Origin of the sequence: Nocardia sp. NPDC057668 (assembly GCF_042799795.1) — a bacterium.
GTDB lineage: Bacteria > Actinomycetota > Actinomycetes > Mycobacteriales > Mycobacteriaceae > Nocardia.
On sequence record NZ_JBHVIC010000004.1, the window covers coordinates 1 to 55,183 of the forward strand.

The 55,183-nt window shown below is 68.1% G+C and carries 56 protein-coding genes; 26 read left to right on the forward strand and 30 right to left on the reverse strand.

Annotated elements, in window-relative coordinates; translation table 11 throughout:
- A partial coding sequence (locus ACFVBH_RS23930) for an SDR family NAD(P)-dependent oxidoreductase (RefSeq protein ID WP_379004625.1) occupies positions 1-348 on the reverse strand: 348 nt, incomplete at its 3' end.
- A gap of 33 nt (positions 349-381) precedes the next feature.
- On the reverse strand, positions 382-1,851 hold the full coding sequence (locus ACFVBH_RS23935; protein WP_379004627.1) for an aldehyde dehydrogenase: 1,470 nt from the start codon (positions 1,849-1,851) through the stop codon (positions 382-384).
- A gap of 184 nt (positions 1,852-2,035) precedes the next feature.
- On the opposite strand from ACFVBH_RS23935, the gene ACFVBH_RS23940 reads away from it, so the two are divergent.
- The 7 genes from ACFVBH_RS23940 (at position 2,036) to ACFVBH_RS23970 (ending at position 10,051) form a co-directional block, all read left to right on the forward strand.
- A complete protein-coding gene (locus ACFVBH_RS23940) occupies positions 2,036-2,626 on the forward strand; it encodes a TetR family transcriptional regulator (protein WP_354984920.1) in 591 nt (196 codons plus the stop codon).
- Between the two features lie 136 nt (positions 2,627-2,762).
- A complete protein-coding gene (locus tag ACFVBH_RS23945; protein ID WP_379004630.1) occupies positions 2,763-4,115 on the forward strand; it encodes a cytochrome P450 in 1,353 nt (450 codons plus the stop codon).
- Between the two features lie 41 nt (positions 4,116-4,156).
- Positions 4,157-5,401: a cytochrome P450 gene (locus ACFVBH_RS23950; RefSeq protein ID WP_354984922.1), complete on the forward strand. Its 1,245-nt coding sequence runs from the start codon at positions 4,157-4,159 to the stop codon at positions 5,399-5,401.
- A 17-nt stretch (positions 5,402-5,418) separates the two neighbouring features.
- Positions 5,419-7,041, forward strand: a complete 1,623-nt coding sequence (locus tag ACFVBH_RS23955; protein WP_379004633.1) for a GMC family oxidoreductase — start codon at positions 5,419-5,421, stop codon at positions 7,039-7,041.
- The gene (locus ACFVBH_RS23960; RefSeq protein WP_379004635.1) at positions 7,032-8,285 is read left to right on the forward strand and encodes a glycosyltransferase family 4 protein; all 1,254 of its coding nucleotides are present in this window, start codon (positions 7,032-7,034) and stop codon (positions 8,283-8,285) included. The genes ACFVBH_RS23955 and ACFVBH_RS23960 overlap by 10 nt, the downstream gene beginning before the upstream one ends.
- 34 nt (positions 8,286-8,319) lie before the next feature.
- The gene (locus ACFVBH_RS23965; protein WP_379004637.1) at positions 8,320-9,051 is read left to right on the forward strand and encodes a class I SAM-dependent methyltransferase; all 732 of its coding nucleotides are present in this window, start codon (positions 8,320-8,322) and stop codon (positions 9,049-9,051) included.
- Positions 9,038-10,051, forward strand: coding sequence for a prenyltransferase (locus tag ACFVBH_RS23970; RefSeq protein WP_379004639.1), 1,014 nt, complete (start codon positions 9,038-9,040; stop codon positions 10,049-10,051). Before ACFVBH_RS23965 ends, ACFVBH_RS23970 begins: the two co-directional genes overlap by 14 nt.
- A 41-nt stretch (positions 10,052-10,092) precedes the next feature.
- On the opposite strand, the gene ACFVBH_RS23975 is transcribed toward ACFVBH_RS23970, so the two are convergent.
- On the reverse strand, positions 10,093-10,833 hold the full coding sequence (locus tag ACFVBH_RS23975; RefSeq protein ID WP_354990836.1) for a glucose 1-dehydrogenase: 741 nt from the start codon (positions 10,831-10,833) through the stop codon (positions 10,093-10,095).
- A 152-nt stretch (positions 10,834-10,985) separates the two neighbouring features.
- Between ACFVBH_RS23975 and ACFVBH_RS23980 the strand changes: the two genes are divergently transcribed.
- A complete protein-coding gene (locus tag ACFVBH_RS23980) occupies positions 10,986-12,038 on the forward strand; it encodes a Rieske 2Fe-2S domain-containing protein (protein ID WP_379004642.1) in 1,053 nt (350 codons plus the stop codon).
- A gap of 32 nt (positions 12,039-12,070) precedes the next feature.
- Complete coding sequence (locus tag ACFVBH_RS23985; protein ID WP_379004644.1) at positions 12,071-13,153, forward strand: dihydrodipicolinate reductase; 1,083 nt, start codon at positions 12,071-12,073, stop codon at positions 13,151-13,153.
- Between the two features lie 89 nt (positions 13,154-13,242).
- Here ACFVBH_RS23985 and ACFVBH_RS23990 read toward each other — a convergent pair whose 3' ends face one another.
- The gene (locus ACFVBH_RS23990) at positions 13,243-13,737 is read right to left on the reverse strand and encodes a MarR family winged helix-turn-helix transcriptional regulator (RefSeq protein WP_379004646.1); all 495 of its coding nucleotides are present in this window, start codon (positions 13,735-13,737) and stop codon (positions 13,243-13,245) included.
- A gap of 61 nt (positions 13,738-13,798) precedes the next feature.
- Between ACFVBH_RS23990 and ACFVBH_RS23995 the strand changes: the two genes are divergently transcribed.
- From ACFVBH_RS23995 to ACFVBH_RS24010, 4 genes are all read left to right on the forward strand, one after another.
- Positions 13,799-15,025 carry an amidohydrolase family protein gene (locus ACFVBH_RS23995; protein ID WP_379004648.1) on the forward strand — a complete coding sequence of 409 codons (1,227 nt, stop codon included), beginning with the start codon at positions 13,799-13,801 and terminating at the stop codon, positions 15,023-15,025.
- Positions 15,026-15,127: 102 nt separating this feature from the next.
- Positions 15,128-16,393, forward strand: coding sequence for an erythromycin esterase family protein (locus ACFVBH_RS24000; RefSeq protein WP_379004650.1), 1,266 nt, complete (start codon positions 15,128-15,130; stop codon positions 16,391-16,393).
- 126 nt (positions 16,394-16,519) lie between these two features.
- On the forward strand, positions 16,520-16,930 hold the full coding sequence (locus ACFVBH_RS24005) for a hypothetical protein (RefSeq protein ID WP_379004652.1): 411 nt from the start codon (positions 16,520-16,522) through the stop codon (positions 16,928-16,930).
- Between the two features lie 129 nt (positions 16,931-17,059).
- The gene (locus tag ACFVBH_RS24010; RefSeq protein WP_379004654.1) at positions 17,060-17,737 is read left to right on the forward strand and encodes a DUF3558 family protein; all 678 of its coding nucleotides are present in this window, start codon (positions 17,060-17,062) and stop codon (positions 17,735-17,737) included.
- A gap of 57 nt (positions 17,738-17,794) precedes the next feature.
- Here the strand turns inward: ACFVBH_RS24010 and ACFVBH_RS24015 are convergent, their stop codons facing one another.
- Both ACFVBH_RS24015 and ACFVBH_RS24020 read right to left on the reverse strand, forming a co-directional pair.
- Complete coding sequence (locus ACFVBH_RS24015) at positions 17,795-18,634, reverse strand: NAD(P)H-binding protein (RefSeq protein WP_379004656.1); 840 nt, start codon at positions 18,632-18,634, stop codon at positions 17,795-17,797.
- 126 nt (positions 18,635-18,760) lie between these two features.
- A complete protein-coding gene (locus ACFVBH_RS24020) occupies positions 18,761-19,849 on the reverse strand; it encodes a diacylglycerol kinase (RefSeq protein WP_379004658.1) in 1,089 nt (362 codons plus the stop codon).
- A gap of 224 nt (positions 19,850-20,073) precedes the next feature.
- Between ACFVBH_RS24020 and ACFVBH_RS24025 the strand changes: the two genes are divergently transcribed.
- Positions 20,074-21,159, forward strand: a complete 1,086-nt coding sequence (locus ACFVBH_RS24025) for an S-(hydroxymethyl)mycothiol dehydrogenase (RefSeq protein ID WP_379004659.1) — start codon at positions 20,074-20,076, stop codon at positions 21,157-21,159.
- A gap of 12 nt (positions 21,160-21,171) precedes the next feature.
- On the opposite strand, the gene ACFVBH_RS24030 is transcribed toward ACFVBH_RS24025, so the two are convergent.
- Positions 21,172-21,840 (reverse strand): hypothetical protein, encoded by a 669-nt coding sequence (locus ACFVBH_RS24030; RefSeq protein WP_379004660.1) that lies wholly within the window; start codon positions 21,838-21,840, stop codon positions 21,172-21,174.
- A gap of 135 nt (positions 21,841-21,975) precedes the next feature.
- Between ACFVBH_RS24030 and ACFVBH_RS24035 the strand changes: the two genes are divergently transcribed.
- Positions 21,976-22,599: a class I SAM-dependent methyltransferase gene (locus ACFVBH_RS24035; protein WP_379004661.1), complete on the forward strand. Its 624-nt coding sequence runs from the start codon at positions 21,976-21,978 to the stop codon at positions 22,597-22,599.
- Between the two features lie 33 nt (positions 22,600-22,632).
- On the opposite strand, the gene ACFVBH_RS24040 is transcribed toward ACFVBH_RS24035, so the two are convergent.
- From ACFVBH_RS24040 to ACFVBH_RS24050, 3 genes are all read right to left on the reverse strand, one after another.
- On the reverse strand, positions 22,633-22,929 hold the full coding sequence (locus ACFVBH_RS24040) for a DUF4193 domain-containing protein (RefSeq protein WP_354990849.1): 297 nt from the start codon (positions 22,927-22,929) through the stop codon (positions 22,633-22,635).
- Positions 22,930-23,154: 225 nt separating this feature from the next.
- On the reverse strand, positions 23,155-23,331 hold the full coding sequence (locus ACFVBH_RS24045; protein ID WP_354990850.1) for a hypothetical protein: 177 nt from the start codon (positions 23,329-23,331) through the stop codon (positions 23,155-23,157).
- A gap of 227 nt (positions 23,332-23,558) precedes the next feature.
- On the reverse strand, positions 23,559-23,981 hold the full coding sequence (locus ACFVBH_RS24050; RefSeq protein WP_379004662.1) for a DUF4254 domain-containing protein: 423 nt from the start codon (positions 23,979-23,981) through the stop codon (positions 23,559-23,561).
- A gap of 183 nt (positions 23,982-24,164) precedes the next feature.
- Between ACFVBH_RS24050 and ACFVBH_RS24055 the strand changes: the two genes are divergently transcribed.
- Together ACFVBH_RS24055 and ACFVBH_RS24060 are read left to right on the forward strand one after the other, a co-directional pair.
- Positions 24,165-25,034: a helix-turn-helix domain-containing protein gene (locus tag ACFVBH_RS24055; RefSeq protein WP_379004663.1), complete on the forward strand. Its 870-nt coding sequence runs from the start codon at positions 24,165-24,167 to the stop codon at positions 25,032-25,034.
- On the forward strand, positions 25,031-25,384 hold the full coding sequence (locus tag ACFVBH_RS24060; RefSeq protein ID WP_379004664.1) for a DUF397 domain-containing protein: 354 nt from the start codon (positions 25,031-25,033) through the stop codon (positions 25,382-25,384). Before ACFVBH_RS24055 ends, ACFVBH_RS24060 begins: the two co-directional genes overlap by 4 nt.
- A 100-nt stretch (positions 25,385-25,484) precedes the next feature.
- Here ACFVBH_RS24060 and ACFVBH_RS24065 read toward each other — a convergent pair whose 3' ends face one another.
- The 3 genes from ACFVBH_RS24065 to ACFVBH_RS24075 all read right to left on the reverse strand — a co-directional run bounded on the left by ACFVBH_RS24065 (position 25,485) and on the right by ACFVBH_RS24075 (position 28,447).
- On the reverse strand, positions 25,485-26,153 hold the full coding sequence (locus ACFVBH_RS24065; RefSeq protein WP_379004665.1) for an alpha/beta fold hydrolase: 669 nt from the start codon (positions 26,151-26,153) through the stop codon (positions 25,485-25,487).
- A 105-nt stretch (positions 26,154-26,258) separates the two neighbouring features.
- Complete coding sequence (locus ACFVBH_RS24070) at positions 26,259-26,897, reverse strand: DUF305 domain-containing protein (protein WP_379004666.1); 639 nt, start codon at positions 26,895-26,897, stop codon at positions 26,259-26,261.
- Positions 26,894-28,447 (reverse strand): LVIVD repeat-containing protein, encoded by a 1,554-nt coding sequence (locus ACFVBH_RS24075; RefSeq protein WP_379004668.1) that lies wholly within the window; start codon positions 28,445-28,447, stop codon positions 26,894-26,896. Before ACFVBH_RS24075 ends, ACFVBH_RS24070 begins: the two co-directional genes overlap by 4 nt.
- Before the next feature lie 124 nt (positions 28,448-28,571).
- Here ACFVBH_RS24075 and ACFVBH_RS24080 point away from each other — a divergent pair, with 124 nt between their 5' ends.
- Entirely contained in the window at positions 28,572-30,026 is a 1,455-nt protein-coding gene (locus ACFVBH_RS24080; protein WP_379004671.1) for an aldehyde dehydrogenase family protein, read from the forward strand.
- A 33-nt stretch (positions 30,027-30,059) separates the two neighbouring features.
- On the opposite strand, the gene ACFVBH_RS24085 is transcribed toward ACFVBH_RS24080, so the two are convergent.
- The 3 genes from ACFVBH_RS24085 to ACFVBH_RS24095 all read right to left on the reverse strand — a co-directional run bounded on the left by ACFVBH_RS24085 (position 30,060) and on the right by ACFVBH_RS24095 (position 32,998).
- Positions 30,060-30,293, reverse strand: coding sequence for a cold shock domain-containing protein (locus tag ACFVBH_RS24085; RefSeq protein ID WP_379004673.1), 234 nt, complete (start codon positions 30,291-30,293; stop codon positions 30,060-30,062).
- A 165-nt stretch (positions 30,294-30,458) separates the two neighbouring features.
- Complete coding sequence (locus ACFVBH_RS24090; protein ID WP_379004675.1) at positions 30,459-31,106, reverse strand: sensor domain-containing protein; 648 nt, start codon at positions 31,104-31,106, stop codon at positions 30,459-30,461.
- 173 nt (positions 31,107-31,279) lie between these two features.
- Entirely contained in the window at positions 31,280-32,998 is a 1,719-nt protein-coding gene (locus tag ACFVBH_RS24095; protein WP_379004677.1) for a hypothetical protein, read from the reverse strand.
- 388 nt (positions 32,999-33,386) lie between these two features.
- Between ACFVBH_RS24095 and ACFVBH_RS24100 the strand changes: the two genes are divergently transcribed.
- Positions 33,387-34,667, forward strand: coding sequence for a cation:proton antiporter (locus tag ACFVBH_RS24100; RefSeq protein WP_379004679.1), 1,281 nt, complete (start codon positions 33,387-33,389; stop codon positions 34,665-34,667).
- Between the two features lie 82 nt (positions 34,668-34,749).
- Here the strand turns inward: ACFVBH_RS24100 and ACFVBH_RS24105 are convergent, their stop codons facing one another.
- Positions 34,750-35,325 carry a helix-turn-helix domain-containing protein gene (locus tag ACFVBH_RS24105; protein ID WP_354991351.1) on the reverse strand — a complete coding sequence of 192 codons (576 nt, stop codon included), beginning with the start codon at positions 35,323-35,325 and terminating at the stop codon, positions 34,750-34,752.
- Between the two features lie 67 nt (positions 35,326-35,392).
- On the reverse strand, positions 35,393-36,220 hold the full coding sequence (locus ACFVBH_RS24110; RefSeq protein WP_379004682.1) for an SDR family oxidoreductase: 828 nt from the start codon (positions 36,218-36,220) through the stop codon (positions 35,393-35,395).
- 181 nt (positions 36,221-36,401) lie between these two features.
- Between ACFVBH_RS24110 and ACFVBH_RS24115 the strand changes: the two genes are divergently transcribed.
- Positions 36,402-36,887: a helix-turn-helix domain-containing protein gene (locus ACFVBH_RS24115; RefSeq protein WP_379004684.1), complete on the forward strand. Its 486-nt coding sequence runs from the start codon at positions 36,402-36,404 to the stop codon at positions 36,885-36,887.
- A gap of 85 nt (positions 36,888-36,972) precedes the next feature.
- Here ACFVBH_RS24115 and ACFVBH_RS24120 read toward each other — a convergent pair whose 3' ends face one another.
- The 7 genes from ACFVBH_RS24120 to ACFVBH_RS24150 form a co-directional block, all read right to left on the reverse strand.
- Positions 36,973-38,595 (reverse strand): acyl-CoA synthetase, encoded by a 1,623-nt coding sequence (locus tag ACFVBH_RS24120; RefSeq protein WP_379004686.1) that lies wholly within the window; start codon positions 38,593-38,595, stop codon positions 36,973-36,975.
- 24 nt (positions 38,596-38,619) lie between these two features.
- Positions 38,620-39,882, reverse strand: coding sequence for a hypothetical protein (locus ACFVBH_RS24125; protein WP_379004688.1), 1,263 nt, complete (start codon positions 39,880-39,882; stop codon positions 38,620-38,622).
- Positions 39,876-40,427, reverse strand: coding sequence for a nuclear transport factor 2 family protein (locus ACFVBH_RS24130; RefSeq protein ID WP_354985671.1), 552 nt, complete (start codon positions 40,425-40,427; stop codon positions 39,876-39,878). Before ACFVBH_RS24130 ends, ACFVBH_RS24125 begins: the two co-directional genes overlap by 7 nt.
- A gap of 33 nt (positions 40,428-40,460) precedes the next feature.
- A complete protein-coding gene (locus tag ACFVBH_RS24135) occupies positions 40,461-40,661 on the reverse strand; it encodes a ferredoxin (RefSeq protein WP_354985672.1) in 201 nt (66 codons plus the stop codon).
- Entirely contained in the window at positions 40,658-41,455 is a 798-nt protein-coding gene (locus tag ACFVBH_RS24140; RefSeq protein ID WP_379004691.1) for an SDR family oxidoreductase, read from the reverse strand. Before ACFVBH_RS24140 ends, ACFVBH_RS24135 begins: the two co-directional genes overlap by 4 nt.
- Positions 41,455-42,660: a cytochrome P450 gene (locus tag ACFVBH_RS24145; protein WP_379004693.1), complete on the reverse strand. Its 1,206-nt coding sequence runs from the start codon at positions 42,658-42,660 to the stop codon at positions 41,455-41,457. Before ACFVBH_RS24145 ends, ACFVBH_RS24140 begins: the two co-directional genes overlap by 1 nt.
- Before the next feature lie 117 nt (positions 42,661-42,777).
- Positions 42,778-44,442: a 4Fe-4S binding protein gene (locus ACFVBH_RS24150; RefSeq protein ID WP_379004695.1), complete on the reverse strand. Its 1,665-nt coding sequence runs from the start codon at positions 44,440-44,442 to the stop codon at positions 42,778-42,780.
- A gap of 269 nt (positions 44,443-44,711) precedes the next feature.
- On the opposite strand from ACFVBH_RS24150, the gene ACFVBH_RS24155 reads away from it, so the two are divergent.
- A complete protein-coding gene (locus ACFVBH_RS24155) occupies positions 44,712-45,707 on the forward strand; it encodes an alpha/beta hydrolase (RefSeq protein WP_379004697.1) in 996 nt (331 codons plus the stop codon).
- A 299-nt stretch (positions 45,708-46,006) separates the two neighbouring features.
- Positions 46,007-47,686 carry a class I adenylate-forming enzyme family protein gene (locus ACFVBH_RS24160; protein WP_379004699.1) on the forward strand — a complete coding sequence of 560 codons (1,680 nt, stop codon included), beginning with the start codon at positions 46,007-46,009 and terminating at the stop codon, positions 47,684-47,686.
- Between the two features lie 139 nt (positions 47,687-47,825).
- On the opposite strand, the gene ACFVBH_RS24165 is transcribed toward ACFVBH_RS24160, so the two are convergent.
- The 4 genes from ACFVBH_RS24165 to ACFVBH_RS24180 form a co-directional block, all read right to left on the reverse strand.
- On the reverse strand, positions 47,826-48,254 hold the full coding sequence (locus ACFVBH_RS24165; protein ID WP_379004701.1) for an STAS domain-containing protein: 429 nt from the start codon (positions 48,252-48,254) through the stop codon (positions 47,826-47,828).
- A 240-nt stretch (positions 48,255-48,494) separates the two neighbouring features.
- Positions 48,495-49,211: an alpha/beta fold hydrolase gene (locus ACFVBH_RS24170; RefSeq protein WP_379004703.1), complete on the reverse strand. Its 717-nt coding sequence runs from the start codon at positions 49,209-49,211 to the stop codon at positions 48,495-48,497.
- Positions 49,212-49,241: 30 nt separating this feature from the next.
- Positions 49,242-50,207: an alpha/beta hydrolase gene (locus ACFVBH_RS24175; protein WP_379004705.1), complete on the reverse strand. Its 966-nt coding sequence runs from the start codon at positions 50,205-50,207 to the stop codon at positions 49,242-49,244.
- Between the two features lie 103 nt (positions 50,208-50,310).
- On the reverse strand, positions 50,311-51,333 hold the full coding sequence (locus ACFVBH_RS24180; protein WP_379004707.1) for a GlxA family transcriptional regulator: 1,023 nt from the start codon (positions 51,331-51,333) through the stop codon (positions 50,311-50,313).
- A gap of 77 nt (positions 51,334-51,410) precedes the next feature.
- Here ACFVBH_RS24180 and ACFVBH_RS24185 point away from each other — a divergent pair, with 77 nt between their 5' ends.
- Both ACFVBH_RS24185 and ACFVBH_RS24190 read left to right on the forward strand, forming a co-directional pair.
- Entirely contained in the window at positions 51,411-52,007 is a 597-nt protein-coding gene (locus tag ACFVBH_RS24185; RefSeq protein ID WP_379004709.1) for a TetR/AcrR family transcriptional regulator, read from the forward strand.
- A 239-nt stretch (positions 52,008-52,246) separates the two neighbouring features.
- Positions 52,247-52,648 (forward strand): hypothetical protein, encoded by a 402-nt coding sequence (locus tag ACFVBH_RS24190; RefSeq protein WP_354985683.1) that lies wholly within the window; start codon positions 52,247-52,249, stop codon positions 52,646-52,648.
- 157 nt (positions 52,649-52,805) lie between these two features.
- Here ACFVBH_RS24190 and ACFVBH_RS24195 read toward each other — a convergent pair whose 3' ends face one another.
- Positions 52,806-54,308, reverse strand: a complete 1,503-nt coding sequence (locus ACFVBH_RS24195) for a hypothetical protein (RefSeq protein ID WP_379004712.1) — start codon at positions 54,306-54,308, stop codon at positions 52,806-52,808.
- A gap of 121 nt (positions 54,309-54,429) precedes the next feature.
- On the opposite strand from ACFVBH_RS24195, the gene ACFVBH_RS24200 reads away from it, so the two are divergent.
- Complete coding sequence (locus tag ACFVBH_RS24200) at positions 54,430-54,561, forward strand: hypothetical protein (protein ID WP_379004714.1); 132 nt, start codon at positions 54,430-54,432, stop codon at positions 54,559-54,561.
- 15 nt (positions 54,562-54,576) lie between these two features.
- A complete protein-coding gene (locus ACFVBH_RS24205) occupies positions 54,577-55,170 on the forward strand; it encodes a DUF4291 domain-containing protein (RefSeq protein WP_379004716.1) in 594 nt (197 codons plus the stop codon).
- The last annotated feature ends 13 nt before the right edge of the window (positions 55,171-55,183 follow it).

Sequence of the window (55,183 nt, forward strand, 5' to 3'; positions counted from 1 at the left end):
CACGCTCATGAACTTCTTGTAGTAGTCCCAGTCGACACTGAGCAGCAGATTCAGCTTCATATCGCCGTAGATCGCGGCGTTGTTCACCAGATGGTTGATCGCCCCGAATTCGGCGATCGTGAAATCGGCCAGGGCCGTTGCCGATTCGGCGTCCGAGACGTCCACGCGGTGGAAGACCGCGGTGCCGCCGTCGGCGACGATCTCCTTGGCGGTGGCTTCGCCGCGTTCGGCGTTGAGGTCGGCGACGACGACATTCGCGCCTTCGGACGCGAGCGCCTTGGCGTAGCCCGCGCCGATGCCCTGTGCCGCGCCGGTGACGATCGCGGTGCGACCGGTGAATCGTGCCATGGTGAGTTCAGCTCCTCGTGTGGGAAGTGGATGTCAGGCGGGCGTGGCGACGAGCTTGGTCTCGAGGTATTCCTCGAAGCCCGCGACGCCCATTTCCCGGCCGATGCCGGAGTGCTTGTACCCGCCGAACGGGGCGTCGGCGTGGTACCAGAGACCGCCGTTCACGCTGAGCGTCCCGGTGCGCACGCCCGCGACGACGCGTTCGACGCGGTCGGGGTCCGCGCCCCAGACCGAACCCGACAGGCCGTACGGGGATTCGTTCGCCTGGCGGATGGCGTCGTCGTCGCCATCGTGGGCGATGATCACCAGGACGGGACCGAAGATCTCCTCCTGGGCGACGGTCGCGGTGTTGGGGAGGTCGGCGATGAGGGTGGGTTCGATGAAGAAGCCGCGCTCCTTGTCCCCGGGACGTCCGCCGCCGACCACGATTCGCCCGCCTTCCTCGCGCGCGATGTCGAGGTAGCGTTCGACGCGATCACGCTGGCGCTCGGAAATGACCGGGCCGCAGATCGTTCCGGGCTTGGTGGGGTCGCCCGCCTGCAGGTTGGCCAGCGCCTTGGCGGCGGCCTCGACCGCGGTGTCGTAGGAGGCACGGGGTACGAGCAGGCGGGTGGTCAGCGCGCAGCCCTGCCCGGCGTGCACGGCCACCGAGAACGCGGTGTAGCTGACCGCGCCGACGATGTCCGCGTCGTCCAGGACGATCGCGGCGGACTTGCCGCCGAGTTCGAGGAACGTGCGCTTGAGGGTGGCCGAGGCGCCGGCCATCACCGCGCGGCCGGTCTGGGTCGACCCGGTGAAGGTGATCATGTCCACGCGCGGGTCCGCCACCAGCTGCGCGCCGAGCTGGTGATCGTCGGAGGTGACGATGTTGATCACTCCGGCGGGGATGTCGGTGTGCTCGACGATGAGCGTGCCCAGCACCGCCGCGCACCACGGGGTGTCCGGGGCGGGCTTGAGTACCACGGTGTTTCCCGCCGCCAGGGCGGGCCCGATCTTCGCGAGGTTGATCTGGTGCGGGAAGTTCCACGGGGTGATGGCGCCGACCACCCCGACCGCTTCGCGGCGCACTACCCGCCGGCTGGTGATGCCCATCTGCACGGCCGTGCCGAGATCGGTTTCCCACGCGTAGGTTTCGGCCAGATCGGCGGCGAAGGACAGGTCGCCGATGGGGCCTTCGAGCTGGGGACCCGAGGTGAGCATGACGGGTGCGCCGACCTCGGCGATGGTGATCTCGCGCAGTTCTTCGACGTGTGCGCGCATCGCGTCGCGCAGCTGCCGCAGGCAGTTCGCGCGGAAGGCGTGGTTGCGGGACCAGTCGGTCTCGTCGAAGGCGGTGCGGGCCGCGGCGATCGCCGCGTCCAGGTCCGCGGCCGAGGCGTTGGCGGCGTGGCCCAGGACCTCTTCGGTCGCGGGGTTGACGGTCGCGAAGACACCCGCGCTGCCGGGCACCAGCTTGCCGCCGATCAGCAGGGGTGTGCCCTCGGAAGGGACGAGGCCGTTCATAGTCAGGCTCCGATGCATGTCTGGACAGGTGTTCGGAATATAGTTCGGATATTCGTTCGGACGCAAGACCACAAGTTCGGCAGCCGACGGGCGATACCCGGATTTCCGCTCAACATGACTGGAAGACAGCGGCATTCGACGACGCCATTGTCGCGGCCATCCTGCGGTGATACTGTCCAGACACATGTCCGAACTGACATCCACCAACATCGAGGCGACTCGGCGAAGACTCACCGAGAAGCAGGCCGACACCGTCGAACGCCTGGTCGCGGCCGCCGTCGATGTCGTCGGCCGGGAGGCCTACTCCGGCACCACCGTTCGCCTGGTGGCGGCGGCCGCGGGTGTCGGCACCGCCACCGCGTACACCTACTTCTCCTCCAAGGAACACCTGATCACCGAGGTGTTCTGGCGACGGCTGATCGCCACCCCGGCCCCGGACACCACCGGCGCCGATCCGGCCACCCGCGTGGTCGCGGTGCTACGCCAGGTGTCGATGCTGGTGGCCGACGAGCCGGCGCTGGCCAGCGCGGTCAGCAGTTCACTACTGGGCGACGACCCCGACGTGCAGCACCTGCGCGTGCGCATCGGGCGCGAGATTCACGGACGCATCACCGGCGCACTGGGATTCGAGGATCCCGCGGGCGTCGCGATGCTCGAACTGCTCTACTCCGGCGCTCTACTGCGGGCCGGAATGGGCCTGCTGTCGTACCAGGAGGTGGCGGACCTGCTCGAAGCCTCCGTGCGACGCGTGCTGGCCGCCCACGACCCCCGCTGATCACCAAGCACCGCAACGTATTTCACAGCAGTTCCCGGAGACCGTCCCGCACACCTTGTCGCGCATCCATAACCGTAGTACTGTCCGGACACATGTCCATTCTCTGTCTGGACATTCGTTCCGGGAAGGATTTGCAATGACGCTGGTCAAACCGCAGCGCGTGTCCGGAGGCCACGACGAGCACGGGCACCTGCAGGAGTTCCGCACCGACCCCATCGCGCTGATGCAGCGCGTGCGCACCGAGTGCGGTGATGTCGGATCGTTCGAACTCGCGGGGCGCGATGTCATCCTGCTGTCGGGCGCCGAAGCCAACGAGTTCTTCTTCCGCGCCAGCGACGAGGACCTCGATCAGGGCGCGGCCTATCCGTTCATGAAGCCGATCTTCGGTGAGGGCGTCGTGTTCGACGCACCGCCCGAGCGCCGCAAGGAGATGCTGCACAACCAGGCTCTGCGCGCGGACCACATGCGCGGGCACGCGGCCACCATCGCGCTCGAGGTGGACCAGATGCTCGCGCGCTGGGGTGACGAGGGCGAGATCGATCTGCTCGAATTCTTCGCCGAGCTGACCATCTACACCTCCTCGTCCTGCCTGATCGGGGTGAAGTTCCGCAATCAGCTCGACGGGCGCTTCGCGCACCTCTACCACGAGCTCGAACAGGGCACCGACGCGCTGGCCTACGTCGATCCCTACGCGCCGATCGACAGCTTCCGCCGCCGCGACGAAGCCCGCGTCGCGCTCGTGGAACTCGTGCAGGGGATCATGGATCAGCGCGAGGCGAACCCGCCCACCGGCAAGGACGAGCGCGACATGCTCGACGTGCTGATCTCGGTCCGCGACGAGAACGGCGTACCGCGCTTCTCCGCCAGCGAGATCACCGGCATCTTCATCTCGATGATGTTCGCCGGGCACCACACCACCTCGGGCACCGCTGCCTGGACGATCATCGAGCTGCTGCGCAACCCCGAGACCCTCGCCGCGGTCGTGTCCGAGCTGGACGAGCTGTACGCCGACGGCTCCGAGGTGAGCCACAACGCGCTGCGCCAGATCCCGAATCTCGAGGCCACGCTCAAGGAGACCCTTCGGCTGCATCCGCCGCTGATCATCCTGATGCGCATCGCGCGGGACGAGTTCGAGGTGTGCGGCAATCGAATCTCCCCCGGTGACATGGTCGCCGCGACCCCGGCGATCTCCAACCGGATCCCCGAGGACTTCCCCGAGGCGGATCGCTTCGATCCCACCCGCTACCTCGATCCCCGCCAGGAAGACATCGTCAACCGCTGGAACTGGATCCCCTTCGGCGCGGGCCGGCACCGCTGCGTCGGCGCTCCGTTCGCGCTCATGCAGCTCAAGGCCATCTTCTCGATTCTGCTGCGGGACTGGGAATTCGAGCTTGCCCAGCCGTCGGACACCTACCGCAACGACCACTCGAAGATGGTCGTGCAGTTGCAGCAGCCCTGTCGCGTGCGCTACCGCCGCCGGCAGCGCTGATCACCCGGTCCACAACGACGTCGCCCTATCTGGAGGTAGCTGTGTCGGCCCCATCCATCCCCACCGGATTCGATTTCACCGATCCCGAGCTCTGGGCAACCCGTAACCCCGTCCGAGAATTCGCCGAACTGCGCCGCACCTCGCCGGTGTGGTGGAACGCCCAGACCGACGAGCAGTCCGGCGGGTTCCACGACGGCGGGTTCTGGGTCGTCTCCAAACACGAAGACATCAAAGAGATCTCGCGCAGCCACGAGCTGTACTCCGCCCAGCTCAAGGGCGCGGTGATCCGGCTGCCCGGCCAGGTCACCATCGAACAGATCGAGTTGACCGGCGCGCTGCTGGTCAACATGGATCCGCCCAAGCACACCAAGATCCGGCGCATCATCTCCAAGGGCTTCAGCCCGCGCGCGGTCGAGGGCCTGCGGGCCGCGTTGAGCGAGCGCGCGACCGCGATCGTGGCCGCGGCCAAGAACGAGGGCGGCGGGGATTTCGTCGAGCAGGTGGCGGCCGAGCTGCCGTTGCAGGCCATCGCCGAGTTGCTGGGCATTCCGCAGGCCGATCGCGGCAAGCTCTTCGAGTGGTCGAACCAGATGCTCAACTACGACGACCCCGAGTACGGCGACACCGCCACCACCGACTCGAGCACCAATGCCTCGGTCGAAATCCTCGGCTATTCCTGGAATCTGGCCGAGCAGCGGCGCGCGGACCCGCTCGATGACATCGTCAGCCGGCTGGTGCACGCCGATGTGGACGGGGAATCGCTGGGCTCGGACGAGTTCGGGTTCTTCGTCATCCTGCTCGCGGTGGCGGGCAACGAGACCACGCGCAATGCCATCACGCACGGGATGAAGGCGTTCATCGATCACCCCGAGCAGTGGGAGCTGTTCAAACGCGAACGCCCGCGCACCGCCGCCGACGAGATCATTCGCTGGGCGACCCCGGTGACCGCGTTCCAGCGCACCGCCACCCAGGACACCGAGCTCGGCGGGCAGCAGATCAAGGCCGGTCAGCGCCTCGGATTGTTCTACAGCTCGGCCAATTTCGACGAGGACGTGTTCGAGAAGCCGTTCGAGTTCGACATTCTGCGCGATCCCAATCCGCACCTGGCCTTCGGCGGCACCGGTGCGCACTACTGCGTCGGGGCGAATCTGGCCCGGCTCGAAATCGATCTGATGTTCAACGCGCTCGCCGACGCGATGCCCGATCTGTCCCAGGTGAGCGAGCCCGAACGCCTGCGCAACGGCTGGATCAACGGCATCAAGCACTGGCAAGTGCGGTACGAGTAGAGACGAACGGTACGAGCATGAAGGAAGCCGACTACATCGTCGTGGGCGCGGGCAGCGCGGGTGCGGTGGTCGCGAGCCGCCTCGCAGAGCACGGCGCCGAGGTGATCCTGCTGGAGGCGGGGCGGGCCGATGACACCCGCCTGGTCAGCAGCCCCGGCCTGATCACCATGGTGCACACCATTCCCCCGCTCAAGTCGCGGGTGTGCTGGAAGCAGTACTCGGTCCCGCAGTCGCACGCCAACGGCCGCCGCATCCCGATGACCCGCGGGAAGGTGCTCGGCGGCTCGAGCTCGGTCAACGGCATGCTCTTCGTGCGCGGCAATCGAGCCAATTTCGATTCCTGGGCCGAGGCGGGCAACAAGGGCTGGAGTTACGCCGACGTACTGCCGGCCTACCGGCGGCTGGAGAACTGGGAGGGCGGCGCCGACGAGTACCGCGGGACCGGTGGGCCGATCGAGGTCACCCGGCAGCGGGAGCTGACCCCGATCACCGAGGAGTTCATGGTCGCGGCGTCCGAGACGCTCGGCGCGCCGATCATCGAGGACTACAACGGGGAGAGCCAGGAGGGGGTGTCGGTCTTCCAGCAGAGTGTGCGAAACGGATTGCGCTACAGCTCCTCTCGCGGCTACCTCACCGATCGGCCGAATCCGCGCCTGCGAGTGCTCACGCACTCTCACGCCACCCGCGTGGTGATCGAGAACGGCCGGGCGGTGGGGGTGGAGATCGCCGGCCGATCCGGGGAGCGCGAGATCCTGCGGGCCGGAAAGGAAGTCGTAGTGTCCTGCGGTGTGATCGGTTCACCGCAGCTGCTGATGCTGTCCGGAATCGGGCCCGCGCCGCACCTGGGTGATCTCGGCATCGCGGTGCACGCCGACCTGCCGGTCGGGCAGAACCTGCACGACCACGTGTTCGTGCCGATGACCTTCGTCTCGAAAAAGGCGGTGCACCGCGGGATTCCGACCTATTTCGCGAAGGCGCTGGCCCGGGAGTTCCGGCGTCCGGGCAGTTCCTGGATGGGGCGCACGGTGTTCGAGGCGGTCGGCTTCGTCAAGACGCGGTTCGCACAGGGCGCGCATCCGGATCTGCAGATCCACAGTCTGCCGTGGAGTTATCCGACGCCCAACCAGGACGCGGACAAGATGTACCTGGTCGAGCGGCGGCCCGCGCTCACGGTGATGCCGAGCCTGATCTATCCCGAGAGCCGGGGCGAGGTGCGTCTGGCCTCGGCCGATCCGTTCGCCGCGCCGCTGATCGATCCGGGTTATCTGAGCGATCCCCGGGACATCGACTTCCTGGTCGAGGGCATGCGGACCGTGCGAGAAATCATGGCGCACAGTGCGATCGCGGGCGACATCGACGAGGAATACTCCCCCGGCCCGTCGTTCCCCGACGCCGCCGGGCTGCGACGGGCCCTGCCCGATCGCGCGCATTCGATCTATCACCCGGTCGGCTCCTGCCGGATGGGCGTGGACGAGCGGGCCGTGGTGGATCCCACGCTCAAGGTGCGCGGGATCGAGGGCCTGCGCGTGGCCGACGCCTCGATCATGCCCAGCATCACCGGCGGGAACACCAACGCGCCCGCGCTGATGATCGGCGAGAAGTGCGCCGAACTGCTGATCGAGGAGGGCGCGTGCGCATAGCGCTGCTGTCCTACCGCAGCAAGACGCACTGCGGCGGACAGGGCGTGTACGTCCGGTATCTGAGCCGCGGGCTCGCCGAACTCGGGCATCGGGTCGAGGTGTTCTCCGGTCAGCCCTATCCGGAGGACCTCGACCCGCGGGTGCGGCTCACCGAGGTGCCGAGCCTGGACCTGTACCGCGACGACGATCCGTTCCGGACCCCGCACCCGCGGGAGATCCGGGACCGGATCGACCTGCTCGAGCTGGGCACGATGTGGACCGCCGGCTTCCCCGAGCCGCGCACCTTCAGCTTGCGAGCGGCGCGGTTGTTGCGTTCGCGGACAGCCGATTTCGACGTGGTCCACGACAACCAGTGCCTGGGCTACGGGTTGCTCGATATCGCGCGCACGCTGCCCGTCGTCGCCACCGTGCACCATCCCATCACCCGTGACCGCGCCCTGGATCTGGCGGCCGCGCCGTGGCGGCGCAAGCCGTTCGTGCACCGCTGGTACGGATTTCTGGGCATGCAGGAGCGGGTCGTGCGGCGGATTCCGGATCTGATCACCGTGTCGTCGTCTTCGGCGACCGATATCGCCGAGGACTTCGGCGTCTCGCCGCGGCAATTGCACACGGTTCCGCTCGGGGTGGACACCGAGCTGTTCCGCCCGCGCGATACGCCCCGGGCGCCGGGTCGGATCGTGGCGGTCGCAAGCGCGGACAAGCCGCTCAAGGGCATCGCGCATCTACTGGAAGCCGTTGCCCGGCTGCGGCATTCGCACGAAATAGAGCTGCGGCTGGTGGCCAGGCTCGAACCGAACGGGCCGACCGAGAAGCTCATCGCCGATCTGGGCCTGGCCGATATCGTGACCGCGGTCGACGGGCTCAGCGACGAACAGCTCGCCGAACTGCTCGCCTCGGCGCGGATCGCGTGCATTCCCTCGCTGTACGAGGGGTTCTCGCTGCCCGCGGTGGAAGCCATGGCCAGCGGGACACCGCTGGTCGCCAGCCGGGCCGGGGCGCTGCCCGAGGTCACCGGATCCTGCGCCGAGCTGGTCGCCCCGGGTGACGCCGACGCGCTGACCGGCACCCTCGACGCGCTGCTGCGCGACCCGGATCGACTGCACCGCATGGGAATCGCCGGACGCCGGCGTGCGCTCGAGGTGTACAGCTGGTCCGCGGTCGCGACCCGGACGGTCGCGGTGTACGAGCGCGCGATCGCCCGCCGGGGCCACCGGACTCCCGCGTCCGCCGGAACCACCCGGTGATCCGGACAGTGCTTTACGCCAGACAGGAGATCTCATGCTGACCGTGGATTTCGATCGACTCGGAATCGGGCCCGAGGTGCGGGTCATCGATGTCGGCTGCGGAGCGGGCAGGCACTCGTTCGAGGCCTACCGGCGCGGAGCCGACGTGGTGGCGTTCGACCAGAACACCGGTGACCTGGCCGATGTGGCCGTCATGTTCGAGGCCATGGCCGCGGCGGGCGAGGCCCCGGACTACGCGAAAGCGCAGACGGTGGCCGGCGACGCACTGGATCTGCCGTACGGTGACGGTGAGTTCGACGTGGTCATCGCCTCGGAGATCCTCGAGCACGTCCCGGCCGACGCCCGCGCCATCGCCGAATTGACGCGCGTGCTCAAACCCGGTGGCGTACTGGCGATCACGGTGCCCCGGTGGCTGCCCGAGCGGATCTGCTGGGCGTTGTCGGACGAGTACCACGCCAACGAGGGCGGGCACGTGCGGATCTACCGGGCCTCGGAGTTGCGGGACAAGGTCGTCGCACACGGTGTGCGCTACCGGCATCGCGAGTTCGCGCACGCCCTGCACGCCCCCTTCTGGTGGCTCAAATGCGCGGTCGGGGTGTCGAAGGAACAGCATCGACTGGTCGCCCTGTATCACCGGATGCTGGTGTGGGACATGATGTCCGCGCCGCGCCTGACCCGCGCGGCCGAGCGACTGCTGAACCCGGTCATCGGCAAGAGCGTGGCCCTGTACTTCACCAAACCGGCGGTCGCCCGTGACGCCCGGTGAGCTACCGGCGGTCCCCGGGATACTGACGAGCGCCGACATCCGCCGGACAGGCGAATCCATCGCCGCCGCACAGGAATCGGACGGTGCGCTGCCCTGGTTTACCGGTGGGCACACCGATCCGTGGGATCACATCGAGTCGGCCATGGGCCTGACGGTGGCGGGCCTGTGGGACGAGGCGCGTGATGCCTACCTGTGGTCCGCCAAGACCCAGCGCCCCGACGGGTCCTGGCCCGCTCAGCTGCGCCGGGGCCTGATCGAGAACGCCGACAGCGACACCAATTTCTGTGCCTACCTGGCAACCGGGATTCTGCATTTCGCGACGGTCACCGGTGATCTCGGCTTCGCCGCGAGCCTGTGGCCGGCGGTCCGCTCGGGCATCGACTTCGTCCTGGGCCAGCAGGGTCCGCACGGTGAGATCTACTGGTCCACCGGCAGTCCCGGGGAAGCACTGTTGACCGGGTGTTCGAGCATCCACCACAGTCTGGGCTGTGCGGTGCGCCTGGCGGAGCAACTCGGGGACCCGCGGCCGGAGTGGGCAGCCGCGCGGCGGCGGCTGGGCGACGCGTTACGCCATCGTCCGGAGCTCTTCTTGGACAAATCCCGCTACTCGATGGATTGGTACTACCCGATTCTCGGTGGCGCGCTCCGCGGCCCGGAGGCCACCGCCCGCATCGAACGGCACCGGGACGAGTTCGAGGTCCCCGGCCTGGGCATCCGCTGCGTCTCCGACGCGCCCTGGGTGACCGGCGCCGAGACCTGCGAACTGGTCCTGGCCCTCGAAGCCAACGGCGATCACGACACCGCCACGCGCCTGTTCGGCGAGATCCAGCATCTGCGCGAATCCGACGGCTCCTATTGGACCGGAATGGTTTTCACCGACGGAAAGCGCTGGCCCGAGGAGCGCACCACCTGGACCGCGGCCGCGGTGATCCTGGCCGCGGACGCCCTCTCCCGCACCACGGCGGGCAACGGCATCTTCCGCGATTCACCCGAGGACTGAGAACCGCGCGGCCGCACCGACTGTGCGGCCGCGCGGTGGGTTCAGGAGGTCTTGTGCGGTACCGCCGCGACCAGGCCGCCGTCCACGACGAACTCCGATCCGGTCGCGTAGGAGGATTCGTCGCTCGCCAGGAACAGCACGAACGTCGCCACCTCGATGGACTGGGCGGGCCGGCCGAGCGGGATGGTCACCAGATCGTCCGGGATGCCCTCGGTCATCGGGGTGCGAATCAGGCCGGGGTGCAGCGAATTCACGCGAATCTTGTGCGGTGCGAGCTCGAGCGCCGCCGATTTGGCGAGGCCGCGCACCGCCCACTTGGAGGCGACGTAGCCGTGCGCCCAGGGCGCGCCCCGCAGGCCCTCGATCGAGGACACGTTGATGATCGAACCACCGCCGGCGGCGATCATCGATTCGGTGACCGCGCGCATGCCCAGGAAGGTGCCGGTCAGGTTCACATCGATGATGCGCCGCCACTTGTCCAGGTTGAATTTCTGCAGCGGGCCGCCGTTGACGATGCCGGCGTTGTTCACCAGGACATCGAGTTTGCCGAACGCGGACTGCGCCTCGGCGACCGCGGCCTCCCACTGCTCGGGCTCGGTGACATCCAGGTGCACGTACCGTGCGGCGTCGCCGAGTGATTCGGCCAGCGCCTTGCCCTCGTCATCGAGAATGTCGCCGATCACGACCTTGGCGCCCTCGTCGACCAGCAGCTGCGCGTGCGCCGCTCCCATGCCCCGCGCACCACCGCTGATGAGTGCGACCTTGCCTTCTACACGTCCCATGCCGCGACGCTAACACGACACTGGAATAGTTTCCAGACTACTGTCCAGAATTGCGCTCGGGAGAGTTAGACTCGGGTTTCGAGGCAGCGCCGCCGGGCATGTGATCCCCGATCATGCTCGCGCGCAGCCCCCGCACGGCGTGAAGGATCGCGATGGCAAGAACCCCCCTGTCCATGGAGCCGACGGGCTGGTTCCAAGTCGCGTGGTGTGCCGAGATCGGCGTCGGCGCGGTGCACCGCATGAAGTACTTCGGGCGCGAGCTGGTGGCCTGGCGCGCGGCCTCTGGGGCGCTGAGCGTATTCGACGCCTACTGTGAGCATTTGGGCGCGCACCTGGGGTACGGCGGGCGGGTCGAGGGCGAGCACCTGGTGTGCCCGTTTCACGGCTGGGAGTGGAACAGCCAGGGGCGCAACGTGTGTGTGCCCTACGAGAAGCATCCCAACCGGGGGCGGCGGATTCGCTCGTATCCGGTCCTGGAACGCAATGAGGCGGTGTGGATCTGGTACGACACCGCCGGGCGTGCGCCGTATTTCGATGTCCCCGACATGTTTTCCGCGTTCGGTGACGGCAAGAGCGCCGCGGACTACTACCCGCCGGTGCCCGCGGCCACGCTCTACCGGCCGGGGCTGACCCTGCATCCGCAGTACGTCCTCGAGAACGGCGTCGACTTCGCGCATTTCAAGGTCGTGCACAAGACCCCGTTCGTGCCGGAGTTCACCCGGCACGACTTCTCCGGGCCGGTCTCCTACGTCGATTTCACCATCGCGTTCGACGAGAACGTGGAGCTGTCCGAGGTCAACAGCGGGGTGGAGTCGATCAACGCGGGGCTGGGCTGCTCGATCACCAAGAGCTGGGGCATGATCGACAACCGCACGATGCCGGCGGTGACGCCGGTGGACGAGACCACCTGCGACGTGCGCTTCACGGTGTGGATCGGCCGCCGGCCCGGTGACGACGGCCCCGAGATCAACCGCTACGGCACGACCATGGCCGGATACGTCATCGAGCAGTTCGAGGCCGATGTCGAGATCTGGTCGCACCAGCGGTACACCGACCCACCGGCGCTGTCCCCCAAGGAATTTCGCGGCTTCACCGCGCTGCGTGAATGGGCGTTGCAGTTCTACCCGGACGGCGGCCCCGCCGGGCCCGACCCCCGCAACCCGCACAGCGGTGCGATCCGCCCCGCCGGCGCGGCCACCACGTGATCACCACCCGCACAACCGAACAAGAGGCTCCCATGAGTACCACCCCGATCCGGGTCTTCCAGGTCGCGACCGGCAATCTCGGCACCGAGATGATCGGGCGCGTGCAGCAACATCCCGATCTCGAACTGGTTGGGCTGCACTGCTATTCGCCCGACAAGATCGGCCGGGACGCGGGTGAGATCGTCGGCGGAGATCCGATCGGCGTGCTCGCCACCGGCACGGTCGAGGAGATCATCGCGGCCCGCCCCGACGTGCTGACCTTCCACGGGGTGTTCCCCGACGAAGATCTGTACGAGAAGGTCCTGGAGGCCGGGATCGACGTGGTGACCACCGCGGACTGGATCACCGGGTTTCATCGCGACCGCAATCATCCGCATCCCTCCGGGCGCAGGGTCAGCGAGATTCTCCAAGCGGCTTGTGAGCGCGGCGGTTCCACGTTCTACGGCACCGGCATGAACCCCGGTCTGTGTCAGATCCTGGGCATCGTGCACACCGCGGACGTGGCCGACATCGAGAACGTCACGGTGACGGAATCGGTCGACGTGTCCTGTCACCACTCGGTCGACACCTGGAAAGCCGTCGGCTACGGCCGGCCCGTCGAGGACCCGACGATTCCCGATTCGCTGTACAAGTACACCGCGGTGTTCGCCGACTCGGTGTACCTGATGGCCGACGCGTTCGGCCTCGAACTCGACGAGGTCACTTTCGATTACGAACTCGGCGCGTGCACCGAGGACGTGGACCTCGGCTGGTACTTCATGCCCAAGGGCTCACTGGGCGCGAGCTACATCAAGTACCGCGGCCTGGTCGACGGGATCCCCCGGATCGAAACGCACCTGGAGTGGCAGATGACCCCGCGCACCGACCCGGCCTGGAAGATCCAGGGCTGCTACATCACCGAGGTGACCGGCGATCCGAGCATCTACAGCAAACACATGATCTTCCCCCGCAAAGGCTTCGACCTGTCCAACCCGGAGAACTTCGCCTCGATCGGCATGACCGTCACCGGCCTCCCGGTCCTGAACGCCCTCCGCTCGGTGGTCGCGGCCCCGCCGGGCATCATCACCAGCGCCGATCTGCCGCTGCGCGGGTTCGCGGGCCGCTTCAAGCTCTGATCGACGGCCGGGCGGCGGATCCGGTGTCCGCCGCCGATACCCGGGGAATGACGCTCACCGAGAGGCTGTCAGCACCGATCGGTGCGCCGCTACACGCGGCGGCGTTCGGTGCCCGACACGACCGGGCGGAGCGCGTCGGCCGCAGCCTGGAGTGTCGCGGTGGGCACGTTGGCGTACAGGTCCTCGTGCAATCGCGCGGACGCGGTCATGGCTTGTTCGGTGAGCGCCCGGCCCGGCGCGGTCAGCCGAATCAGGCGGCCACGTCCGTCACCCCCGTTGGGTTCACCGGCCACATGCCCGGCGGCGGTCAGGCGTTGCAGGACATTGCTGGTACCCCCGGACGTGAGGAACAACGCGCGGCTCAGGTCACTGGGCCGGAGCGGGCCGTCGGCTCGGTAGAGGGCCGCCAGCACATCGAACTCCGCGTAGGTGAGGCCCAGGTCCGCGAGCTCGGCCTTCATGGCCTGTTCGTGCCGTACGGCCAGCCGTGAGATTCGTTTGCTCAGCGCGAGTCTGGTCACCGCGTCCGCCGGCAGACCAGCGCGCGTCCAGTGCTCGACCAGCTCGTCGACCTCGTCCCGCATGACTGCGAGCCTATCACTTTCGATATTGCTTTCTCGAAAGCTTTTCAAATACATTCAGAGCATGGCAACAATCATTCGCGGCGGGACGCTCATCGACACCGACCCGGTCCGGGTACTGAACGCCGACGTCCTCATCGACGATGGGCGCATCACCGCGGTCGGCGCCGATCTGCGGATTCCCGACGGCGCCGAGGTGCTCGATGCGACCGGGATGCTCGTGCTCCCCGGCTTCGTGGACGCCCATCGGCACACCTGGCAGTCCGGGATCCGAATGGCGGGTCCCGACATCGCTTTTCCCGATTACCTCGACCTCGTGCTCGGCAGGTTCGCCCCGCGTTACCGGCCGGCCGACGTCCACATCGGCACCCTCGCCGGCGCGCTGGAGTGCCTCGACGCCGGTATCACCACGGTGCTCGACTGGTCCCACATCCAGCACACGCCCGATCACACCGCAGCCGCCGTCGACGGAATCCGCGCCGCGGGCATCCGCGCCGTCTTCGGTTACTGCGTGCGGGATCCCGATCTGCCGGCGGCCCGAGCCGCGCTCGCGGCCACCGGCGGCGGGCTCGTCACGATGGCGATGGCGCCCTACGGTCCGGAGATCGTGGACGAGACGACCGCGCTCGCCGAGTGGCGGATCGCCCGCGAACTGGATCTGCCCGTCACCGTGCACGCCGGAGGCTACGGCCCGGACAGCGCGGCCAAGGGGCTCGACTTCCTGCGGCGCAACGGGTTACTCGGCCCGAGCACCAACTACACGCACGGCAACTCCTACAGCGACGACCAATTGAAGCTCATCGCCGACAGCGGTGGCACCCTCTCGGTGTCGCCGCTGGTGGAAGCCGCGCTCGGGTTCGGGGCGCCGATCACCGCACGGGCGGTCGCGGCGGGCGTGCCGACCGGGCTCGGAGCGGACACGGTCGTCAGCGGCCCTGGAGATATGTTCAGCCTCATGCGATCCGCGTACGGTTTCGCGCGACTCGAGTCCGGATTCACCACCCGAGACGCACTGCGAGCCGCGACGGTCGACGGGGCCAAGGCCGCCGGGGTTGCCGACGCCGGCACGCTCACACCGGGCAGCCACGCCGATATCGTGTTGCTGCGCAATGATTTCCCAGGTCACGACCCGGTGGCGACGGTCGTGCTCACCATGGACACTCGTGCCGTCGACACCGTGCTCGTGGGAGGCCGGGTCGTGAAGCGCGGCGGGCACCTGGTGGTCGCGAATCCGGCTGCGGTCCGGGCGGAGTTGGCCGAGTCCGCCGCGCGGCTCGTCGCGGCGGGTTGACCGGTCTCGGCCGGTGCCCCCGCGCATGCGCGGGGCGGATCACTTCGCTCCCGCGCCCGGCCACGTTGACCTGAACAATGGTTCGGGTTGCAGAGTGTGGTCATGGAGTTATCGGAGAACGCGCGTCGCGGCGGTCGGCAGCGAACACAGCTCGGGCAAGAGATCTCCGAGGTGGCGGTGCCGCTGCGGACGGTAGAACCGGACGAACCGTGGGAGGATCTGCGTCCGCTGGTGGCGTTGACAGAGGACGCGGCGGTCCTCGGGTACGGCGCCGGCACGCGCGGAGCACACGAGGTGTCCGCGTTGCAGGACCGCGTCGCCCGGCTGTTGGTCAGCGAATCCGGATTCCGAATCATCGCGCTGGACCAGGATTGGTCGCTCGGGCTACGACTGGACACGTTCGTGTGCACCGGGGTCGGCGATCCGCGCGAGATACTCACCCGCGCCGAGGCTTTCGCCGCGACCGAAGAAGTGCTCGCGATGATCCGGTGGGTGCGGGCGTTCAATCGGGATCATCCCGGGGATCCGGTCCGGGTGGTGGGCGTGAGCCCGCACGCGATCGAGGCGGGTGTCTACGACACGGTCCTGGAGTATGTGCGAGCGGTCGCCCCCGACCGCGTGGGCGATCTCCGCGAGCTCTATGCCGACGTGCGGCCCGAAGGCGACATCGACGCCCACACCGGCCGTTTCCGCCGGCTTCCCGATCGTGCGGCCCGGGTCGATCGAGTACGCGCGGCACATCGGCTGGTCACGGACTTGGCGGCCGATGACGAAGACTGGGCCTGGGTGGTGCAGTCGGCACGAATGATCGTGCAGTATCACGAGTTACACGACCACGACAGCAGGCCCGAAGACCCTGCGAACATGGCCTACTACGAAGCGGCCTTCGCCGAGAATGTCGAATGGTGGCATCACCACACCGGGCAGCGGGTGCTGTTCTGGTCGTCCAGTTCCCACACCGCCAACGCCCGCTACCGCGGCTTTCCGCCGGATCCCGCTCAGGTTTCCCGCAATGCGGGCAGCTATCTACGCGAGCGACTCGGCGCACGATACTTCTCACTCGGGATCGGTTTCTCCCGAGGTACGGTGACCGCCTTCGACGGAGGTGAGCCCGTGCAGGTACGGCACATCCCGCCGCATCTGCTCGAATCCGCTTTGGACGCGGTTGATCTCGATATCTATCTGCTGGACCTGTCGGCGGACCACCCCGCGACGGTGGCTCATCTTCTCTCCCGCACGGCCGATTTCAGGGTGATGGGTCCCGGGTCCGACGGAACCACCTTCATGACCGGCGGATCTCCGAGGGAATGGTTCGACGTCATCGTGCACTGCCGGCGGGTGACACCGGCCCGCCCGTTGCGCGCGTGATTACCCGCCCCGGCTCGGATCCGTGTCGAATCCGCCGCCCGGGCGGCATGATCGATCGTCGGCGACGTCGGTGAAGAATCAGCACGATCCCGGCGAATACTCGCGGCGGGGTGGTTCAATCGCCCGATGCATGGTGACGAGATCGTCGGTCAGTGGAGTGTGGAAGCCGGGTATCACAGCTCGATGGAGGATGAGCAGTTCGTCTTCTGGGGTGACGGGGTGGGGTTGATGGAGTACTCCCGGCCGAACTCCGGTGAGTGCGTGTTGTTTCGGTGGACGCGGACCGCGATTCGGACCGTGCGGCTCGAACCGTATCGGTGCATCGAGCGCGTCGAGGAGGAGGTTGTCGACGGTGACGTGCCTGCCGCGGCCGAGATCGGGTACCGGATCGCGAAAGAGCAGCGGCCGTTGATCGGTGAGGTGTTGCCGGTGCTGTATCTGCCCGCGCCGTTCACGGCGACGCACAGCGGGTACGGGTTGATCACGCGGGAACCGGCGGTGCACTTCACGAAGATTCGGCGCAAGTTCGCGAAGTGAGATGGGCATATCATGCGGTGGAACGCAGGGCCGGTGCCGACCCGCTGTGACCAACTCGTTAATGAGCTTGTGTAACAGCCTGTTCCATGGCGCGACATGTCAATCATGAGTCGTACTACAACGCGATCGATGAGCGTCGCAACGGTGGCACTGGGTGCGGCACTGCTGCTGGCCGGATGCGGGACCACCTCGAACGACAGCACGTCCGCGCCGAGTACCCCGAACAGCACGGTTACTTCGGCCGCAGCGGCCTCCGCGACCACGAAGGCTTCGGCACCGGGTACCACCGGCGGCTCCGAACCCTCCACGGCCGGCTCCGAGTCCTCCACGGCCGCCGCCGAGTCCACGACCGCGGCGCCGGGCACCGACACCGATCGGCCCGCCGGCAGCTGGAATCCCTGTGACACGCCCGATTCCGCGCTCGCGAGTGCGGGCTTGAACGTCGCGAGCGAGCAGCCGGTCTCGAATCCCGGTGCCCCCAGCGAGAAGTCGTGCAAGTGGAAGACCGCCGACGACGCGCTCGAGTTCTACATCTCGGCCTACGGAACCCCGACGGGCCAGCTGCGCCAGAGCGGCAAGTACGTCGACTTCAGCACGGTCACGGTGGCCGGCCGTCAATCGCAGCAATTCCGTGCGGCGCAGGACACCCACAAGCTCGGGTGCTACATCGCGGTTCCGGCCTCGTTCGGCGGTGACATCCTGCTGCTGGCGTCCCGGACCTGGAAGCCACAGGGCGGCACCGACGGGTTCAACACCTGCGACGACGCCCAGCGCATCGCCAACACCCTGGTCAACCACATTCCCTGACGCCGGGGGCGATGGTCCGGCACAGCTGTAGCCGTTGCTCGGACAGCACCGTGACCGTCAGATGGATGACAACCGCGCGGTGTCCCGAAACCGATCGGCATTGGCCTCGGCCCACTGCCGGAATGTGCGGGCGGGTGCACCGGTGACCTCGCGCACGGCGTCGGTCACCGGACCCGGCGTGGTGACCAGATCGGCTTGGGCGCGCAGGATGTCGTCCACGACCGCGGCGGGCCAGCCGCGTGCGAGCATGTCCCGGCGCGCGTCCCGGGCCGGAGTGTCGATCCAGCGCACCTGGCGGCCGATCGCGTCGCCGATGATGCGCGCCTGCTGCTCCTGCGTCAGCAGTTGCGGGCCGGTCAGCAGATACGCGACGCCCGTGTGCCCCTCGGAGGTGAGTGCGGACGAAGCGACGGCCGCGATGTCGTGCTCGTCGATGGGCGCGGTGGCCGCCGCCGGGTACGGGCCGCGGACCACCCCGCCGGACCGGATCTGATCTGACCAAGCGAAGGTGTTGGCGGAGAACGCATGTGGGCGCAGAAACGTCCACTCCAGTCCGCTCTGCTCGATCAACTGCTCGGCGTGCCGTTCGCCCGCGCGCTCGGCCGCCGACGACAGATAGACCACCCGCCGCGCGTGCCCGGCGATGGCGTCCAGCACTGCGGGCAGCTTCTCGGCCGTGGCGAAGGGCCAGAGCAGAAAAACCGCGTCGACACCGGACACGGCGGCGCGAACGCTGTCGGGATCGGTGAGATCACCGCGTATTGCCGTCGTTCCCAGCGGATCCGGGTCACGACTCATGGCCCGCACCTGTACCCCCGAGTGCTCCAGACAGCTCACGACCCGACGACCCACGGTTCCGGTCGCACCGGTGACCAGCACGGTTTTCTGCCTGCTCATGAACGCTCCCTGTCCCTTGCCGGGCTCATCGGCCCGCTGCAATCGACCGTAGGAGCGCGCACGTGTACCCGCCATGCGCGATCGTCGCTCATTTCTACGCGATCGTCCGGCACGGCGAGCGCGAACTCACTGCGCCGGAACGAATTCCGTGACGAGTCCGGGACGGGTGATCAGCGGCAGGTCCAGGGTGGTGCGGATGCCGGGGGGTGCGGCGATGACCGCGGGGATCGAGTTCACCACCCGGCCCGCGGCCGCGACGATCGCGGCGTGGTTGTGGTCGCCCTTGCGGCTGGTGGGGCAGATGTCGACGGAATAGGAAGGCTCGCCGGTGATCTCGATGCGGTAGGAGCCGCCGCCGGAAGCGGGGTACGGCCAGTCCGGGCGCAGATCCTCGCGCAGGCGGGTGACGTGTTCGATCACGATGACGGGGCGGTCCCCCACCATGCCGCGGATTTCGAAGCGCAGGGCGGCCAGTCCGCCGGCGGGTATGTGCCCGGCGGCGATGTCGAACGCCTCGGGGGCCGGGAAACGCTCGCATTCCTCGGTGATAGCGTCCAGGGTGATGCCCAGACCGGCCGCGAGCTGGCGGATCGCGGGACCCCACGCCAGGGACAGCACCCCGGGCTGGAGCAGCATCGGCACTTCGTCGAGGGGCTTGCCGAACCCCATCACGTCGAACATGACGATCGCGCCGTCGTAGGTGGCGTAGTCGGCGATCTCCATGCATCGCACCTGCTCGACGGTCTGACAGGTGCCGGTCAGGGCGAGCGGGAGCAGGTCGTTGGCGAAGCCCGGGTCGACGCCGGTGACGAACAGGCTCGAATTGCCCTCACGCGCAGCCTCTTCCACTTTCTCGATGTACTTGGGCGGCAGCGCTTGCCACGGGTACTGGAGCATGCCCGGGGCGGTGCCCACCACGTCCACGCCCGCGGCCAGGATGCGGCAGCAGTCCGCCATGGCCTCTTTCAGCCGGGTGTCACCCATCGCGCAGTACACGACGCAGTCGGGGGCGGTGGCCAGCAGCGCGTCGAGGTCGCCGACCGCGGTGATGCCGGTGACGGTGTCCAGGCCGGCGAGCGCGCCCGCGTCGACCCCGACCTTCTCCGGTGTGGACACGCACACCGCGGTGAGCTCGTAGTCGGGACTGCCGATCAAGCCCGCCAGGGCCAGGCGGCCCGCGTTTCCGGTGCCGACGTGTGCGACGCGAACAGGCATTCTCACTCCTTTGGGGACCCCGACGAAGGACCGCCGCCCGCAAGGCGGAATCTAGTCCGTTCATCAATCCAGACACTAGTCTGGAATTAATTCCAGGCTGCATGTTAGCGTCACATCCACGGGAGGAACAGGTCGCGAATCGCCGTGCGAAGCGGCTGGATGCGCACGCCTCCCGGCCGGAACATCGGACGAGCGAGCCGCGGATCTTCGAAGGAGCAGGAACTATGACGGAAACGGTGCGGGGCGTCATCGCGCGCGAATCCGGGGCCGAGGTGGAACTGACCTCGATCACCATCCCCGACCCCGGCCCCCACGACGTCGTGGTCCGGGTGCTGGCGTGCGGGGTGTGCCACACCGATCTGACCTACCGCGAAGGCGGGATCAACGACGAGTTCCCGTTCCTGCTCGGCCACGAGGCCGCCGGGGTCGTGGACCGCGTCGGGTCCGGGGTCACCCATGTCGAGGTCGGTGACTTCGTGGTTCTGAACTGGCGTGCGGTGTGTGGCGTGTGCCGGGCATGCCGGCGTGGCCGCCCGTGGTACTGCTTCGACACCTTCAACGCTTCCCGCCGGATGACCCTCGCGGACGGCACCGAGCTCACGCCCGCGCTCGGTATCGGAGCCTTCGCCGACAAGACCCTGGTGCACGAGAAGCAGTGCACGGTGGTCGATTCCACCACCGACCCGGCGGTGGCCGGGCTGCTCGGCTGCGGGGTGATGGCCGGGCTGGGCGCGGCCCTGAACACCGGGGGAGTCGGGCGCGGGGACAGCGTCGCGGTGATCGGCTGCGGCGGTGTGGGCGTGGCCGCGATCGCGGGCGCCCGCCTGGCCGGAGCCACCACCATCGTCGCGGTCGATCGGGACGCGTCCAAGCTCACCGCCGCCGTCCAGTTGGGAGCCACCCACACCGTGGACGCGGCGACCGAGGACACCGTCGAGCGAATCAAGGAGTACACCAACGGCTTCGGCGCCGACGTGGTGATCGACGCGGTCGGCCGCGCCGAAACCTGGAAGCAGTCCTTCTACGCGCGCGACCTCGCCGGCACCGTGGTCCTGGTCGGGGTGCCGACCCCCGACATGCGACTGGAGATGCCACTGCTGGACTTCTTCTCGCACGGCGGTGCGCTGAAATCGTCCTGGTACGGCGACTGCCTGCCCGAACGCGACTTCCCCACCCTGATCGAGCTCCACCGCCAAGGGCGGCTGCCCCTGGAGCAGTTCGTCACCGAACGCATCGATCTCGATGGTGTCGAAAAGGCTTTCGCCACCATGAAATCCGGGCAGGTGCTGCGATCGGTGGTGTGCTGGTAGGCGACGCTCTGGCTATGACCGAGGGATGGCGGTGGTAGCCGCGCTGCCCCCTCGGCGGCGTGGATCGCTGCGGTATCGCCAGATCGCGGCGTCGAGAGCGCCTGCACTACAGCCCAATTCAGCGGCGGCGCGGACGATCAGGTCTTTGATCGCACGATTCTCACCGCAATCGACGCCGGCGTCACGGACGAACCCTGCGATGTGCGTGTCCACAGCAACGTGTCCGGTCGAGCCCGTCAGGATCGCGATGTAATCGACGGTCTTGGGACCGACGCCCTTGACCCGGCGCAGCACGCGCCGGGTCTGTTGCTCACGGTCACCCCCGTCGTAGCAGGCGGCCAAGTCGCGCACCGTCTCGACTTCCAGAACATTCAGGGCGGCAGCGAGTTCGGTGATGACCCTCAGCTTGCGCGACCTCCGGCTCCAGCGGAGGAACTCCGACAGGTCCTCGCGCTCCAGCCGACGCTGAAATCCCGACAGCACAGCGGCATCCGGCCACTGCGAGATCACCTCCCGAACCCGCGGCAACACCACCGGTCGATACTTCGCCCGCGGCTGCAGCGCCGCGTCGACGATCACACCTCCGATATGGTCCCAGCCGCGCTCGACCTCGCGCGGTTCGAGACCGATGGACCTGACGTACGCCACGACCTTGCCGAGATCCTCAGGGCTGGTGAACATAGCCGTGACATCGTCGCGGTGGGCCGGAGGGTTAGCAGCGGCAGTCCCTCTCGCTCACCCGGCCTCCCCGCGCGGGCGACCGGCACGGCGGTGGCAGAGTGGGACCGGTATCGGACCGAGCGAGGAGGAACAGACATGGCCGGACGCACCCCGAGCCAGTGGGAGGAACTCACCACGGCCGATCCGGCGCATTCGACGCGGTACGTCGAGCGATTCCGCGCACTCGAGGCCCGGGGCACCGACATCGTCGGCGAGGCACGCATGATCGACGCGATGCTCGAGCGCGGCAGCCGCGTCCTCGACGCCGGGTGCGGTCCGGGCCGTATCGGCGGCTATCTCCATCGGGTCGGCCACACGGTGGTCGGCGTCGACGTCGACCCCGTCCTGATCGCCGCGGCCGAACAAGACCACCCCGGCCCGACCTGGCTCGTCGGCGACCTCGCCGAACTGGATCTGCCCTCGCGTGGAGTCGCCGCCGGGTTCGACGTCATCGTGTGCGCGGGCAACGTCGTGACGTTCCTGGCACCCTCCACCCGAGTGGCAGTGCTGTCCGGTTTCGCCCGCCACATCGCACCCACCGGCCGGGTGGTTGTGGGCTTCGGCGCCGACCGCGGGTACGAGTTCCCGCAGTTCCTGGCGGACGCCGCCGAGGCCGGCCTCCACTGCGATCTCCGGCTTTCGACGTGGGATCTGCGGCCGTTCGGCGACGAGTCCGATTTTCTGGTGGCGGTGTTCTCGCGGTCGAACGCAGCCGGGTGAGCTGGTACCCGGCACCGACGGGTCAGGCCGGCATCACGCCGCGCAATCGGCGCACTCCGTAGCGGCTTCGTTCGCGAGGCGGCTGCGGTGGTGGACCAGGAAGCAGCTCGAGCAGGTGAATTCGTCGGCCCGTTTGGGGACCACGGGCACCGCCAGGACCTCATCGGAGAGGTCCGCGCCGGGCAGCTCGAACAGTTCGGCGATATCGGTCTCGTCGATGTCGACCACTGCGGCCGCGGCTTCTTCACGGCGAGACTTCAGTTCCCCTACCGAGTTCTGGGCTTCTCCCTCGATCTCGGTCCGTCGGGGCGCGTCGTAATCGGTTGCCATCGTTTCCCCTCGTCGTGTCCGGACCGGCCCCACTTCGCCGCGACAGCCGAAGCCGAGCCGGTACCCCCTTGATTCACCACACCGTATATACCCGGACATACGGGATATTTCGACCTTCCGCGCGGGCGTGTCCGATCGCGTTGAGGCGGCCCGGCCGGCTCGCTCGGCGAGGGCGCCGGTCCGGCATGGTTTGCGGTCGTCGCGGACAGCGTCGCGAGCGAGCGATCAGGTGGAGTACGCGACGGTCGCAGCCAGGACGCGACAGTCGGACCTGTGCCCGTGATGGATGCGGCGCAGTTGTTCGGCGCGTCGCGGGGTCAGGGCCAAAACCTCTACGTGGCAGAGGATTTCGGCGAGCATTCCGTCCGCGTGGACGAACATGTGACCCGAGGTGGGGGTCATCGGCGACTCGGCGCGGACAGGTGGGCAGCGTCGAGTCTTTCGCGCTCGATTCGCGCACTGATGCTGCTCACGGTCCAGCACGCGTCCCTCTCCGTCGAGAGAACGGGAGGCGCCACGGCGTGGGACATCAGCGCCCATACCGCCGCCCCGCCGAGACCGAGGCCGATCAGGAATGTCCATATCGCTGTAACCATCACACCCTCCGAACGTGCGGAAACCAGGTCTTCTCATTGGGCGCAGGGCAGTCGGCGCCGTCCGGAGGACACCTCGTCCGTGAGGTCCTCGTAGCCGACGGCCAACTCCGCCAACCGTTCCCACGCATCCCACAGCTCCAGGTCGACGGTCCCGGCCAGCGCCGCGTGCGCGGACGCGCTGAATCTCGCCAGCCGATCGATCACCATCCCGAGAGTTTCGGTGTGCAGACGCGCGCCGCCCGGGGCCGGCGGCAGTTGCCTGGCCACCCACAGGTCGATGTCGCGCACCAGTCCGGCACGCAACCGCTCGACCTCCACGGGCACGAACTCCCCGCAACCCAGCAGCCGCTGATGGATACCGGCCAGCTCGCCGACCCAGCGGAGTAGCGGGTCGCCCTCGGGCACATCGCCCCGGCACGCGGCGAGCACCAGGCGCTTGGCGGGTAACGGGTCCATCGAGAATCACCTTTCATCAGGTGAGGAACTGGGCACGAGAGGTGAGGATCCGGCTTAAATGTGACGGCCGACACATTCAAGTTAGTATCGTATACCGCAAATGGCAAGCAGTAATCTCTAACGCCACGGCTACCAGATCTTGATAGCCTGGAACTGTCAACCCAGAGCGCAGGAGGTCCAGCGGTGAACTCGAGTTCGGCAACCGTCGCTCGATGGGAGTTGGCGATCCGCCTGCGACAGCGGCTCGAGCTGCTGGGCATCAAGGTTCCGGCGCTCTGCAAGGAGGTCGGCTTCACCCCCGCGTACTGGTCACATGTCATGACCGGACGAAGCGTGCCCACCCAAGAGAAGCTCGGCCAAGTCCTGGATGTGCTGGAGTTCCCGGACGCGGAACGGTCCGAAATGCTCGAACTGCGAGTCGCAGCCAAGGAACCTGGGCACTGGGCGCGCTTCTCGGCGTTGTTCGGTGATGAGCTCATGCGACTGTTCGGCCTAGAGCAGGGTGCGCACAGCATCCGCGAGTACGAGGGCGTCCTGGTGCCGGCCATGCTGCAATCCCCCGATTACATTCGCGCCCTGATGAATTCGCCGTATGGAGTACGGTCCGCCGTTGAGGCCGACCAGTACATCGAAGCGCGAATGATGAGGCAGGAGAGGTTGACCGGGCCTGAACCCTTGCACTTCACCGCGATGCTGACCGAAGCGGTTCTACTGCAACATCCCTGGGGCGAGAAGATTCAGATCGCGCAGCTCCACCACATTCAGACGCTGATGGAGCAGTACCCCAACACCATTGACGTCCGAGTGATCCCCTTCGGAGCCCCCGAATACGCCGCCCTGAGCGGCACGTTCTATCTGATCGACTTCGAGAGTTCACGACTGCCCACGGTTGCCTGGTACGAGAACACGTTGTTCGGGCAGATCGTCGACGACTCCGTTCAGGTTCGAAACCTGAACTACGTCTATGAAAAAGTGTTTGCTGCCATGCCAAGTCGCGAGCACTCCTACGACCTGATCGACAGAACCGCCCGCGAGCTAGCATCGAGAGCATGAGCACTGCCGGTCCGAGCCCTTCCCGCAACACCTGGTTCAAGTCGAAACATTCGAAAGAAGCAGGCACCTGCGTCGAGGTTCGTTTCGGTGTTGACGCCGTGCGCATTCGCGACAGCAAGTACACCGGCCCCGCGGGCGATCAGCCGATCGTGTCGATTCCGCCCGCGCTGTGGCCGGACTTGCTCGGGCTTGTTCTGAGTGGCGAGTCCGGGGTGGTGGGCAGCGCACGGATCTCCGTCAGTGTCGAGGGCAGCGCCGTAATCGCTTGCCCGGGCACCACTTTGGTGTACGAGGCCGACGAATGGGATGCGTTCACGAAGGGCGTCGCGGACGGCCAATTCGATCGCTGATGAGACAAAGATCGCGCGCTGCCAATCCTTTTCGTGTCACCAAGCTCGCGTTCGCAAACTATGTGGTGCCGTAGGTAATCGACCCACTCCCCTTCTGCAATCACTCGTCGAGCAGCAGTGCGGCGACCGCCTCCGGGGCTTCATTCATCGCGTCGTGGCCGGTGGGGAGGTCGTGGACCTGCCAACCGGGATCGGCGTCGAGCCGGGCGCGGAGTTCGGTGAACGGCGTGTGGTCCTGCCATCCCGAGCAGTAAACGAACTCCCGGCGGGGCACCAGGTCGACGGCGCCGGTGAGCCGGATCGTTTGCAGGAACGAGGCGAGGGGGTGGGGACGGCGGCGGGGATCGGTGCCGCCCGGCGGCCGGACCGCGTAGCCGGTCTCGGCGGCGCCGACCGCGATCATGTCCCGGAAGTACTGGTTCGCCGTCGACCACCACGACTCGCCGTCGCGGGGGACGAAGGCGTCCAAGTGCACCAGCCGTGAGATGCGCCCGTCGGCGCGGTCGGCGGCCGCGGTGATCACCATTCCGGCGTAGCTGTGGCCGACCAGCGTCACATCGGTGAGGTGGGCGTGGTCGAGGAGCCGCAGGACGTCGGCGGCGTGGGTATCCAGGTTGGCGGTCGCGACCGTCGCGCTGTCGTCCTCCGGCCGCAGGCCGGTCAGGGTCAGGGCGTGCACGGTATGACCGGCACGCTCCAACAGCGGTATCACCGCCTCGTACGCCCAGGAACCCTTCCAACCGCCGGGTACGAGAACGAAAGTCGTCATGGGTGTCCTTCTTCTCTCGAGCTTCGAGGAACAAGGCGAGAAGCCCCTGACTTGTTCCCGCCGACCGCGGATCGTTCGGCGGGAAAGCCCTACTCGCCGCGGAGCTCAGCTCTGCACCGAGGACAGCAGCAGGCCCATCAGGCCGATCTCCTGGCCTTGGCTGCTGCCCATGTCACGGGCGGCCTGTTCCACCACGCCGCCGGTGATCAGTTGGTCGGCGGACTGGGCCATCGCGACGCCGCCGAGGTGATGGCGGCGCATCAGTTGCAGGAACAGCACACTCGCGTCGCGGCCGCGGGCGGCGGACAGGGCGTCGAGGTCCGCCTGGGTCGCCATACCCGGCATCGTCGCGGACTGTTGCCGTTGCGGTTCGGGGACGGCGTGGTGGTCGGCGGAGGGTGGGGCCTCGTGCATCCACGCCATCGGATCCGGGTTGACCAGGGGCGCTCCCGCCAGGCGCAGCCACCCCTGCATCTGTCCGATCTCGCCGCGCTGGGTGTCTTCGAGCCGGCGTGCCAGGCCCAGCACGGCCGGATCCGCGCCCGGATCGAGGCGCGACACCATGATCAAAGCTTGGGTGTGATGGGCGAGCATGTCCTGGGCGAAGCCGATTTCGATCGAGGTGAGCACGGGGCTCGGATCCGGTGAATCGGCAACCAGGAGCGGGCGAGTCGCGGCGCCCAGCGTGAACATCAGCGCGGCCACGCCCACGCAGGCCACCGCGGCCCACCGGCGCGTGATCATGAGCCGATGGTGGTGCGCTGGTTCGCGGGCGGGGTGTAGACCGCGGCGTCGAGTTCGAGGGTCGAGTAGGTGTTGTCGCTGCAGCTGACCCAGAGTTGGCGACCGTGCCAGTGGGGCGGTGAGCTGCACCAGTCGGTCGACAGATCACCGTTCACCAGTTGGCCCGAGCGTGAGCTCAGCGCTTGGCCCGGGTCGAAGTCTCCGCTGTTCAACGCCTGCAAGATCGATCCGGCGCTGAGGATCGGCGCGCCGATCACGGATGCGAGTTTGTGTGCGGAGTTGGTCAGATCGGCGTTGTCGTTCTTGCGTGCGGGCGGGTTGTAGTAGGCGATCTCTTTGACCTGGAAGGGGTCTCGGACGTCGAACACGCGGATTCCCGAACCGAACCACGCGCACGCCAGCGCGGTCGGATCCTGTGCGCGATCGGCGCTGCAGTAGTGCGGGTCGTACGCGAAGATCGATCCGCCCATGCTCGACGCCAAAGCTGAGTCGAGGTTCTCGGGCAGGTTGATCTCGAGCTTGATCGAATTCGCTATCCGGGGGCGGCGTTCGTCGGAGATGTCGATGAGTTTCACTCCGCCCGAACCGGCTTCGTCGGGGACGAACAGGTACGGGGCATCGCCGTAGCGCACCGGGATCGCGTGCTGGGTCGCCCAGCCGTCGGTCCAGGTCGTCTCGGAAACCACCGGTACCACCGGTTCGGGCGTGCGATTCTGCACGGCCGTGGTGTCCAGCACCGTCATCCCGCCCATGTTGTTGGTCAGGTACAGCCTGGTGCCGTCGTCGTTGAAACCCATGCCGTGCATGGACAGTCCGGGCAGGCCCTGCCAGATGACGTGCGGCCGAGCCGGATCGGTGATGTCGACCGCGCTCACCAGTCCGGGTGCGGTCCCCGAGGTCCAGAGCGTGTTGCCGTCTGGTGAGAAGCCGGCCTCGTGGGCGGTGATCGGAAGTGGTTGCGTCACCTCGCTGCCCGCGCCGGTGTTGAGCAACCGGGGGTGGCGGCAGTCGGTGAGGTCGTAGATCGACAACAGGCCCGCGCCGGTGAGGAACGGCGCTCCGGCGGCCGCGAGCAGTTTCCGGTCCGAGTGCACCTTCAAGGTTTCCCAGGTTCCGGCGAGCATGGCCGGTTCGGTCAGCGCACCCGCCAACACCGGCAGCGCGGAATCGGAGACGTCGAGAACCTGGACGCCGACGGCGGGGCCGGAGAAGCTGCCGGGAAAGAAGCTGCCGATGTACACGCACGAGTCGAACGCCCCCGAAACGACGCCGCCACCGTGGCCGTCGAACTGACCGATCCGGCTGATGTTGCAGTGGTAACCCCCGGTGCTGCGCCCGTTCTCCCGATCCTCGGCGGGGACGTCGCCCTGCAACCCGGTTTCCGGAGCGGCATCCGGGCCGCACGTCGCCCGCGCCGCCGTCGAGCGCGAAATACCGGGCAGGACTTGGCTATCGGCCACGCCGTGGGGTGCAGTTCCGGCCAGCACGGTCGACAGCAACGCACCCGTGATGGCAACGACGGCGGCGCGCAGTGCGGTGGAGGTACTCATCGCTAGGAGAATAGCATTCTCTACTCTCGCGAATGCGCCTTGACGTCATCGGAAACGCAGTGCAGATTGGGTGAGCAGCACTCCGGCGCGGTCGAGCGCCGCGGCACGACGAGAGGGGTCAGCGATGGCGTTGCAGGCGGTTCTGGACGAGATTCGGAAGCGGCCCGGTTCCGGTGATGTCATCCCGATCATCGACCCGGTGACCGAGGAGCAGATCACCGAGTTCACCGACTGCGGGGCCGATGGGGTCGACCAGGCGGTCACCCGCGCCAGGGCGTCCTTCGAGGCCGGGGTCTGGTCCGGTCTCCCGGGGCGCGAGCGGGCCAAAATCATGTGGCGCATCGCCGATCTCATCGACGAGCACGCCGCCGAGTTCGCCGCGATCGACTCCGCCAACACCGGCATGATGAAACTGCAGTCCGAGATGGTGGTTCCGACCTGCGCGGAGTTCTTCCGGTATTACGCCGGCTGGTGTTCCAAGATCAACGGCACCGCGTACGACGTGCGGACCACCGGTATCGCGACGGACAGCTACGTCGACCTGCACGCATACACCCTCAAGGAGCCCTACGGCGTCGTCGGGCTGATCTTCCCGTGGAACGGGCCCATCTTCAACGCCTGCGCGAAGATCGCTCCCGCGCTCGCCGCGGGGTGCAGCAGTCTGGTGAAACCGGCTGAGGAGACGCCGCTTTCGGCGCTGCTGCTGGACCGCCTGATCCACGAAGCCGGCGTCCCGGAGGGCGTTGTCAACCTCATCACCGGGTACGGGCACACCGCCGGCGCGGCGATCAGCGCCCACCCCGATGTCGAGAAGGTCGCCTTCACCGGGTCCACCGAGGTCGGCAAGATGATCGTGCAGGCGTCGGCGGGCAACCTGAAGAAGGTGATGCTGGAGCTCGGCGGCAAGTCGCCGGTCCTGATCTTCGACGATGCCGACCTGGACAAGGCCATCTTCGGTGCGGCGATGGGCATTTTCGTGCATTCCGGGCAGGGCTGCGTCTGCGGTTCCCGGATCTTCGTGCAGCGCGGGGTGTACGACCGGGTGGTCGAGGGCATCGCCGGGGTCGCGAATTTCATGAAGTACGGCGGCCCGAGCGAAGAGGGCGTCATGAGCGGTCCGCTGATCAGCGCCAAGCAGCTCGACCGCGTCCTGGGGTACATCGACGAGGGCAAGCGCGACGGCGCGGAGGTCGTGACCGGCGGCCATCGGCTCGACCGCACAGGCTATTTCGTGCACCCGACCGTGCTCACCAACGTCGATCCCAGCATGCGGCTCTACCGCGAGGAGATCTTCGGACCGGTCGTCTCGATCATCCCGTTCGACGACGAGGACGAGGCGATCGCGATGGCGAACGACACCAGCTACGGACTCGCGGGCACGGTGTGGACCACCGACATCAGCCGCGGCCACCGCCTGGTCAAACGTCTGCAGGCCGGCAGCGTACAGATCAACTGCCAGTTGATCTTCGACCACGACGTGCCGTTCGGCGGCTACAAGCAGTCCGGCTGGGGCCACGAGTTCGGCAAGGAGGGCCTCGACGGCTACCTCAAGACCAAGTCGGTCTGGGCTCAGCTCTGAGGCCACCGGGTCACCGCGGCGGTGCGGCGTCGGCTACAGCGGCCGCACCCAGGTGGCCCGGGCGCTGCTCACCTCGGGTTCGGACGTGAAGACAACCCGCTGCTGTTCGCTCAGCACCCGGTACCCGGGAAGGTCGATACACGAGTGCTCGACGAACACCCGCTGCTCGGGCTGGTCGTCGGGGACGATGAATCCGAAACCCTTCGCCATGTCGAACCACAGCACGGTGCCGTGGAATCGGGCCTGCGTCAGCGCACGATCGTCCATATCGAGAACCGAAGCACCTGCGGTAGAGCCGGTCATCATCTGCACGTAAATCTCCTCAACGTTCGACTTGCCGTAGCCGACGTACCCGCAATGACGGCCGTGAATCGCGATCGAGGCGGGCGAGTTGAGGAACGACGCCGCGAATCTGCGCGCCGCGCGCGAACTTCAGGACTCCGGGCGCTCGATCCGCGTGCGCCCCTGAATGACGGCGAGTCTGATGAGCAGGGTCTGCGCGAAGCCGGCGTGCAGAGCGGCGCTTCCGCGTTGAACGGGGTACACCGTGAGCAGAGCCGCGACGCCGACGACCGTGTTGAAAACTGTCCGGTTCAGGGCGGTATCCGCGCCCATGATCGTCTCGACGACGATGTCGCTGCCGTCGCCCCGCGGAATGAACCGGCCCCAATACCAGTACGTCAGTCCGCCCAGGGTCATTGCCCACCAGACGATCGGCAGCACGAACGTGATGATGGCAATCGGCAGGTTGACGATCGCGTACAGCAGGTCCAGCCAGCTCTGACCCTGGCGGATCGGTGCGAGGACCCGACGGAACCATCCCGATCCCTCGGGCGCACCGGCGTATCGGGGCCGAGGTGACGCCGTATCCGTCAGTTGCTCCAGGCGGACGCGTTCGATGTCGGCGAACCCGCGCGCGAGCAGCAGCGTCAGCGCGAGCAGCGGGATTCCCACGAAGACCACCGCCGTGCCGACGCTCGCGGCGAAGAGCGCCACGAGCAAGCTGAAACTGACCAGTGCGAGAGGCAATCCCACCGAGGTGTAAGCGAAGTCGAGTGCCAAGCGCCGGATGAACGTCATGCGGAAGACGCTAGGAGCACACCTACCGTGACCCCATCCACCTCCGGTATGGGATCGGACTACCACCGGGGAGGGACCAATCACCGCTATCCGCTTGCGATTCGAGCCGGGAGGCCGTGCGCGCGAGGGCTGTCACCCGCTCGCGCGCTATCGCGCGGGGACGACACCGGGAGCTATCCGCTCCTGGTCATCACGATCTCCTCGCCGTCGCTGGTGCGCAGGCTCAGGCTCGACGTCGTCGCCTCGGCGGTGATGTTGCGCATCCGCCCTTCCCCGATGAGCCGATCGACAAGCGCGTGCAGGCGCGGCGCCCGTTGTTCGAGCGAGGTCATCTCCTCGGCGGTGACGCTCACGATGCCGTGATACTTGCGCGGCATGTCGCTCAATCCCTCACGCTGCCAGCTCATTCGGGTATCGCTGGCGAGGTGCCCGGCGACATCGGTGCACGCACCGCCCGCATCGCACAGGCGCAGGGTGATCCGGTCGCCGGCGTAGTCGAAGTCCCGGATGGCGACGGTCCAGCCCTCGGCGTCGCGGTAGCCGTAGTCGACCCCGGTGGGCGGGCTCATCGTCAGGTGTGAGGTGTCACCGGAACGGTTGTCCAGGGTGTCGGCCTGCTGCGGTTGGTCGGTGACGGTGAACGCCCAGTCGGCGTTCGGGTCGATGGGCTTGTGCCAGAAGCCGGTACGGCCCTCGCCGTCGCGGCCCTCCACGCGCAGTTCGCGTTCGTGCGAGTGTGCCCCGGTCTGGTGGATGCTGATGGTCGAGGTGATCTCACCGCTGATCTTGGGTTGCCGAATCCAATCCGGCGCCGGGAGTTGGATATCGGCGTAGCGGTTGAACGGGGGACGCAACTGCGGGAAGCGTGAGAACTCGTGCTCGAAGTTGTTCGGTGCGGCGTCGAACGCCGACTGATCCTCGTAGGAGTACGAGAAGAACAGGGTGTCCGCGCCCGAGATGTCGAAATCCCACAGCCGCGTGAACATGTCGCCGTACTCGTTGATGACGAAGGTGGTCGAGCCCGACGAGCTGAGGTTGATCGCCCGGAATCGCCCGTTCAACGGGCCGGGGAGTTCGTAGCTGTAATCGTCGGCCAGTTCGCTGATTTCGGGATGCAGCGGGTCACCGGCGGGCAGCCACGGGTCCAGGATGGCGATCCGATCGCCTCCGGGTGAGAGTACGTACACCGTGGTGACACCCGCCCCGCCCACCGGGACCTCGTGTCCCGACGCGTCGGTCCAGCGCCCGTCGTGCCGGAACGGCAGCACCTGAACGTAGCGCGGGTTCAACCAGGACAGGCTCCAGGCCTGCGAGCCCGGCCGCACCCGTGTCCCGCTCGGATCGAGCCAGATCGGCGCGCCGAATCGCTTTGTCCACCACCACAGTTCCGGCGTCCAGTCGGCGGATTCCAGGGTGTAGATCCAGCCCTCGGGTCCGGTGGCCATCAGTCGGCTACCGTCCACCGAGATACCGGTGATCTGTCCGCGCAGGCAGTTGGGCACGGGCGGAATGCGCCAGCCCGACTCCCCCGCGACCGCCTTGATGTACAGGTTGTTGTCCAGCAGCGCGTACTGCCACACCTCGTTGAATCCGCCCTTGTCGGTGCGCAGTTCGATGCGACGGGGCAGTCGCGCGGCGACGTCCGGCGGGACCGGGGGCATCGTCAGCAGACCGATGCCCACGTCCGGGCTGTACAGCGGCAGCGGCCAGGCTCCGGCGCGCCCCGGCAAACCCAGCGCGGCACAACTGATTTCCTCGGGCAGGATGCCCGACCACGGCCACCATTCGTCCGCCGCCGCCGGACGCGCCGTGGCGACCGATGTCGCCATCAACCCCGCAACGAGCACACCGCCCCAACCCTTGCGCACCGGTCCCGTCTCCCTGATCCTCATGAATCGACGAAGAACACGCCACCGCGCACCCGGTCCGCGGGTGCGTGGCACTAGCCGAACATCGGGCGCGAATCCCGGCCCGAGATGCCGGACCAGAGACGGCGATGGTCCGCCAACCCGCGAAACATCCTGGCCCGGAGGTCGCGCGGAATCCGGACCGACACGCCGGACGCGGAACCTGTTGTCGTCGGGTCGATGCCACCCGCAGGGGCTCTTTCGGATGTCCGGGAGTTGTTCGGCGAACACGGCCGGGGCCTGCGAGGCCACCGATCGCATCGAACCCTCGCCACGCGTCCTTGATCGTTTCCCGCCGCGTCGACCGGGTAGATCTTGGTCATCTGCTCCCCCTCCGGAAGAACGGTGACTGCGCGCCGACGCGACCAAGACGATGACCGAACTGACGATCGAGCACCTCTACCTGACCGGCGGAATAGCTCTGCTGCTGGCCGCGGTGCTGCCCCGGCTCTTCCGGGACCGTGTGATCACGGCCCCGATGCTCATGTTGGGTGCGGGCGCCATAGGCGGTCTCGTGATCGGGGCAGACGGGCTGCGACCGGTGTCGCCGCTGTCGCATCCCGGTGTGCTCGAGCACCTCGCGGAGGTGTGCGTGATCGTGGCGCTGATGGGCGTCGGGCTCGCGATCGACCGCCCGCTGCATTGGCGCACCTGGGGTTCCACCTGGAAGCTGCTGCTGATCACCATGCCACTGTGCATCGCCGCGATGGCGGTGTTCGGCTGGTGGGCGGTCGCGCTCACCCCGGCGGCGGCCGCGCTGATGGCCGCCGCACTCGCTCCGACGGATCCGGTCCTGGCCTCCGATGTGCAGGTGGCGGGCCCGACCACCGGCGACGAGGGCTCGGCCGAGGAGGACGACGAGGTGCGTTTCGCCCTCACCTCGGAAGCGGGCCTCAACGACGCACTGGCTTTTCCCTTCGTTTATCTCGCGATCTTCCTGGCGTCGGGGGATGCGGTGCGGAGCTGGCTCGGCGGCTGGCTGGCCTGGGAATTGCTCGGCAAGATCGCGATCGCGGTGGTGATCGGCGCCGTGGTCGGAGATGTCCTCGGCCGCACCCTGTTCCGGTTCCCCATCGCGCACGCGCGCCTGGCCGAGCGCGGAGAACCGATCGCCGCCCTGGCGGCGGTATTCGCGGTCTACGGCCTCACCGAATTGGCCGGGGGCTACGGCTTTCTCGCGGTTTTCGTCTGCGCGGTCGCCATGCGCCGCATCGAGCGCGGCAGCGGCTACCACGAGCAGATGCACGGCCTGGTGGAGCAACTCGAACAGGTCCTGACACTGGTGGTGCTGCTGCTCGTCGGGGCCGCGCTCACCACGGGTCTGCTGACCGCGCTGTCGTGGCCGGGCGCGGCCGCCGGGGTGCTGCTGGTGTTCGTAGTCCGCCCGGCCTTCGGCTGGCTGGCCCTGCGCCGCAGCCCCGACCTCGAGCCCCGCGAACGCGCGGTCACCGCGTTCTTCGGGATACGCGGGATCGGTTCGGTCTATTACGTTTCATACGCACTGACCCGGGCCGACTTCGGCGCGGAAGCCGAAACCATCTGGGCGATAGTCTCGTTCACGATCGTCCTGTCGGTGATCGTGCACGGCGCGGGCGCCGGATGGGTGATGAAGCAACTGGAGGACAGCCGGCACGAGCAGCCGGCACCGGCCTGAACTCATAGCCACCGCAAAAGCTGTGCACACCGCTGAATGGCCTGCCGAAACGCCTGGTTGCGTTGGAGTCCGTGCTCGCGGCTCAGCCCAGCAGACGCCGGGTCGCCTTCTCCATGCGCTCGGCCACCTCCGAGTACGACAGGTGGCCCATGCCCGCCTGCAGCATCGCGCCGTAGTACAGCATTTCGAGGTACTCCAGGTCCTCGCTGCTGTCCGAGCCCAGCGCCTCGATCAGGCGGGCGTGCAGCTCCCCGCCGATGCGCAGCCGCAGGTGCGCGACGTCGGCGTCGTTGCCCAGCAGCGCCTGGCTGATCGCGGCGGCGAGGGCGGGTTCGTCGGCGACCAGCATGGCGGCCTGGCCCAGGACCGCGACCGCGCGACCGGCCGGATCGGTGTCGGACAGCTCGACCGCGGGCGCGGCGATCAGCCGCCGCCAGTAGACCTCCGCGATCAGGTGTTCCTTGGACGAGAAGTAGGTGTACGCGGTCGCTGTGCCGATCCCGGCCTCGGCGGCGATCAGGCGAATCGTGGTGGCGGCGTAGCCTTCCCGGGCCAGTACGGTGACCGCGGCCTTGGTCAGGCGTTCCACGGTCGCGGCCTGCTTCCCGCTCAGGCGACGCCGGGTGGCCTCGAGATTGTTCGGTACAGGAGCAGACATATGTCCAAAACTACTACCGACAAGTGTCCAGAACAATTCGCCCCTCCGGCTCACCGGGGTGGTCGCGTCAGTGATTCTCGCGCACGCGCTCGTCGTAGGCCGCCCGCGCGGACCGGTCGACCTCGTCGAGGAAGATTCGATCGATACCCAGCCGGCGCGTGACGAAGTCGCCGACCGGTCGCGGGGTCACCTTGTCCAGCGCGGCGAACCAGCCGGCCCTACGGGTCACGGTGACCCGCCGGCGCGGACGCGCGATCAGGCGCGCGACCGCCCGCGCGACGTCATCGGGCTCGGCGAGCAGCCCGAGGGGGGCGCGGGTGCCGGCGATCATCTCGGTGCGGGTGAAGGTCGGCAGGACCGCCGAGAAGCGCACGCCGCTGCCACGCTGCTCGCGATGCATGGTTTCGGTGAAACTCAGCACCGCCTGCTTACTGGCGCAGTAGGTCGCCATGCCCGGGGTCGGGTTCTCCCCGGCCAGGGAGGAGATGTTCACGATGTGCCCGCGCCCGCGCGAGAGCATGCCCGGCAGCACGAGTTTGGCGCCGAGCATGACCCCGTAGACATTGATGTCCAGGATGCGACGGGTGAGCGCGTCGGTCTCCTCGGTGAACTTGCCGACCGGCATGACACCCGCGTTGTTGATCAGCACGTCGACCGCGCCGACGCCCTGTTCGGTCCGGCGCAGGAAGTCGGCGAAGGAGTCGGCGTCGGTGACGTCCAGGGCGAACGCGCCCGCCAGCCCGAGAGCGTCGGCGGTGTCCGCGGCCGCGTGCAGGTCGATGTCCCCGATCACGACGAGCGCGCCGCGGGCGGTCAGCTCCGCCGCGATCGCTCGCCCGATGCCGCGGGCTCCCCCGGTGACCGCGACGATGCGGCCGGTGATCGATGCGCTCATCGGGTGCTGCGACCTCCTGCGTGTGCGGCGCGCGAATGGACTCGAACCAGGCGATATGGCGGTCGTCTCAGTGCGGTTCCATTGCCTTGTAATGCTGTCCAGAATAGCATCTAGACTTGTGTCCGAAAAACTGTCCAGTGTGGCCGGGGGTGCCCGGCGGTCCCAGCATGAAAAGTCCGAAATGTTCGAGCGCATCGTCGATGCCGCGGTAAAGGTCCTGGCCCGTGGCGGATTCGACGGATTGACCTTGCGGGTGGTCGCCCTCGAGGCCGACATCGGCACCGCGACGGTCTACAGCTACTTCGATTCCCGCGAACAGCTGCTCGCGGAGGTGGTGTGGCGCGCGCTCTCGCTCCCGACACTGCGCCGCGCGAGCCACCCGCCCGCCGAGGCGACCGGGCAGACCCCGCTGACCATGTCCACCGCCGCGTCGATGCTGACCCCGGCGGTCGTCGAACCGGATCTGATCGACATGCAGCAGCGGCTGACCGATCGGATCCGGGGCCGCATCGACGCGGCGATCGGCACGGGCAGCGATCCCTTCTCGGCCAGACGGCTGGAGAAGATCTACGTGGAGTCCCTGGTCGACGCCGCGATCGGCTACTCGACCCGAATGCGCGGCGAAAACGCCCCGCCCACCATCGAATCGGACCCCCGCGACCGGTGAGGCCGCGGGGCCCGAAACGCCACTGCCGCACAACCTGCACCGAATCCGGTGCGGTTGTGCGGCAGTGTGCGGCTCGTTCGCGGCGTCAGGTACGCGCCGCGGACCCGACTTCGTGATCGGGTGCGCGGGTACCGATGTACTCCTTGGCCCACCGGTAGTCCGGCTTGCCGCTGGGTGAGCGCGTCACCTCGGCGGCGAGCCACAGCGTGCGCGGCGTCTTGTAGCCCGCCAAATGCGCGCGCACGTGCTCGGTCAGGGCCTCGAAGTCGAGCACTTCCCCTTCGGGCGTGGCGATCACCGCCGCGACCTGCTGACCCCAGCGCTCGTGCGGGACACCGACCACCACCGCGTCGAAGACGCCCGGATGCGCTTTGAGCACGCTCTCGACCTCTTCGACGAACACCTTCTCCCCGCCGGTGTTGATCACCATGTTGCCGCGGCCGATGAGGGTGATCGAGCCGTCGCCCTCGACGCGGGCGCGATCGTCGGTGACGACCATCCGCGACCCGTCCACGGTCTTGAACAACCGGCGCGACTTCTCCTCGTCCTTGTAATAGCCCAGGGGAACCGCGCCGGTCTTGGCCAGCCAGCCCTGCTCCCCCGCCGCAACCGGAACCCCGGTGTCGTCGACGACCACCGCGCCGCGCCCCACCTGCACCCGCGGACCGCGACCGGGATCGTCGTCCTTGGTGGCGAATCCGATTCCTCCGAAACCGGTTTCGGAGGATCCGATGGAATCCGAGACCACCGTGGCGGGGAACCGCTCGAGCAGCCGGTTCTTCACCGGCTGGGACAGCAGCGCCGCACCCGAGGCGATGGCCAGCAGCGAACTGGCATCCCTCGGGGCATCGCCCAGCGCGTCCAGCAGCGGCCGGGCCATCGCGTCGCCGGTGATGACCATGACCGCGGGACGCTCACGCTCGACCGTCTCCCAGACCACCGCCGGATCGAATCGCGACTCGTAGATCAGGGTGTTGCCGCTCCACAGGGCGGTGAAGGTCGGCATCATGGCCGCGGCGTGGATGAGCGGGGGCAGGATCAACCACGCGCTCGGCTCGTTCTGCGCGCCGACGCGGGACTGCTGGAACTCATCGGCCACCGGTTCCCCGGTGTAGAAGTCGATGCCGCCGCCCAGGACCCGCCACATGTCCTCCTGCCGCCACATGACGCCCTTGGGCATTCCGGTGGTGCCGCCGGTGTACATCATGAACAGGTCGTCGGCCGTGCGCTCGGCCTCGGGGCGGGTGGTGATCGGCGAGAGCACCGATTCATAGTGTGCCGCTGTGGTTTCGATGTGCCCGCTGTCCAGGTCGTCCTCGACGACGATGGCGCGCCGGACCCGCGGCGAGCGGCTCAGCGCCGTGCCGACGGCGCTCGCGTAGCTGCGGTGGAACACCAGGGTGTGCAGATCGGCGTTGTCGTAGAGGTAACACAGCTCTTCGGCGCTGTAGCGATAGTTGATGTTGATCGGCACCGCGCGCAGTTTGAAGCAGGCGATGAGGGTTTCCATGGTCTCGATGCTGTTGTGCATCTGGAAACCGACGTGGGTGCCGGGCGCCACGCCGATCGAGGCCAGGTGATGGGCGAGCCGATTGGCTCGGATGTCGAGCTCGCGGTAGGTGATTCGCCGGTCACGGTGGATCAGCGCGATGCGTTCGGGCATCGCGTCGACCGCGTGCTCGAACAGGTCAGCGAAGTTGCACGCCATGGCAATTCATCTTTCATCGGTATGTCAGACCACGGTCAGCGGCAGCGGGATGCCGCGGTCGGCGAAGCGGAAGTCGGCGCCGGTGCTGAACCGGGTGATCGCCACCTCGCCGGATTCGCGGAAGGGCTGTTCCGCGAGCAGGAATCCGAGTGCGAGTTCGTCGTCGGTGTCGGCGGTGACGTGGACGGTGTATCGCGGGTTGACCCCGCGGGCCATGGCTTCGATCGGCGCCAGGTGCTCGGCGTCCAGCAGTGCGGGCCAGACCCGATCGCTGACCGCCCCGCTGCGCTTGGGAATGCGCAGGCGCACCCCGATGTCGTGCTCGTCGACCTGAACACCGGTGTAGCACAGTGGATTCCACGCCGGATGCAGTCGCAGCACCTGCGCCAGCGCGGCATCGTCGTCCCCGGCCCCGAGCGCGTCGCGCAGGCGTTCGGAGGTCAGGCCCGCGATGCCGGCGAACTGTTTGCGCCCGATGTCGGCCGCCGCGTCGACGTCGGTGCGCGATCCGATCGCGATGAGGAAGCCCAGCGCCAGCAGATGATGCTGCAGGCACACCTCGTCGGCCATGCGGATCAACGCGGACCGGGAGAAGTCGCTGAAACGCAGGTCGCTCAGCAACGGGCCGGAGTAGTCGCCCTGCCCGGGATCGGTCGGGTCGATCGGGTCCAGGATCACCTGTGCGGCAGCCGATTCCGAGACGATGTCGAAGTTCGCCGGAATCGGCGGCGGCACGTGGGAGTCATCGATGATCACGGTCCACGCGCACACCGGGGTCCGGTCGGCCGGCACCCGGGGCGGGCGGTGGATCGGGCGGACCTGGGCGCGCGGGTTGGTGGCCAGGGCGGTGGCGTCGAAGGTCGGGTCCTCGATGTCGTGGCACATGGATCGGACGTAGTCCTCCCCCATGGGTTCCACATCCGCGAGCGCCCCGCAGTGATCGAGCCAGAACTCCCCGTGATCGCGATCCTGGATCCGGTACCGGAAATCCATGAACTGCGGGGGCGCGCCGATGTCGAGTTGCAGGCCCTTGAAGATGGTTTCGACGCTGTCGCCGGTGTACCCGAGCGCACGCTGCATGCGCCGGGTGTAGACCGGGCTGGCGACCTGCCACTCCTCGATGGCGACCTGCGCCATGCCCTCGCGGCCGAACGCGCCGATCGTGTGGGCCATGCCGGAGCGGTCGATGAGGTGGCCGCTGAGCAGGAGTTCGGGGACCAGGATCGCCAGTTGCTCGCGGGTCAGGTCCGCGAAGGCGCTGCGCCGATCGGGCGCGTCGCTCACCACAGCTCCACCGGCCCCTTGCCGATCTTGTACCAGCCGGGCAGCGGGTTGCCCGAGGTGGCGCGGGTGATGCGCTTGGTCATGCCGTCCGAGAGCGCCTTGTTGGTCATCATCTCCAGGAACATCGCGCTGACGTTGCCGAAGTCGAAGAAGTCACGCTGCCAGGACCATTGGAAGTTGCCGCCGTAGCGGAACCAGCTGCCGCCGATGCCCTCGGGCGAGTAGTGGGTGCCGTCGGCGCGGGTGGTGTCGGCGATCTGCTTCCAGAAGCCGATGACGGTGCCGCTGCGGTCGTCGACCACGACTTCCTGGTACGGGTAGGTCCAGCCTTCGAGGCCGTCCATCTCCAAACCGATGGCGATGTCCCGGATCTCGTCGCGGCCCACGGCCATGAACTCGTCCTTGGGGCCGTAGTTCCAGCCGTAGGTGGCGTCCTCGGTGTAGTACTCCGCGAGCGGGCGCCAGTCGCCGGTGGCTTCGCAGTCCTTGTTGGCCTGCAGCCAGCGCTGCACCATCTCGTCGAGTTCGGCGCGATCGAAATCAGCCATGTTCGTGAACCTTTCGTTGTTGCGCGAGCGTGCTCACGCGTCGCCGTCGATGATCGACAGCGCCTGGGTGGGGCAGTAGCGGACGGCGTCCTGGACTTGGGCGCGGACGTCGGGGCCGGGTTCGGCGTCGAGCAGTTCGACCGGGCCGCGCCGGGGGACGGAGAACACTTCGGGGGCTTCGGCCGCGCACACCGCGTGGCCCTGGCACAGGTCCCGGTCGACCACGATCCTCATGACGCACCGCCGTTCTTGCGGGGTGTGACCCGGGCTTCGGGCTGGACCTCGGTGAGCTGGATGTGCGCACCGCGCGGGGCCGAGACCACCGCGACCACGGCCGAGGCCAGGTTCGCGGCCTTGAGCATCTCCGAATGCCGGGCGAATCCCCAGGTGCTCCAGTCCTCGAGGACGGGTCCGATGATCTCGGCGGTGGTGTCGGTGCCCATGGCGGTCAGGGTCGGGCCGGGCCGGACCAGCGAGGCGCGCACGCCGGTGCCCTCGAGTTCCATCCAGAGCTGGCGGGCCATCGCCTCGACACCGGCCTTGGCCGCGGGGTACGCGCCCGAGCGCGGGCGCGGCGTGGTGGCGGTGTCGGAGCTGATGAGCACGAAGTCGCCGCGTTCGCGCTCGAGCATGCCGGGCAGTACCCGGTGGGCCAGGCGCTGGGGGCCGACCAGGTGCAGATTCACCTGCTGCAGGTACTGCTCCGGGGTGAGCTCGTGGACCAGGCCGAACACCAGGTGCCCGGCCGCGGACACCACGATCTCGGTGGGACCGAACTCGGCTTCGGCGCCGGTGACGAACTCGTCGATGGACTCTGTGTCGGTGACATCGACCCGGAGTGCCTGCGCCGCACCGCCGTTGGCGCGAATCTTCTCCGCCAGCAGTTGGCATTCGTCGAGGCGGCGCGCGCCGAGCACGACCGGGTGACCGAGTTCGGCCAGCGCGACGGCGGTGGCGGCCCCGATTCCGGAGGAGGCGCCGGTGACGATGGCGGGGCGGCGTTCGGGCTGGGGGGCGAAGCGGGGCATCAGGCGATCTCCGTGGTGATGGGCAGGGTGGCGAAGCCGCGGACGTTGGTCGAATGCACGCGCACGATGCCGGATTCGTCGAGGGAGTAGTCGCGCACGCGGGACACGAACGCGCGCAGGGCGACGATGGCTTCCAGGCGGGCCAGGTGCGCGCCGAGGCAGAAGTGCACGCCCGCACCGAAACTGGAGATCGCGCCCTTCTCGGGGCGGTCGATCCGGAAGACGTCGCCGTCGGGGAAGACCTCGGAGTCCCGGTTGGCGGATCCCATGAGCAGCAGCACTTTCGCGCCGGCGGGGATGGTGCGCCCGTACATCTCGATGTCGACGGCGGCGCTGCGGGCCACGATCTGGCTCGAGGTGTCGAAGCGCAGGGTCTCCTCGACCCAGTCCGGGACCAGGTCCGGATCGGCGACGACCTTGGCGTATTCGCCCGGGGTGCGACCGGCCCAGTACAGCGCGTTGCCGAGCAGTTTGGTGGTGGTCTCGTTGCCGGCGACCACCATCAGGAACATGAACCCGATGATCTCCTCGTCGGTGAGGCGGTCGCCCTCGATCTCGGCGTCCAGCAGTGCGGAGGTGAGATCGTCGGTGGGTTCGGCGCGGCGCGCGGTGACCATCTCGCTGTAGTAGACGATCAGCTGCAGCGAGGCGTCGATCGCGCTGTGCGGCACGTCCATCACGCCGTCGTCGCGGTGCACGACCAGGTCCGCGAGCCGGCGGATCTCGGCGCGGTCCGGGACGGGCACGCCCATGAGTTCGGAGATGACGTCCATGGGCAGCTTGCCCGCGAAATCCTCGATCCAGTCGAAGGATCCGCGTGCCAGGGCGGGCTCGAGGTGTTCTCGGGTCAGCTCCTCGATCCGGTTCTCCATCTCGGTGACCCGGCGCGGGGTGAACCCCTTGAACACCAGGCGGCGCATGCGCATGTGCCGGGGATCGTCCATGGCCAGGAACGACATCGTCCGGTGCGCGTGCGGTCCCCAGGCCGCGGGATCCAGCGAGACGCCCATGGCGCTCGAGAGCCGGACGTTGTCGCGGAATCCGGCGATGACGTCCGCGTGCCGCGACAGTGCCCAGAAGTCGAGGTCCGGGTTGTAGTAGAGCGGGGCGTCTGCGCGCAGGCGCTCGTAGGTCGGGTACGGGTCGTCGTGGAAACCGTAGTCGTAGGGGTCGAACGTGAACGGCTCCAGTGAGGCCGAAGTCATCACGGGCACCTCGAATTCGCTAGTTCGTGCTTCCGGTTCCGGGGCTGCCCCGTCCGGACGGACTGAAGACTGGACATGTGTCTGGACACTATCACCGACACTCGTCCATAACAATGCTCATCGAGCCGCCACCGCGCCGCGGGCCAGATCGACCATGTCCCGGGCCCGGACGAACTTGACTCGGGGGCGCTGTTCGCTTGCGCCGGCGGCCTTTTCGGCGGCGTCCACGGTCAGCCAGCCCGCGCGATCGACGTGGTCGGAGCAGCGCTCGGCGAGCAGCTCGTCGAGCGAATCGCGTTCGCGCACCGGGCGATCCAGGTCTCCCGCCAGGAAGTCCGCGATCAGCTGGGTCACCGTTTCCTCGGCGTCACTGCGATTGGTACCGATCACCCCGCGCGGGCCGCGTTTGATCCAGCCTGCGGTGTAGACCCCGGGCACGGTCGCGCCCAGGGCATCCACGACCCGGCCCAGGCAATTGGGAATCACCGCGGCAGCCGGATCGAAGGGCACGTCGGCCACGGGGACGCCGCGATAGCCGACCGCGCGCACGATCAGTCGCGCATCGAGGTTCTCGCCGGGCGGCGAATCTGCTGTCGCGCCCGGAGATTCGTTGCGTTCGATGCGCACCCCGGTGGCGGAGTGCTCGCCCAGCACCTCGCGGGGTACGGCCCGGAAGCGGAAGACGATGCGTTTGTTCCCGCTCGTCCGCGGGCGGGCCGCGTATTCGGTGGCCAGGTTCAGTTTCAGCCGCAGCGCCGGGTCGGTCTCGGGATCGGCCAGCGCGGCGGTGACTTCGGCGTCGAGGTCGGCGGGATCGATGACCACGTCCACGCCGTCGAGCTGACCCAGCGCCAGGAACTCGGGTCCGGTGAAGGCCGCGTTCACCAGTCCGCGCCTGCCCAGCAGGACGACCTCGCGAACCGCGCTGTGCCGCAGGGCCTCCAGCGCGTGGTCGGCGATATCCGTGCGCGCCAGCCGATCCGGATCCACGGTCAGCACCCGGGCCACATCCAGGGCGACGTTGCCGTTGCCGACGATGACCGCGCGCTCGCCCGACAGCTCGAATCTCCGGTCGGCGCAGTCGGGGTGGCCGTTGTACCAGGCCACGAACTCGGTGGCGGAATGGCTTCCGGGCAGGTCCTCGCCGGGGATGCCGAGCCGGCGGTCGCCGGGTGCGCCGACCGCGTAGATCACCGCGTGGAAGTGCTCGAGCAGCTCGGCGTGGGTGAGGTCGCGACCGATGTCGACATTGAGATGCATGCGGATCGCGTCGCGTTTGAAGGCGGCGTTGAATTGGTCGATCACGCCCCGGGTTTCGGGGTGATCGGGTGCGACGCCGTAGCGGGCCAGGCCCCAGGGCGCGGGCGACTTGTCGAACAGATCGACTTCGACCCGGCCGCGGCCGAGCAGTTGTTCGGCGGAATAGCAGGCCGCGGGTCCGGTGCCCACGATCGCCACCCGCAGCGGCGCTGCCTCGCGGGGCAGGCGCAGCGGATTGGGCGCCGCGGTGATCGTGGTTTCGAGCGGATTGTGCTCGAAGTAGGCGGCGTTGATCTCGGCGTACCGGGTCAGGGCGTCGGGGAGTTCGTCCGCGGCGAAGATCGCGTCCACCGGGCACGCCTCCGCACACGCGCCGCAGTCGATGCAGGTGTCCGGGTCGATGTGCAGCAGTTCGGCGGTCGCGAACCCGGGTTCGTCCGGGCGTGGGCGGATGCAGTCGACCGGGCACTCAACCACGCAGCTGGCGTCGTTGCAGCAACGTTGGGTGATCACGTAGGCCATGGATGTCCTCACAGGTACGGAACCGAGGAAGCGATTCGGATGACGGGGCGCCGACGGCGGCCGAGTGCCACGCGGGGCATCTCGAACCAAACTCGGACAGCTATACGGACATATGTCCGGATAGTATTTCCGACAGTGTTCCGACGCAAGAGCGGCGGACGGATTCACCTGCTCGACCGGGGTGACGCATACCGACCGAACGCCTGTACAGCTGTCCGTACTACCGTCCATACTCAGGGTAGCCATCGTCGAGTCACCGAGAGGCAGACATGAGAATCACCGCCGACATGATCGATCCGCAGTTGCGCCGGACCGGAATCATGTTGCGCCGCGCCGCTTCCCGGATCGGTGATGCTCGCCTGCGCCGGGGCAGTCTCGCGCTCGGGCGGGTCACGGCCGTGGCCTACCGGCGGCGGCCGCGCAGCATGCGGGTCCGGGAGTTCCACATCCCGCGCGCCGACGGATCACGGTTGCGGGTGATGGTCTACTCCCCGCTGACGCCGGTGCAGAACGCGACCGGGCTGCTGTGGCTGCACGGCGGCGGCTACGCCCTCGGCGCACCCGAACAGGACGCCGCGTTCTATCGCCGCCTGATCGCCGCCGTCGGCTGCGTGATCGTCGCCCCCGACTACCGGCTGAGCACCGAACTTCCCTACCCCGCGGCCCTGGACGACGGCTACGACACCCTGACGTGGTTGCGCGACAACGCGACTCGCCTCGGGGTGCGGGACGATCAGATCGCGGTGGGCGGTGAGAGCGCGGGCGGTGGCCTGACCGCGGCCCTGACCCTGCTGGCGCGCGACCGCGGCGAGGTCAGCGTCGCGTTCCAGCTGCCGATCTATCCGATGCTCGACGACCGGGTGACGACCGCGTCCGCGGTGAACAACGACGCGCCCCTGCTGGACAGCACGACCCTGCGCTCGGCCTGGCGGCTCTACCTGGGCCGCGGCCACACTGACGACGAGGTGCCGATCTACGCCGCCCCCGCCCGGGCCACCGACCTGCGCGGCCTGCCCCCGACCTTCACCTATGTCGGCGATCTGGAACCGTTCCTCGACGAGACGACCGCCTACGTCGCCAAACTCCGCGCCGCCGGGGTGCCCGTCGACTTCGAGGTCTACCCCGGCTGCTGGCACGGTTTCGACCGCATCGTCCCCACGGCCGAGGTGAGCCGCCGCGCGCTCCGCTCTCGCGAACGCTGGTTCCGCCACGCGGTCGAGACCTACTTCGCGCCCCAGCCGAGTCGATCAACCGGACTGGCGTGAGAGGGACGCGCCGATTGCACTGATTCCATCGTCGCTTCAGTCATCGCTTCAATCAGTGATTGACTCATTTTTTCGATCAATGATGTCTGCTCACGCACTCATGACGAGTGGCATTTGCGGCACATGAATGACACGCTCGGGTCGGCGATTCACAAGGCTGATCAAGAGCGGTCCCGCTGGTCTCGATTATTCAGCACAATTTCTTAATGAGATCCGAGCCACTCTCGAATAGTGGCCGTGACCCCCCTCACTCCGGCAAGCTGCGGTCGTTCGCGCACAAGGATTCGAGGATCTGATTCATGACCAACGCTGCTGAGCTACAGGCGTTCGCCGCCCAGGTGTCCGCACAACTGACCGGGCCGGGTGGGCCGTTCGAGATGACGGTCGAACAGGTGCTGGGCGCACCGCAGCCGGTGTTCACGCATCGCCGGGGATCGCTGCTCGAGCTGCTGGAGGCTTCCCGCGAGCTGGGCGATCTCGACTACCTGGTGTCGGCGCACTCCCGCTACACCTTCGCCGAGCATCATGCCGCCGCCGGGGCGCTGGCAACGGCGCTGGCCGAGCGCTTCGGCGTCGGCAAAGGGGATCGGGTCGGGATCCTGGCGGCCAACGCGCCGGAGTGGGTGGTGTCCTTCTGGGCCGCGCAGCGGCTGGGTGCGATCGCCGTCGGATACAACGCGTGGTGGGTGCCGCGTGAGATCGAGTACGGGATCGAGCACGCCGCGCCCAAGGTGGTGATCGCCGACGCCAAGCGCGCGGCGGCGCTGGCGGAGACCGGCACGGCGACACCGGTTCTCACCATCGAGCACGACCTGCCCGCGCTGATCGCCGAATTCGCCGGGAGCACCCCGGAGACCGCGTCTGCCGAGGACGATCCTGCGATCATCCTGTACACCTCCGGCACCACCGGCCGCCCGAAGGGCGTGGTGCACTCCCAGCGCAACCTGATCGCGGTCGCTGATTACCACCGTTTCACCGACGCGCTGGCCGCTCGCTTCCGCGGCCAGGATTGGGACGGCTCCCCCGCCGGACGCCGGCACCTGGCCACGATGCCGCTGTTCCACATCGCGAGCCTGCACAACATCGCGATCCCCCGCCTGGCCACCGGTGACGCGATCGTCTTCCCCGCCGCGGGCGATTACGACGGCGAGTCCCTGCTGCGGTTGGTGGAATCCGAGCGGGTCACCAATTGGGCGGCGGTGCCGACCCTGGCCAGTCGCCTGCTGGACGTTGATATTTCGCGGTACGACCTGTCCTCGCTGACGGCACTGTCCCTCAATTCCGCGCCCGCCTCCCCCTCGCTGGTGCAACGCCTGCGCGCCGGTTTCCCCGTCGCGCTACAGGGTCTGACCACCAGCTACGGCTGCACCGAGGCCGGCACCGCCGCAACGGTCGCGACGCCGCCGGAGCTGGCCGCCGACAACGAGACCGTCGGCCGCGCGATTGTCGGTGTCTCCCTGGAGATCCGCGATCCGGACGGCAAGCCCGTCCCCGACGGCGAGGAAGGCGAGATCTGTCTCCGCAGCCCCTACGTCATGCTCGGCTACTGGAACGACGACCTCGCCACCGGGGCCGCGATCGACGAGAACCGCTGGCTCCGCACGGGCGACTTCGGCACCCTGCGCGCAGGCAAGCTCTACATCTCCGGCCGCCGCTCGGACCTGATCCTGCGCGGCGGCGAGAACGTCTACCCGCAGGAGATCGAAAACATCCTGGACGCACACCCGTTGGTCCGTGAGTCGGCCGTGGTCGGCGTCCCCCACGAGGACCTGGGCCAGCAGGTCGCGGCGATAGTGGTGGTCGACGATCCCGCGACCGTGACCGCGGATGAGCTGCGCGACCACATCGCGAACAACCTGGCCTACTTCAAGGTGCCCGCCCACTGGCTGATCACCGCGGATCCCCTGCCCCGCAACGCGACCGGCAAGGTGCTCCGCCGCGAGCTGACCTTCCCGGTCGAAACCGCAGATCTGACGTGAGAACCTGATCGCCGGTGCGAGGTCGGCCCGGCGCCAGGGTCGTGCCTTGCCGTTGCAGCCGGTCGGTCCGAACCAAGAGATGTACGGGAGCAAGCACTCCAGGCTCCCCTTGCTCATCTATCTCTGACCGATGCCGCACCTACCGGACGTCTCGCCGCGACCGGCCCGCGTCGGGCTGCCGGACACTCTCGTCCTTCTCGTCGGGTTCCAGACCCTCGTCGACGGACACGGCGAGCGCCTGTGCCAGGGTGTCGAACAAGCGCAGCATGACGGTCATGCCGGTGGTCTCGATCGGACGCCGCGCCTGCGGGGAAGGCACCACGCGCGGTGGCTGTGGGCAGGCTCGCGCGCTGCGGGCCAGGACCGCAAGGCCGGACGAGTCCAGGAACACCACGCGGGTCAGGTCCACCGCGATCGTGGCGGGATCCCCGGCCAGGGCTTGCCGCAATGCTTCGTCGAGCAGCGGAACGGACAGCACATCCACCTCACCGGCGGCGACCACGATCGGGATCGGGGCCTCGGTCAGGACCTGCACCCGCAGCAATTGCATCGAATCTGCTCGGCTCATAAACCTCTCCTGCCCGGTCACCTGCCTATAGGAGGTTCCCGGGTCGGCGGCCGCTACACCCGCGAACTTCACTGGGTCCAGATGCTCTGCGGGACAACACGTTGACCGTCGTCCCCTGCCATAGGCTTACCGCAGCTGGTCTGCACTTCCCCGTCCGGTCGGAGTATCTCGGTGCGGACGACGGGACCGCCCGGTTGTGTTGTCGGGCGGTCCTGGCGATGTCCTTGCTCCTGCTGGAAGCTACTTCTGCACGGCCGACAGGATGACCTCGGTCACCGCGTCCGGCGCCGAAACGCTGACCGCGTGCGAGGCCGCGACCTCGGTGACCTGTGCCGACGCCCGCTCTGCCATGAAACGCTGGGCCTGGACCGGGATGTTCTTGTCGTCGGTGGTGAGCAGCGCGAAGGCGGGGATGTTCCGCCACGCGGCCGCGGCGGCGGGTTCCTGCAGGGCCGTCAGGGCGACGGGGCGTTGGGTGGCGGCCATCAGCGCCGCGGTCCCGGGCGCCACGTCGGCGGCGAACTGGGCGGGGAACTCGTCCTGGCGGATGTAGAGCTCGGTGCCGGAATCGCCGCCGGGCAGCGGGAACTGGGCCGGGCTCGTGGTCGGGCCGAGCGTCGAACCGGGGAACTTGGCGGTCAGTTCGAGCGCGCTCTCACCCTCGGCGGGGATGAAGGCCGCGATGTAGACCAGCGCGGTCACATTCGTCTTACCGGCCGCGGCGACGGTGATGACACTGCCGCCGTACGAATGACCGGCCAGCACTACCGGACCGTCGATGGAGTCTACGACCGAGCCGACGTACGCGGCGTCGGAAGCGAGCCCGCGCAACGGATTGGCCGCGGCGACAACGGAGTACCCCTGCGCGCGCAGGTTCGCCACCACCCCGTTCCAGCTGGACGAGTCGGCGAACGCTCCGTGTACGAGCACGATGGTCGGATTGTTTTCGGAGCTCACGGCTACCTTCCTTGGTGTGGGCGAGCGGGATCAGGACTCGTGCAGCGCGGCCCGGAGCACCGAGACAGCCTGTGCGACAGCGGCCTTCGCCGCGTGGGTGTCGTGCATCGAATTGACCATGACGAAATCGTGGATGATGCCGCCGTATCGCACCTGCGTCACCGGAACCCCGGCGGCGCGCAGTTTCGCGGCGTAGGCCTCACCCTCGTCGCGAAGGACATCGGCCTCACCGGTGATCACCAGGGCCGGCGGCAGGCCCGCCAGCTGCTCGGTGGTGGCCCGCAGCGGCGACGCGGTGATCTGGGCGCGCTCATCGGCACTGGTGGTGTACTGGTCCCAGAACCACCGCATGCCTTCGCGAGTCAGGAAGTACCCCTCGGCGAACTGCCGGTAGGATTCGGTGTCGAAGTTTGCGTCGGTGACCGGGTAGAACAGCACCTGCTGCACGAACGACAGGTCGCCGCGTTCCTTGGCCATGAGGGTCAGCGCGATCGCCATGTTGCCGCCGACCGAATCGCCCGCGATGGCGATCCGCGAGGAATCCAGGCCCTTGGTCGCGCCCTCGGTCGAAACCCATTGGGCGACAAGGTAGGACTGCTCGTTGGCAACCGGGTAGCGCACCTCCGGGGAGCGGTCGTACTCCGGGAACACCACGGCCGCGCCCGCCCCGACGGCCAAGTCACGAACCAGCCGGTCGTGGGTGTGCGCGTCCCCGAAAACCCAGCCCGCCCCGTGCGTGTAGACGATCACGGGCAGGGTCTCGTCCGCACCGCGCGGCTTCACGATCCGCGCCCGCACCCGGCCGGTGGGACCGCCCTCGATGGTGATCCACTCCTCGTCGATCTCCGGCTTGTCGATCGGCGAATCCTGCACCGAGTCAACGGCCTTGCGCCCCTCCTCGGGGTCCAGCTGATAAAGGAAGGGCGGCTGCGAGGTCGCGTCCACGAATTCCTGCGCCGCCTGCTCGAGCGCGATCCCGAGCGGATTGCCTGCCATCTGAATTCCTTCCGAAGCTGTTGTACGGATGAAGTACGCCCGATCCAGCTTCCTCCAGGCAAACAACCGCGCACCCCTCTCCAGCGGCCGTGAAAGCCTCCGATCAGGACACGGCGGCCGGGAGCGCGCGTTCCGGATATGGCGCGGTGGTGGCCCCGGTGGACCGAAAACGCTGCTGGTACTTGCGCGGCGAGATTCCCAGCCTGGCGACGAATGCGCGCCGCAGCGCCTCGGCGCTGCCGTACCCCGCGGCCATGGCGGCCTCGGTGACGCTGTTCCCGGCGTGGAGCATGTCCCTGGCGACACCGAAGCGAATGAAGGCGAGGTATTCGGCGGGCGTGCGTTCGAGTTCGGCGCGGAACAGCCGGGCCAGATGCCGCACGCTGACGCAGGCGTGATCGGCCAGCGTCTGCACGGTATGGGGAAACGCCGGATCCGCGCAGATCAGATCGACGGCCTTGCGCACGAGTGGACTGCGGGGAGCCGGTCCGGTCAGCGACGCGGAGAACTGCGACTGCCCGCCCGAGCGCTGCATGTAGACCACGAGCAATTGCGCGACCCGGCGCGCGGCATCCGCCCCGAAGTCCTCCTCCACCAACGCCAGTGCGAGATCGACACCCGCCGCGACACCGGCCGAGCTGTACAGGTTCCCGTCCCGCACGAAGATCGCGTCCGGTTCCACCGTGACCGCCGGGTACCGCCGTGCGAGCCCGGCGGCGAACTTCCAGTGCGTGGTCGCGCGCCGCCCGTCCAGCAGGCCCAGTTCGGCCAGTATGGCGGCCCCGCTGCAGATCGAGGCGAGTCGGCGGGTGTTCCAGGACAGGCGCCGCGCCGCGGCTAGCACCTCCGGCGTCGCGAAGGTCGACGGCGGGAGTTCGCTGCCCGGGATCACGACGGTGTCGAACCGTCCGGCGTCTGCCGCCGCGCAGGCCACCTCCACCCGCGCACCGATGGAGGTCTGCACGCTGTTGCCGTCGGCGGAGACCAGAACCACCTCGTATCCGGACACGGCCTGATTTGCCTCCACGAAAACCTCTGCGGGCCCGGCGAAGTCGAGCATCTTGACGCCGTCGAACAGCAGGATGCCCACGCGCCGGCGGGGCTGCTCGGTGAGGTTGGTGGCCATGTCATCCATTGTTCTGGAATCACGGCTCCAGAACAAGCGGTGTGGTTCAGCGCACGCCGATTGGTACGGTGACCCCCATGGGACGGCCACGACAGTTCGACGAATCGGAGCTGCTCGACGCCGCCACGGAGTTGTTCTGGGCACGGGGTTTCGACAACACGTCGGTGCAGGACGTCTCCCGCGCGACCGGTGTCGGCAACGGCAGCATCTACTCGGCCTACGCCAGCAAGCGCGGGCTGTTCCTGGCGGCCTTCGACCGGTACTGCGAGCAGCGCGCACTCTTCGTCCGCGATGTCGTGTCCCGCGCGCCCGGCTCGGCCCGCGACGCGGTCCGCGCCCTCTTCGAGGCGGTCATCGCCGACTGCGCCGCCCACCCCGACCATCGCGGCTGCCTGATGATCAACAGCGTCGCCGAACTCGCGACCCGGATCCCCGAGATCCGCACGATCGGCGCGCGCACCACCGCGGCGATGGAACAGATCGTCGCCGAACGTCTGTGCCGCACCGGCCATTTCACCGAAGATGCCGCAGCGGTATCGGCACACAGCGCCAATATCGTCGTGGTCGCCCAGGGCCTGATCCAGCTGAGCCGTCTGGGCCTACCCGCCCAGCGCCTGCACGAGGTCGCCGCCGTCTCCTGGCAATCGCTGCCCGCGTCCTGGGCGGACGCGTAGACCACAACCGAGTCCGGATGGTCCACGTGTAGTCGTCCGGTTCCGCGACCGCCGGGTGGCCACGGGTGAGGACCCCTCGGGCCGGGGTGAAGCTACGCTGTTGAACCCCACCCCAGCACCAACAGTGCTACCCACTGAGCACGATTCAACCCAGAAACCGGCGTCCGCCGGCAACCGGCAGGTGCGAAACGCCGAGTCGTGATACGGCGGAGTGGGTCCGGCGGCGGCACACTGAAACGGTGCCCTGTGCCGATACCCGTGTCGAGTGCGTGATCGAAATCCGCCTGCCGGCGATGGCGCGACTGCAGTTCACGCGCTCGGGCAGCGTGGACGAGGTCGCGGAGGCGATGACCGAATTCGCGGACACCGTAGCCGCGATCGAACCTGACCGATCGCTCGCGGCCGAAGGCCCGGCGCCGCTCCCGCCCTACGCCACGTACGGGCACGAGATCGGCTGGCGAGCAGGCGGTTTCATCTCCACCGTCGATCCCGAGCCGACCCACGTCAGCGAGCTGTCCCAGCGGATCCACCAGGCCGCCCACGAACTGCGCGTACGCGGCGGTCAACGGCGGCGGGTTCCGCACCGAGCGCGCATGGGCGGGTACGTGTGGGTGCCCTCGCGCCCACCCAACCGGCGCTGAACGCGGAGCGACGCGAGTCGGGGACGCGGTCGGTTCGATCGTGCCGTCGCCGCCGACCGGACCGGTCGCTGCGATGCTCGGAGGCCACGACCGGAGTCCCACCCCCGGGAGCATCGTGCCGAACGCCTGCGCCGAGCGGTTACCCAAGCAGCTTCACTCAGGGCACGAGCCCGTACATAGCGGCATGCGGCAGTGCCGGATTGGCGGCCGCCGCCTGCACGACCTGCCAGTCCTGATCGTCGAGCAGTTCGACGATCGTCGCGGGCGGCAGGGCAGGGTGACCTGCCGCCGACCGTCTGGCCCGGGAGTCGGTGAGGCATGTGTGCAGAGCCGCGGCGGTGGCATGGGGGTGGCGGGCGATCTCACGCAACGCCTTGAGTACCGGCGGGCGCTGTCGTGCCAGCTCCTCCAGCAGGGATGCGGTGGCGTCGGGATTCGCCGCGACTGCCGCGCTGACCCGGGCACCGTGCGCGGCCACCAGCTCGCGCAGCCGGGTTTCGGACAGTCCAGGGTGCGGCGCGATGGACGCGAGCACCTTCGCGTCCGCGTCACGAGCCAGTGCGTCGCGCAGCCCGGCCGGCAGATCGCGTCGCTGGGCGACGAGCATCCGCAGGTTCGGGTTCGCCGACGCGGCCAGTTCCTCGGCCTCGGCAGTGGTGGCCGAGGCGATGCGCGGTAGCAGGGTCGGGCCGATTCGGGTGCCGGCGGCGAGGTCGGCGAGGATGTCGAGCGGCAGGTGCGGATGGTGTGCCAGTCGGCGCTGGACATCGTGACCGCGGTCGAAAGCCAGTGCTCGGATGAGGTTTTCGTCGATGGCGGGACTGTCCGCGAGCTGCGCGCGGACCAGTGGGACGGGGTCCCCGGCCAGCTCGGCGTAGAGGCGCCGCGGCAGATCGGTGCGGGCCGCCAGCTCGCCGTTGTGCAGCCCCGGACAGCGGTCGGCGAAAGCCACCACCGCGTCGGCCGGCGTGGCCGGATTGCGCAGCGCCATCTGCTGGATCGTGTACACGGTGGATTCGTGGGATCCGTCGCAGGCCGCGCCCGGCATCAGTGCACAGTCGGGTCGTTGGCAGTTCGGGTCGTGCACGAAAGGTATCGCCTCCTGATCGCAGACCACGCAGGAGCGCGCCGGAGGCAGTCGGTCGCCGGTCAGCAGTGCCGCCAGCACCGGGCCGGGCGTGGCCTCGTTGGTCGCCACCGCACGGCGGACCTCCGCGTGAGGATGCGTCGCCAGCTGGGCGGCGACATCGCTTGTCGCCCACTGGGCGAGCTCGGCGACGACCGTGACGTCGGGATCGGAGGCCAGCGTGTGCGTCACGTCGGGTGGTAGCGCCGGGCAGGCCGCGAGCTGCTCCCGGGTGCGCGCCGACGGATCGGCCGCCAGTACGCGCGCCCACTCCGGCCGGCCGAAACCCGCCTCTAGCAGCGCGAGTGCGACACGAGGCCGAGGCGGTTGATCAAATTCGGTGAGTCGTCCCTCGCGCCCGAGTCGTGCGGCGGCCCGTTCGAAGCGCGCGAGCGCCGCCACCTGCGTCCCCGTCAGATCCGAGCGGCGGGCCAGCACCTCGGCGAGGTCGGAATCCGCGGTCGCGATCAGCCGGTCGAGCAGATCCGCCGGCAGCGCGGGGTTCGCGGCCAGCCCGTGAAGATCGTGACGCACGACAGCATCCTGCCGCAGCGGGCGATCGCGCAGCCAGCCGATTAATGCGGCACGCGTTGAAGGGCCGACCGACGTCCGAAAACGTGTTGCCCCTTCTCCTTCGGACATGAAGGCTCGGCACATGAGTTTCACGAGCGAAGATCCCGAGATCACCTCGGTGGTAGCGACCGAGCTGCGGCTGATGGAAGCTCCACTTTCACCAGGGAACGCCGCAGGCATCGGACAACGTTCCAGCATGACGGCCTGCCTTTGACCATCAGGAATCACCTTGCAAATCCATGAAATACGCGCCGACTACGACCAGAAATCGATCGTCGTCTACCAGGCGTACTCCCCCGCCATCGCGGATCCGGCGGTGGCGGCGCAACGGTTCGTGCCTCCGTTTTCTACCAACCGGATGACGTGGATCAAGCCGTCGTTCCTGTGGATGATGGAGCGCAGCAACTGGGGACGTAAGCCCGGTCAGGAGCGGGTGCTTGCCGTCCGGATCACCCGCGAGGGCTGGGAGACCGCTCTGTCGCAAGCGGTTCTCACCGGTTTCGAGCGCGGGGTGTATCGGGACCGCGCCGACTGGGAGGCGCAGATCAAGCACGCGACCGTCAACGTGCAGTGGGACCCGGAGCGGACGCTCACCGGCGCGAGCCGCGATACCCGGTCGATCCAGGTCGGGTTGAGCCGGCACATCATTCAGCGGTTCGTGGACGAGTGGGTCACCGAGATCACGGACCTGACTCCGCGGGTGCGCAAGATATCCGACCTGCGCGCACAGGGCCGAAATGACAAGGCTTCGGCGCTGCTCCCCGGGGAGAGCGTCTATCCCCTCCCACCCGGCCTCGCGCGCAGGCTCTACCGGATCGCATGAGGCCGCACCGCAG

Bases quoted from the DNA above. Each gene is read 5' to 3' on its own strand.
- ACFVBH_RS23990 (WP_379004646.1), bottom strand. From the start codon at position 13,737: ATGCGGGACGAGGTCGACGAGCTGGTCGAGCACTGGACGCGCGCTGGT.
- ACFVBH_RS24080 (WP_379004671.1), top strand. From the start codon at position 28,572: ATGGCGTTGCAGGCGGTTCTGGACGAGATTCGGAAGCGGCCCGGTTCC.
- ACFVBH_RS23975 (WP_354990836.1), bottom strand. From the start codon at position 10,833: ATGGGACGTGTAGAAGGCAAGGTCGCACTCATCAGCGGTGGTGCGCGG.
- ACFVBH_RS24145 (WP_379004693.1), bottom strand. From the start codon at position 42,660: ATGACTTCGGCCTCACTGGAGCCGTTCACGTTCGACCCCTACGACTAC.
- ACFVBH_RS24075 (WP_379004668.1), bottom strand. From the start codon at position 28,447: ATGAGTACCTCCACCGCACTGCGCGCCGCCGTCGTTGCCATCACGGGT.
- ACFVBH_RS24105 (WP_354991351.1), bottom strand. From the start codon at position 35,325: ATGTCTGCTCCTGTACCGAACAATCTCGAGGCCACCCGGCGTCGCCTG.
- ACFVBH_RS24010 (WP_379004654.1), top strand. From the start codon at position 17,060: ATGAGCGTCGCAACGGTGGCACTGGGTGCGGCACTGCTGCTGGCCGGA.
- ACFVBH_RS24030 (WP_379004660.1), bottom strand. From the start codon at position 21,840: ATGTTCACCAGCCCTGAGGATCTCGGCAAGGTCGTGGCGTACGTCAGG.
- ACFVBH_RS24155 (WP_379004697.1), top strand. From the start codon at position 44,712: ATGAGAATCACCGCCGACATGATCGATCCGCAGTTGCGCCGGACCGGA.
- ACFVBH_RS24140 (WP_379004691.1), bottom strand. From the start codon at position 41,455: ATGCCCCGCTTCGCCCCCCAGCCCGAACGCCGCCCCGCCATCGTCACC.
- ACFVBH_RS24150 (WP_379004695.1), bottom strand. From the start codon at position 44,442: ATGGCCTACGTGATCACCCAACGTTGCTGCAACGACGCCAGCTGCGTG.
- ACFVBH_RS24045 (WP_354990850.1), bottom strand. From the start codon at position 23,331: ATGACCCCCACCTCGGGTCACATGTTCGTCCACGCGGACGGAATGCTC.
- ACFVBH_RS24035 (WP_379004661.1), top strand. From the start codon at position 21,976: ATGGCCGGACGCACCCCGAGCCAGTGGGAGGAACTCACCACGGCCGAT.
- ACFVBH_RS24085 (WP_379004673.1), bottom strand. From the start codon at position 30,293: ATGGACGATCGTGCGCTGACGCAGGCCCGATTCCACGGCACCGTGCTG.
- ACFVBH_RS24005 (WP_379004652.1), top strand. From the start codon at position 16,520: ATGCATGGTGACGAGATCGTCGGTCAGTGGAGTGTGGAAGCCGGGTAT.
- ACFVBH_RS24050 (WP_379004662.1), bottom strand. From the start codon at position 23,981: ATGGACCCGTTACCCGCCAAGCGCCTGGTGCTCGCCGCGTGCCGGGGC.
- ACFVBH_RS23985 (WP_379004644.1), top strand. From the start codon at position 12,071: ATGAGTACCACCCCGATCCGGGTCTTCCAGGTCGCGACCGGCAATCTC.
- ACFVBH_RS24020 (WP_379004658.1), bottom strand. From the start codon at position 19,849: ATGCCTGTTCGCGTCGCACACGTCGGCACCGGAAACGCGGGCCGCCTG.
- ACFVBH_RS23965 (WP_379004637.1), top strand. From the start codon at position 8,320: ATGCTGACCGTGGATTTCGATCGACTCGGAATCGGGCCCGAGGTGCGG.
- ACFVBH_RS24115 (WP_379004684.1), top strand. From the start codon at position 36,402: ATGTTCGAGCGCATCGTCGATGCCGCGGTAAAGGTCCTGGCCCGTGGC.
- ACFVBH_RS24130 (WP_354985671.1), bottom strand. From the start codon at position 40,427: ATGGCTGATTTCGATCGCGCCGAACTCGACGAGATGGTGCAGCGCTGG.
- ACFVBH_RS24040 (WP_354990849.1), bottom strand. From the start codon at position 22,929: ATGGCAACCGATTACGACGCGCCCCGACGGACCGAGATCGAGGGAGAA.
- ACFVBH_RS23935 (WP_379004627.1), bottom strand. From the start codon at position 1,851: ATGAACGGCCTCGTCCCTTCCGAGGGCACACCCCTGCTGATCGGCGGC.
- ACFVBH_RS23980 (WP_379004642.1), top strand. From the start codon at position 10,986: ATGGCAAGAACCCCCCTGTCCATGGAGCCGACGGGCTGGTTCCAAGTC.
- ACFVBH_RS24160 (WP_379004699.1), top strand. From the start codon at position 46,007: ATGACCAACGCTGCTGAGCTACAGGCGTTCGCCGCCCAGGTGTCCGCA.
- ACFVBH_RS24070 (WP_379004666.1), bottom strand. From the start codon at position 26,897: ATGATCACGCGCCGGTGGGCCGCGGTGGCCTGCGTGGGCGTGGCCGCG.
- ACFVBH_RS24095 (WP_379004677.1), bottom strand. From the start codon at position 32,998: ATGAGGATCAGGGAGACGGGACCGGTGCGCAAGGGTTGGGGCGGTGTG.
- ACFVBH_RS24120 (WP_379004686.1), bottom strand. From the start codon at position 38,595: ATGGCGTGCAACTTCGCTGACCTGTTCGAGCACGCGGTCGACGCGATG.
- ACFVBH_RS24100 (WP_379004679.1), top strand. From the start codon at position 33,387: ATGACCGAACTGACGATCGAGCACCTCTACCTGACCGGCGGAATAGCT.
- ACFVBH_RS24135 (WP_354985672.1), bottom strand. From the start codon at position 40,661: ATGAGGATCGTGGTCGACCGGGACCTGTGCCAGGGCCACGCGGTGTGC.
- ACFVBH_RS24015 (WP_379004656.1), bottom strand. From the start codon at position 18,634: ATGAGCAGGCAGAAAACCGTGCTGGTCACCGGTGCGACCGGAACCGTG.
- ACFVBH_RS24065 (WP_379004665.1), bottom strand. From the start codon at position 26,153: ATGACGACTTTCGTTCTCGTACCCGGCGGTTGGAAGGGTTCCTGGGCG.
- ACFVBH_RS24000 (WP_379004650.1), top strand. From the start codon at position 15,128: ATGGAGTTATCGGAGAACGCGCGTCGCGGCGGTCGGCAGCGAACACAG.
- ACFVBH_RS23995 (WP_379004648.1), top strand. From the start codon at position 13,799: ATGGCAACAATCATTCGCGGCGGGACGCTCATCGACACCGACCCGGTC.
- ACFVBH_RS24185 (WP_379004709.1), top strand. From the start codon at position 51,411: ATGGGACGGCCACGACAGTTCGACGAATCGGAGCTGCTCGACGCCGCC.
- ACFVBH_RS24180 (WP_379004707.1), bottom strand. From the start codon at position 51,333: ATGGCCACCAACCTCACCGAGCAGCCCCGCCGGCGCGTGGGCATCCTG.
- ACFVBH_RS23940 (WP_354984920.1), top strand. From the start codon at position 2,036: ATGTCCGAACTGACATCCACCAACATCGAGGCGACTCGGCGAAGACTC.
- ACFVBH_RS24060 (WP_379004664.1), top strand. From the start codon at position 25,031: ATGAGCACTGCCGGTCCGAGCCCTTCCCGCAACACCTGGTTCAAGTCG.
- ACFVBH_RS24090 (WP_379004675.1), bottom strand. From the start codon at position 31,106: ATGACGTTCATCCGGCGCTTGGCACTCGACTTCGCTTACACCTCGGTG.
- ACFVBH_RS24025 (WP_379004659.1), top strand. From the start codon at position 20,074: ATGACGGAAACGGTGCGGGGCGTCATCGCGCGCGAATCCGGGGCCGAG.
- ACFVBH_RS24165 (WP_379004701.1), bottom strand. From the start codon at position 48,254: ATGAGCCGAGCAGATTCGATGCAATTGCTGCGGGTGCAGGTCCTGACC.
- ACFVBH_RS24200 (WP_379004714.1), top strand. From the start codon at position 54,430: ATGAGTTTCACGAGCGAAGATCCCGAGATCACCTCGGTGGTAGCGACC.
- ACFVBH_RS24175 (WP_379004705.1), bottom strand. From the start codon at position 50,207: ATGGCAGGCAATCCGCTCGGGATCGCGCTCGAGCAGGCGGCGCAGGAA.
- ACFVBH_RS23945 (WP_379004630.1), top strand. From the start codon at position 2,763: ATGACGCTGGTCAAACCGCAGCGCGTGTCCGGAGGCCACGACGAGCAC.
- ACFVBH_RS23955 (WP_379004633.1), top strand. From the start codon at position 5,419: ATGAAGGAAGCCGACTACATCGTCGTGGGCGCGGGCAGCGCGGGTGCG.
- ACFVBH_RS24110 (WP_379004682.1), bottom strand. From the start codon at position 36,220: ATGAGCGCATCGATCACCGGCCGCATCGTCGCGGTCACCGGGGGAGCC.